The organism is Streptomyces sp. NPDC090445, from assembly GCF_044769385.1.
Lineage (GTDB): Bacteria > Actinomycetota > Actinomycetes > Streptomycetales > Streptomycetaceae > Streptomyces.
The window spans coordinates 334427-376905 of record NZ_JBIVXV010000006.1; the positions used below are offsets into that span (position 1 = coordinate 334427).

Sequence of the window (42479 nt, forward strand, 5' to 3'; positions counted from 1 at the left end):
GCCCTCGCTGGCCAGGGCGGGCCCGAGCGCCGCGAGTTGGCGTACGACCAGCGCGCTGGCGACCTCGCCGGCCGGCTGCCCGCCGATCCCGTCGGCGACCGCGACGACGAGGGGCTCGCCGAGGGGGAAGACGAACGTCTGCGGGTTGCGGGTGACGGTGGCGCACAGTGTCCACGGTCCGACGACGAGACTGTCCTCGTTGTGGTCCCGTATCAGCCCGGAATGGCTCAGCGCGCTCACGGCTATGTACGGCATCGCACCACCATTGTCACGCCGCGGACCCGCGGCCGCCCCGGCACGCGCACCGGCGGGGCAGGGGGGGGCCGGCTAGGGACGGCGACGGGGCTTGCCGCCCTTGGCGCCCTTGACTCCCTTGGCCGCCCCCTTGCCGGTGCCGGTGGCCTTCCCCGTTCCCTTGCCGCCCTTGGCGCCGCCCGCGCCGGCGGACCCGCCGCGCGGGTTCTTCCCGGCCGCCGGCCGGCCCGCCGCGGAACCGCGGCCGCCGCCCTTCGCCTCGGAGCGGCCCCGCTGCTTCGGCTGCGCCGCGGCCGGCTGGGGGCCGCGGGTGCTGTTGACCGTGCGGCCGCGGACGATCCCGATGAAGTGCTCGACCAGGTCGGTGGTCTCGTCCTCCGGCCACGAGAGCGCGACCCGCGACGCGGGGGCGTCGGTGACCGGCCGGTAGGTCAGGTCCTTGCGGTGGTGCAGGCGGGCCAGGGACTGGGGGACGACGAGGACGCCGATGCCGGCCGCGACCAGTTCGACGGCGTCGGCGGTCGTCGCCGGGCGTTCGAACGCGGGACGCCCGGGAAGGGCCTCCCAGCCGAGGGTGTCGTCGAGGGGGTGGAGGACGATCTCGTCGGCCAGGTCGGCGAGGGTGACCTCGTCGACGGCGGCCACGAGGTGGTCCTTGGGGACGATGACGACGGTGGTCTCGGTGTACAGGGGGATCGCGGACAGGGCCGTGCGGTCCATGGGCAGCCGCACCAGGCCCGCATCGGCACCACGGTCACGCAGGGTGCCCGGAGCCTCGCCGGCGGAGACCTGGAGGAGGGTCAGCGGAACGTCGGGCAGGCGCTCGTTCCAGATCCGTACCCACTTGCCGGGGGTCACTCCGGGGACGTACGCGAGCCGGAACGAGGGAGAGAGCGGGGGTCGTGCTTCCGAGCCTGTCACCCGGCCAGGTTACCGGGCGTGGTCAGGAGGAGCGCACACGGTCGATATTCTTGTCTTCATGACGTCGCACAAGACCACCCAGACCATGAAGCCCGCCACCGCGGCAAAGAAGCTGGGTGTGTACCTCGAAGCCACCCCCGCGGAGTTCCGGGAGGGTGTCGTTTCCCGCAGCGAGCTGAACGCGCTGCAGGCCGACCCGCCCCAGTGGCTGCAGGAGCTGCGACGCACCGGCCCGCACCCGCGTCCGGTGGTCGCGGCCCGGCTCGGCGTCTCCATCGCCGGCCTCGCCCGCGGCGGGGTCACCGAGGCCCTCACCACCGAGCAGATCGACGCGATCAAGCAGGAGAACCCGGAGTGGCTCCAGAAGGAGCGCGCCACGCAGGCCGACGTCCGCAAGGAGACGGCCCGCATCAGGGAACGGAACGCGGAGCGCGCGGCACGCCAGGAGCAGGAGCAGTCCGGGTCCTGACCCGTACGCCCACCCGCACCACGCACACCGCACACGCACCGCACCGCACCGGGTGCGCCGGAGCAGGCCCGGCGCACCGGTGCACATCCCCCGCTCAAAAGCCGTTCCGCTACCGGTCCCCGGCGTGGCGTCGCCACGCCCCGGGCAGGCCTTCCGTGTGATCTCGCAACTCCTCGCACGGTTCCGCCGCCCCGCTGCGGCCGCACCCGTGTTCACGGCAGATTTCAGCTCGACAACCCAGTGGGTCGCCGGAAGGTCCTGGGCCTATCCCAACGGCGGCCCCATCAACCCCGGCGACAACAAACTCGACTACCTCACCCCCGACCCCGCCTACAGCCGCAGCGGCACCTTCCGCGCCACCCGCCGCCCGGACGGCAAGTGGGACGCCGGCCTGCTCACCACCGAGGGCAGCAAGGAGGGCTTCCTGCTGCGCGCGGAGGACGTCCTGGAGGCGCGCGTCCGGCTCCCGGAGGAGATAGGCGCCTGGCCGGCGATCTGGACCTGGCGCGACGGCGGCCAGGAGGTCGACGTCTTCGAGTACCACCCCGACAACCCCGACCTGCTGGAACTGTCCAACCACGTGCTGCGCGGCGGCTCGCACTACTACCGCAACCCGGCCGTGGAGCCGGGAGGCTGGGTGGACCTCAAGGTGAGGTTCGGCGCCCGGTCGGTCGTCTGGTGGGTCAACGGCACCCGCGTGTACGCCGACCGCAGCGGCGTCGGCCGGCGCTGGCGGGCGTACATCATCGTGAACCTGTCGGTGTGCGCCGGCCGCTACCACCCCGCCCCCGAACCGGGGGTGACCGAGATGTCGTACGAGGTCTCGGACCTCCGCGTCTACCGCTCCTAGCCGACCCTGGCCGGCAGGCCCTGACCGAATCCGGACGGACCCGACGGGCCGCGTGCGCGCCCCTGCTGGGCATAGTCCCCGGGTACGGGGAGGGGGAGGGCGGGGCTCGGCGGGGCGCAGCCGAACGGAACGGGCGGGACGGGCGGGACGGGCGGGAGCCGGGGGCAGGGCTTCGCCCGACTGGGGTCGGAGGAGCGTCCGGGGGCGTCCCGGCCCCCGATCAGCCGCTCGTCCCCGCCCGCGCGCTCCCCGCTCCTCGCAGCCCCCGCCCCGCAGCACGCACACCACCGCCGCACCACCGCCGCAGCGCTGGCGCTCGCGTCCGCGGGGAGTCCGCGAAGGCGGTGGCGGCCCTCGTCGGCGGGTGGGCGTACACGCCGGGCTGCAGCACGTGGCCCCGATCCCCGCGCCCCGGTGGAGCGCGCCGACCCGGTCCGCCATCAGGCGACTGATCAAGCCAGCGGAGGTGGCGGCGGCGGCCGTCCGGCCGTGCGGGCCGCACACCGCACACATCACGGGCACCTCCCACCCCTCGGACGGCGGCGGAACGGCGACCAGACGGGTGACCTCCGGTTTCGGAACAGACGAGCGTTCACCTGTTGGGCGGAAGAAATTTCCTACCGACCAGTAGACATGGGGCGTGATCTTGCCGATTCTGGCCGCGTACATGCCAAATCCGCCAGCACGAGGAGCGCCCCCACATGCGCAGCACCCGTATCCCCACCCCCACCCGTATCCGTACGCTCGGCACCGCGACTGCCACCGCAGCGGCCACCGCCGTCCTGCTGCTGGCCCCCGCCGGCACCTCCCAGGCGGCCCCGGCCGCCGCCCCGGCCGCCGCCCCGGCGGCGGTCACGCCGGCCGCGGCGACGGCGTCCGCGCCCGGCGGCAACGCGGCCATCCTGGGCATCGACTACGGCACCTGGAAGCGTGACGTGGCCGCCGTCATGGCCACCGCCCGCCCCTACGTCGAGCAGCGCATCGCGCAGACGCCGGCCGGCGAGAAGACGGCGATCGTCCTCGACATCGACAACTCCTCGCTGGAGACGGACTTCCACTGGTTCTGGGAGTGCCCGACCCCGGCGATCTCCGAGGTCCGCGACCTGACCCGGTACGCCAACGAGCGCGGCGTCGCCATCTTCTTCGTCACCGCCCGCCCCGGGATCATCGGCTCCCTCACGGAGAACAACCTCCGGTCGGTCGGCTACCCGGTGTCCGGGCTGTACGTGCGGGACCTGCCCGACCTGTTCAACGAGGTCAGCACGTACAAGACGGCCAAGCGCGCCGAGATCGAGGCCCGCGGCTACAAGATCATCGCCAATATCGGCAACAAGCAGAGCGACCTCGTCGGCGGTCACGCCGAGCGCACCTTCAAGCTGCCGGACTACAACGGCAAGCTGTCCTGACACGCCGGAGGCCGACCCGGGCGTGCACGCGCCGGACGCACGCCCGGGCCGGCCGCACCCCGTCTCAGGGGTGCTTCGCGACGCGGACCGACGCGATGCGGCCGACGGAGTCGGAGTCGATCTCGGCGGCGTCGCCGCCGGCAGGTCCGCGGTGATGCGGTGGCCACCGGTCGCGATCACGGCATGACCCCGCGCCACCGCGATCCGGGGCGCGGGGGCGGAGTCAGCGCAGCAGCGGGGCGAGGTGCTCGGCGAAATCGTGGGGCTGTTCGACCGCCGCCAGGTGCCCGCCCGGGAACTCGGCCGGCGCGCCGACGCCCAGCAGCTCCGCCAGCCGGACGGCCGGCCCGTAGAGCGGCTCCAGACCGCGCGAGTCCCGGCCGACCGCCAGGACGAGCTTGCCGGTGGCGCGGCGCAGGGCGGACACGTCCGGGGCGGACGAGGAGAACGGGCACAGCACGTGCTCCAGGAACGCCGGCGTGTTGGCGTACATGCGCTCGGCCATCTCCTTCAGGTCCGGGGGCAGTTCGCCGCCGTGGTGGCCGTCGCGACCACGATCACGGCCGTGGTCGTGGTCGCCGGGCCTGCCCTCTGCGAGGCCCTCGCCGAAGCGGGCCATGGCCGGGCCGGGGCCCTGGGTCCGGGCCGTCTCGCGGACCTCGGCGAACAGTGCCCGGTGCGGGGCCGGGTCCGCCAGCAGCTCCAGCAGCGGCAGCTCGTGCGCGACGGTCCGGCGTACCCGGTCGGGGTGGCGGGCCAGCAGGTCGAGCGCGGTGATCGCGCCGGAGCTGCATCCCATGACGAACGCCTCGTCGTGCGGCGCAAGGTGGTCGAGCAGGCGGCGGGCGTCGTCGCTCCAGACCCGCACCTCCTGGTCGGCGAGCGGCCCGTCGAGCCGGCTGCGGGACATGCAGCGCTGGTCGTACGAGACCACGGTGTACCGGTCGGCGAGTGCCGCGGCCAGGGTCCCGTACATGCCGGCGTCTCCCGCGCCTCCGGGGATCAGCAGCAGGAGAGGGCCGCTGCCGCGCGTCTCGTAGTAGAGGGTGGCGCCGGGTACGGCGAGCGTCGCGGCGGTGGGCGTGGGCGTCGTCATGGCCGTCATGGGTTTCCCTGCTCTTCTGCTTCTGCTTCTGCTTCTTCTGCTTCGTCTGCCTCTTCTGCTTCCCTCCGCGTCTCCTGCCGCCCGTCCCCCGCCGGCCAGGCCTCCAGCAGGACGTGGAGCGCATCGAGCGAGCGCGCCCAGGACTCCCCTACGGGGCGGGCGTGGCCGAAGCCGCCGGCGAGCTCCAGGTGGATGTAGCCGTGGAAGGTGCTGCGCAGCAGGCGGCCTGCGTCGGTGAGGTCCGGCTCCTGCAGCCCGTAGGCGCGCAGCATGCCGTACGTCAGCTCGACGCTGCGCCGGAAGCCGGCGGAACCGCCGACTTCCTCCGGCGTGAGCTGCATCTGCGTGGCCGCGTACCGGCCCGGGTGGGCGAGCGCGTAGTCGCGGTAGGCGTCGGCGAAGGCGACGAGGGCGTCCCGGCCGGCCCGGCCCGCCACGGCCGCGGCGATGCGCTCGGTCAACTCTTCGGAGGCGAGGAGGGCGATCCGTACGCGCAGCTCCCGCAGGTTGCGCACGTGCGAGTACAGGCTGGCGTCCTTGACTCCGAAGTGCCGCGCGAGCGCCGACACCGTGGCGTTCTCCAGGCCGACCTCGTCGGCCATGGCCGCGGCTGCTTCCGTCAGCCGGACGACGGTGATCCCGGCACGTGCCATGCCCCGTTCACCCAACCCTTTCCCGCTCCCCGGCCCCGCAACGTCCGCTTCCTAGGGGCTCTAGGTTTCACCCTAGCAGGACTAGGCAGATGTTGATCAAGACCTGCGGGGCGCCGCCCCGGGGCGGCTAGAATTGCCGGGTTCTGACAACGACCACATGGGATTCAGGCAGCGGGAGCCGTGATGGAGCAGCAGGAACGTGCACGCGGCGGCGGCCTCGGAGCCGCGGGCGGCCGGGCCGCGGGCGGCCGGGCCGCGGGCGGCCGGGCCGCGGGCGGCCGGGCCGACGCCGAGGCCGGCTACGAGCAGTGGAAGGGGAAGGGCGTCGCGCTGCGCGCCTTCTTCTACATCGCCGGCACCCACCTCTTCGCCGGCTTCATCTGGCTGCTGTTCACCCTCGGCGAGCACGCCCAGAAGTGACCCCCGGGACCCGAGGGTCCCGGGGGCTCCCGAGGACCCGAGGGCCGGGGAGGGTGGAGGGCGGAAGGGGCAGTTCGACGGGGACGAAGGGCGGAGCAGGGCCGGTCAAGAGGTGTACAGCCACCACTTGTGGTTCATCTGCTTGCACGCGTAGTGCTTCCACTTGCCCTGCGCCTGCCCGCTCTTGCCCGCCTTCTGGCACGCCTGCTTGCTGGCGTAGGGGCCGAACTTGGCGGCGGGCCGGTGCTGCTCCGCCGTCACAGTGGTGGTCTGCTGCTGCGGGGCCGCGGTTGCCGCGCCGACGGGTCCGGCGACGAGCAGTCCGGCGGTGGCCAGTGCAGCGAGCGGAGCGATACGGAAAGTCTTGGCGGTCATGGTGATGGGTCCATTTCGTGTCGGTCCGGGCCCCCTGGCGGAACCCGGACCAACAACGTAGGAATCCCCCGGTCCCGGGCGCATGGGGTGAACGCCCCATCCCGGTCCCGCGCCACCGCGCCACCCGCCCCACCGCGCTACCGCGTCCCGGCGTCCGGGGCGGGCCGCAGCGGCGGCGCGGGCAGCGGGCGGCCCTCCAGGGCCAGTTCCGTCATCAGCAGCAGCGCGCCGGTCCAGCCGAGCGGGGCGACGGACGAGGGGCGGCCGGATCCGTTGACGGTCTCCGGGAGTTCGCCCAGGCCGTTGCACTTGGACAGCAGCCAGTCCAGTACGCCCTGCGCCTTCCCGGTCTCGCCCAGGTGGGCCCAGGCCAGCGCGAAGAAGCTCGTGCTGGCGGTCCAGGCGTACGAACCCCAGCTGAACCCCGGGTCGTTGCCGGGCGAGAGCCCGCCGTTCGGCAGCAGCAGCGCCGCGTGGGTGGAGTCCAGGGCGGCCCGCACGTCGGCGGGGGCCGTGTTGACCGGCGGCGCCATGAAGGCGGCGGCGCTGTCGCGGCCGTGCCTGCCGTCGGCGGTGCGCGGGTAGCCGAGCGGGGCGAAGGAGGCGGCGATGCCGTCCGACAGCCGCCGGGCGGCGAGGGCCCAGCGGTCCGCGTCCTGGCCCTGCCCGAGCCGGTCGGCGAGGTCCGCGGCGGCGTTGAGGCCGGCCAGCAGCGGGGCGGCGGTGCCGATGTTGGGGGTGTCCGTGCCCAGTTCCCAGTAGTCGGGCGAGGCGGGCGGCAGGCCGTCGGCGCCGAGGGAGGCGGCGGCGTGGTCGGCGGCCCTGCGCACCATCGGGTACAGGGCACGGAGCCGCTCGTCCCGGTCCGCGGCCGGCGCCGCCCGGTACCACTGCCAAGTGGCCCAGGGGACCCAGCCGTTGCCGTCGAGCTGCCAGGCCCGGCTGTCCGGCGGGCCGCTGCCGTCCAGCTTGGTGCGGGCCTCCCACGTCCCGTCGGCGCGCTGGGTGTCGGCGTCGTACCGCAGGATCCGGTAGGCCTCCTCGTCGTGGCCGGTGGCGGCGAACGCGACCGCCGCGAAGGCCCCGTCCCGCGGCCAGGAGTACTCCCACGGGGGCGACCAGGCCGCGGCGAAGGCCCCGTTGGGCTGGAGCAGGGCCCGCATGGACAGCAGTGCGCGCTGTGCCGCGGCCCGCCGGTCGGCGGTGGTGCCCGGGATCCGGCCGGCGGCGAGCCAGGCGCGGCTCTCGGTGATCTGCGCCTGGGCTCCGGGATCGTCCGCCGGCACCACGGCGGACTTTCGGGCCCCGGCGGGCAGGTAGCGGCGGCGGCCCGACGGGAGGGTCAGGACGTTGCTGCCGCCGACGTACGCGGCGCCGACCGCGAAGGAGGGCAGGACGGCCTCGGTGGCGGTGCCGTTGGACAGCAGTCCGGCGGTGCGGGCGGCGAGCGCCGAGGTGGGCACGTAGCAGGGCTCTGTCTCGCCGCAGCGCTCGGTGTCGGGCGGGTTCACCCGGAAGGCCAGCCGGGAGGAGGTGGAGGCGTGCCAGCCGCCCCAGTACGCCTTGTCGTAGTTCCAGCTGGTCAGCGAGTCGGGGACGGTGGTGGTCGTGCCGTACCAGGCGATGGTCTTGTTCTCGGTGGTGGTGGCCTGGAGGTGCAGGTGGTAGGTGGTGCCGGGGGTGACGTCGGCGCCGATCGGGAACTCCAGCCAGCCGGCGCCGGCCCCGCCCAGGGAGTCCAGGCTGACGGTCCGGGAGGCGATGACGGATGCGGCGTCGGCCTTGTCGCGGCGGATCTGGGCGGTCACCCTGCCGGTGGCGGCCGTGCTGCCGAGGTAGACGGCCACGCGGGAGACGCGGGTGCCGGAGACGGTGAACTCCTGTGCCGCCGCGTTGTCGGCGGCCTTCACGCTGAACAGGGCGGTCCCGTGCAGGGGCTGGCTGTCGTACGGCCCGGCGAGCGCACGTACGGGCGCGAACGCGGGTACGGGCACGAACGCCGGCGCGGACGGGGGGCCGGCAGCCGGGGGCACTCCCGCCGGCGCCAGGATCAGGACGGCGGACAGCACTGCGGGGAGCACGGTGGGGAGCACGCCCGTCGCGAACGGCATCTGGTGCGGCCCTTCCTGGGTCGGTGCGGTGCGGGGCGAGGCGAGGCGCCGGCCCGGCGCGCAGCGGCGCCCGGCGCACCCCGCACCGGAGGTGGGCCCTCACTGTGCACGCCCCGGACCTGCGGCAGCGGCAGCCCGGGGCCTGTTCCACCCGGGGCGGACCGTATTTCCATCCGATGGCGTGAAACGGTTCGCCATGAGGAAGGCGGCCCGGGCCGGCTCAGTCCGCGGCGCGCAGGAGCCGCTGGGCCGCGGCGCGCAGGTGTGCGAGCACGTCGGGGTCGGCGTCGAGGTCGTACTCGGCGTCGAGGCCGGCCAGGGTCTGCGCGATCCGGGTCAGGGAGTCGTCGGAGGCGTCGACGCGGCAGGTCGTGGTGTCCACGGGACGGAGGCGCGGGCCCAGGCCGCGGATCCGGGCGCGGACGTGGTCGGCCGGGGCGCGGACGGTGGCGACGGCCCGGTGACGGGTGGGCACGGCCGAGAGGCGGTCGGCGACGAACGCGGCCGGGTTTCCGCCGGGGACGGGGCGGGGTGCGACGCGCCGGCCGGTGGGGGCGGCGTCGGTGATGCGGTCGAGGCGGAAGAGGCGCCAGTCGTCCCGGTCGGTGTCGTGGGCCAGGAGGTACCACAGGTCGCCGGAGGCCACGAGGTGGCAGGGCTCGGCACGGCGCCGTACGGCACCGCCTTCCGCGGCGGCAGGTGGCCCGTACCTCCCGTGCCGGGCGGTGTAGTCGAAGGCCACGATCTCGTGGTCGCGGCATGCAGTGGCGAGGAGCGCCAGCAGGGCCGGGTCGGCGCGCGGCCCGCGGTCCTCCCAGACGATGCCGGCCAGGGCGGTCTGCAGGGCGGCGGCCTGTCCGCGCAGCCGGCGCGGAAGGACCCGTTCGAGTTTGGCCAGGGCCTGCAGGGCGGTCTCCTCGATGCCGGTGAGACCGCCGGCGGCGGTGCGCAGGGCGACGGCGATGGCGACGGCCTCGTCGTCGTCCAGGAGGAGGGGCGGCAGCTCGCTGCCGGCGGCCAGCCGGTAGCCGCCGGCGTGCCCGCGCGCGCTCTCCACGGGATAGCCCAGCTCGCGCAGCCGGTCCATGTCACGGCGCACGGTGCGGACGGTCACCTCCAGCCGCTCGGCCAGGTCGGCGCCCGACCATTCCCGGCGGGTCTGCAGCAGGGACAGCAGCCGCAGCATGCGGGCGGTCATCTCGCTCGTCATGGCTTCCATCGTGCCCGAGTCAGAGGACACCCCCTGTCCTGAAACCTCTCTACGCTGAATCCGTCCACACGAACGAATCGGGAGGATTCCCATGAAAATCGCAGTTCTCGGTACGGGTGGGGGCGCGCGGGCGCACATCGCGCGACTCGCCGGGCTCGGCCACGAGGTCTTCGTCGGCACCAGGGACCCGCAGGCCACCCTGGCCCGCACCGAGCCCGACATGACGGTGAACCCGCCCTTCGGGGCCTGGCTCGCCGATCACCCCGGCATCACACTGCTGGCCTTCGGGGACGCCGCGGCCGCCGCCGACGAGGTGGTCGTCAACGGCATCGACGGGCACAGCGCCGTCGCCGCCCTGTCGGCGATCTCCGACGCCCTCGCCGGCAAGACCCTCATCGACTACGCCGTCCCGTACGTGTACAACCCGCAGGTCGAGCACCCGTGGCCCACGCCGTGGGGCGTGATGCCGAGGATGGAGCCCTGCGACACCGACAGCCTCGGCGAGCAGATCCAGCGGGCCCTGCCGCGGACCAAGGTCGTGAAGTCCTTCGTCACGCAGGAGCAGGCGACCGTCGTCGACCCGAAGGCCGTCGGCGGCGGCGCGCACACCGTGTTCGTCGCCGGCGAGCACGCCGACGCCAAGCAGCACGCCGTCGAACTGCTGACGGCGTACGGCTGGGAGGACGTCCTCGACCTGGGGCCGCTGGTGTCCGCCCGGGGCATGGAGATGTACGCCCACCTGCACAGCGCCATCGGCTTCGCCCTGGGCTTCGGCACCCGCTTCGGCATCAAGATCGTCCGCTGAGCCCCGCATGAGCATCCCCATGCCCCTGCCGATGACCGGGCTGCCGCGGATCACCGCCGCCGCGCGCCGTGCCCGCCTGGTGCTCCGCCACCGCCTCGCGCCGTCCGTCCGGGAGGAGACCGCCGAGGCGGTGGCCGAGGCCCTGGTCGGCCTGCACGCCACCGACCCGGCGACCGTGTTCCTCGCCGCGGCCGCCCGGATGCGCGCCCCCACCGCCGCCGCCATCGAACAGTCCCTGTACGAGACCGGGTGTGCGAGCGGGGGCCCGGCGCTGGAGCGCATACGCTGCATGCGCCGCACCATGTTCGTCGTACCGGCCGCGCTGGCCCCGGCCGTACGGTCCGCGACCGCGGGCGGCGCCGCCGGGCGCCACCGCACCGAGGCCGCCGCCCGGCTCCGTGAGGAACTCGGCTGGGACGAGCGTCGCCACGCGGCGGTGGAGCAGGAGGTCCTGGCGGCCTTCGCGGCGCGCGGCCGGGCGACCGCCGCCCAGCTGGCCGCCGACGTGCCCGCGCTGCGCGAGCAGCTCGTGGTCTCCCCCGGCAAGCCGTACGAGTCCCGGCAGCGGGCGAGTACGCCCGTCCTCGGTGTGCTCGCCGCCGAGGGCCGCATCCGGCGGACCCGGCCGGCCGGGTCGTGGACCTCGGCGCAGTTCCACTGGGCGCCGGCCCGGCCGCTGCCGCAGCTGCCCCCTGCGGAGGCCCGCACCGTAGTGGCCCGCCGGTACCTCGAGGCGTTCGGCCCGGCGACCCTGGACGACCTGAAGTGGTGGACCGGCTGGACCGTCACCGACAGCCGCAAGGCCCTCGCCGCCACCGGTGCCCGGGCCGTCGCCCTCGACGAGGGCACCGGCTACCTCCTCCCCGAAGACCTGGGGCCGACGCCGGCGCCGGACCCGCCGGCCGCCGAGCCGGCGGCCGCCCTCCTGCCGGGCCTCGACCCGACGGCCATGGGCTGGCGGCACCGCGCCTGGTACCTCGATCCGGCCCACACCCCGCACCTCTTCGACCGCAACGGCAACATCGGCCCCACCGTGTGGTGGAACGGCCGCATCATCGGGGCCTGGGCCCAGCGCGCGGACGGCCGCATCGTCCACCACCTGCTCGCCGACCCCGGCCCGGCAGCACGCGCCGCCGTCCGCACGGAAACCGACCGGCTGGCCGCGTTCCTCGACGGCACCCGCGTCACCCCCTGCTACCGCACCCCCCTCGAACGGCGCCTCACGGCCGCACACTGAGCCGCCCGCGCTCCGCCCGGGCTCGATCGTCCTTCCGGCGGGACGGCACGGGTTCGCCGTCCCGGGGTCCGGGGGTCCCGGGGTCCCGGCGGAAGCCCCGGAGCGTACGGCTCCGGGGTCCCGGGGTCCCGGCGGAAGCCCCGGAGCGTACGGCCGGCTCGTCCTGCCCCGGCCTCAATCCAGGAGGCGGCGCCGGGCCAGCCGCATGACCTCCGCGCGGCTGCGGCCGGCGTGGTCGGCGGCGATGAAGTGGCTGCCGATGCGCAGCGAGAAGACGATCATGCAGCGCAGCTCGACCTCGTCCTCGTCGGGGCAGAAGGAGCGGAAAAGGGAGCGCAGGTACTCCATGCGCCGGTTGTCCGCCCGCTTCAGCCGGCGGGCGACTTCCTCGTCGCGCCGCGCCCAGTCGCGGATCGCCAGATCGGCGGCCACGCTCGTCGCGGGCTCGTCGGCGGCCACGGCGATGGTGAACAGCTGGTCCAGTTTGGCCCGGGCGTCCCCGCCGGTGCTCTCGACGCGTTCGATCACCTTCTCGGTGACCTCTTCCTCCCACGCGTCGAGGATCTCGGCCAGCAGCGCTTCCCGGTTGCGGAAGTAGCCGTAGAAGCCGCCCTTGGTGACCCCGAGGGCCTGGGCGAGCACCTCGATCCGGACGGCCTCCGGTCCGCCGGCGGCGAGGGCGCGCAGGCCCTCCTCGATCCACCTGCCGCGCGGCGTCCGCGTCGCGCCCATCCGTCTCTCCTCACCCGCGTCCGTGATGCGTACGCCATCGTATAGACGACGCCCGGCGGCGACATTCCGGCCGCCGGGCGCGGTCCGGGGAACGGACGCGGCGGGGGCCTCAGCCCACGTGGCGGGGGCCTCAGCCCACGTGGCGGCCGCCGGTGTTGCGGAGCATCTGCCGGAGGACCTTCAGGGCGGTGACGTAGTCGGCGTCGTCGACGCCCTCGTGGATGCGGGCGCGGATCGACGGGGCGTGCTCCTTGATGCGGGTGCGGGCCTCCTCCCCCGCCTCGGTGATCCACAGGCGGCCTTCGCCGTCCCGGGTCAGCCGCCCCTGCCCCAGCAGGACCTCCGCCTCGGCCTCCAGATCGTCCTCGGACCGGAGGTAGGCGGCCATGGCCCGGCGGAGCTCCGGGACGGTCATGCCGTGCCCGTCGGGCGAGAGGTCGCGCTCCGAGAGGTTGCGCAGCAGCCAGAACTGGGGCTGGGTGAAGCCGAGTTCGGCCTGCCGGGCGCGGGTGAAGGCGATCAGCGCCTCGTAGGCCACCCCGGTCCAGTACGCGGCCGGCTGCCCGGCGAGTTCGGCGTCGGACAGGTTCTGCGGTGCCCCCGGTGCCGTCTGCGTCGACTGTGCCGTCATGGCTGGTGCCCCCTTGTGAGCGGTCGTCCGGCGGACCCCGTGTGATCGCCGGTTCGACAACCGTAGAACCTCAAGCAAGGTCGAGATCAAGCGTTCCCCGGCGGTCCTCCCGATGCGTGCCGCCGTTCGAAGCGGGCACGGGCAGCGTCGTGGGCGCTGCGCAGGAGCCGCAGGACCGTGCCCGTCGTCCTCTCACCGGGATTGACGACGGAGATCCAGCCGACCGCGCCGTACACCGGATGCGGCATCACGCTGTCGGCGGCTGTGTGATCGCGGGGGCGGTCGAGGCTGCGCGGGTCCTCCCCGGTGAGCTCCCGGAACGCCGCACGGTCGACGTGGACGTTCACACGCCAGCGGCCGGGAGGGTCGAGGTCGGAAGCGGTGTCGCCGGGCTGGTCCTTGGTGACGATCGTCCCGTACGGCTGCACGTGGTGCGGCACCCGGCCGTCGGGGGCGTAGTAGAAGAACGCGTCCCCCCAGGCGAGTTCGGGGAAGCCGCCCCCCGGTCCGGGGACCAGCACGAGCGCGCCGTCGAAGCCTCGCACCGTCGCGGTGATCTGTTCCATACTCATGGTTCAAGCATCACCTTCAAGCGCTTGTGTGGGGTTGGCGGTGTACGGGCCGGTGGGCGGTTCACGACGGGCAGTGCTCAGAACGATCGACATCGCCAGGGAGTCGGGGTACTCACTGCAACAGGTTCGCGACCTGGAGCGGCTGGGAGTGATCCCCCCGGCCGGCCGGTCGGACAACGGCTACCGCTCCTACAGCCCGATTCACGTACAGGCCCTTCGCGCCTATCGAGGACTCGCGGCTGCCGCCGGGCCTGTCGCAGCCCGGCGGATGCTCGCGGAGCTGCGGACGGGGACGATCGCGGAGGCCGCCTCGTCGGTCAGCGAGGTGCACGTGCGGCTCGCGCGGGAGCGGGACGAGGCTCTGCGCGCGCAGCAGGCGTTGGAGGCGATCGAGGCCGAGGCGAACGCATCCGGGTTCGAGGAGGAGGGTGACGCGATGACGATCACGGAGCTCGCCCGGGCGCTCGGCGTACGTGCCTCGACCCTGCGGTTCTGGGAGCAGGAAGGGCTTGTCACCCCCGAGCGGGTGACGTCGCTGCGAGCACGCCGGTACGGCCTTCCGGCGATCAGGGCGGCCAGGATCGTTGCGGCCCTCCGCAGCACCGGCCACGGCATCCCCGCGGTGCGCGAGGTCATGGACTCCCTGCACCGGCCCGACGGCCTGGAAGTGACCCGGCGCATCCTGCGACGACGCCTCGACCAGATCGCCACACGGACCGTGGCGCTGCTCCGCGCGGGCGCGGACCTGGCAGCCGTCGTCGCGTTCGCTCAGGAACCGACGGCCGCTTCGGGCCCGGGGTGCCCGGCGGCGGATCCGGCGCCGCCGCATGTGGCGGTCACGGGCGGGGCGTGAGGCGGCGGGTGTAGGTGACGGCGGGGCGGGCGTCGGCCGTGGTGCGGCCGGTCTCGGTGAAGCCGTTGCGGGTGAGGACGGCCCGGGACGCGGGGTTGTCGACGTCGGCGACGGCGGTGAGCGAGGACAGTCCGTACGGGCCGGCGGCCAGGCGGCAGACCTCCGCGACCGCGGCCGTCGCGAGGCCCCGTCCCGCGGCGCGTTCGCCGATCCGGTAGCCGAGCTCGGCGCTCCCCGCGACGGCGTCCACGAGATTGACCCGCCCGACCAGTTCGCCGCCCCCGGACCCGGCGGCCCCGGCCCCGCCCCCGGCCCCGGCCCCGGCCAGCACCACGTGGAAATGGCACGCCCCCGCGTCCTGTTCCGCCAGCAGGGCCCGGTGCCGGGCGGCGAAGTCCGTGAAGTACGCGGCCCCGCGGTCCGGCACGAACCGCGCGAAGTACGCCCGGTTCTCCCTCTCGAAGGCCAGCAGGGCGTCGGCGTGATCGGCCCGGAGACGCTCCAGTCGCATCATGCGGATCAGCATACGAACGTCCGCCGCCCCGAGAGTTGTCGTACCCGCTGTCTACGATCGTGCCGAAGCAGCCGCCGTCGCCACGAACAGCGAGGACTCCATGACGATGCACCGGCCGGGACGGCCCGCGGACCTGCCCCCGGCGGAAGTGCTGTGGGCGCGGTGGGCACTGGCCGCCGTCCTCACGGCCAGGTCCGAGGACGAGGGCCGCGGTGTCCACCGCATCGGCACCTGGGTCGACGGGGCCGGGCTGCACCTCGATGCCGCCGCGCCGTAACACCCGCGCGCGCAGTCGGGGCCGGGGCCGGGGCCGGGCAGGCCTCCGGCCGCCGCCCGCCACGCGGGGCCGGCGGCCCGGTCCGCGTACGCCCGGAGGAAGCCGGACTGCCGACGGAGCCCCGGCACAACGGGGGCCCGCGGCCGCGGGCCCCCGTTCGTCACGGCCGTCAGCAGGGCACGTGCATCATGTACCACTTCTTCGGGCCGGACCCGTTGTTCAGGGAGAAGCTCTTCTGGGCGCCCTTGGGGCCGACCCAGGGGCTGTCCTCCACTCCGCCGTTGTTGAACTCGAAGCGGACGAAGGGACATTTGCCGTCGGCCTTGGTGTCCTTGACGTATCCGCTGACGTGGCCGTCGCAGACGGTTCCGTTGGCCTGTCCGATGGAGCTGGGGGCCGTCCAGTTCCAGCATCCGGCGGCGCCGGTGCCCTGCGCGCTCGCCGCGGTCGCGGTCAGGGCCGTTCCGGAGAGGGCCATTCCGGTGACGGCCAGAGCAGCAAGCACTCGCTTCATGCGATCTCCTCGGAAGAAATCGGCGACCGGGCCCGGCCGCCGGCACGACGGGCACGCTACGGCCTGCTTTTCCGGCTGCGCGCCGGGAGTTCAGGCCATAAACGGAGCCTTCGTACGCTCCCCGGTGGCCGGTTCCGCCGCGCGCGCCGGCGCGCGCGTTCGCTCCGTGGCCGGAAACCCGCCCCGGGCGCCCGCGCCGTCACGCCTGGTGGGGGCGTGGAAAGAGGTCGGGCGTGCCGCCGCTCCGGGCGGGGGTCCACAGGCCGATAGTGGGGTGCTGTGAGCAAGGAAGCGGAACCAGACGGACGGAGCCGCCGCCGCGCTCCGGACAGCGCGGGCGGCACCTGGTCCGGGGCCGCCGGGGCCGAGGCCTTCGCGGCGGTGGAGGCGGCCACGGACTGGATGCTCGGCTACCCCTTCGCGTTCCGGGCGCTGTCCCGCCGGGTCGGGCCGGGCTCGGTGCTCGTGGACTACGGCTGCGGGCCCGGCCGGGTCGCGGACCGGGCGGCGCGGCTGCTGGGGGCGCGGGTGGTGGGCGTGGACACCTCCCCCGAGATGCTGGCGCTGGCCCGGAGCGGGGCGGGAGCGGTGGCGGAGTTCCACCTGGTCGAGGACGGCCGGGTGACCGGCCTCCCGGACGAGTGCGCGGACGCGGTGATGTGCCATCACGTCCTCGCCTCGCTGCCCACCGAGGAGGCGGTGCTGGCGGTGTTCACCGAGATCCGCCGGCTGCTGCGGCCGGGGGCTCCGCTGGTGCTGCTGAGCACCGACCCCGACTGCACCGGCCTGGAGTACGCGTCGCTGCGGATCGGCGGCGGCAGCGGGAGGGCGCCCGTGGCTCCGTACCGTCCGGGTGAGGAGCTGGCGGTACGGCTGCGGCGCACCGACGGGTCCTGGCAGGAGGTACGCAACCACGCCTGGCCCGTGACCGTGCTGCCGGCCCTGCTGGAGCGCTGCGACTTCGGGGACCTGGTGCAGGAGCGGCCGACGGTGGACGAGGCGTCGCTCGGGCTCGCCGACCCGGCCCTGGTGCGGGCGCACGACTGGGCGGCCGAGCGGGCCAGGCCACCGCTGGTGGTGACCCGCGCCGACGCAAAAAGCTGAGGATTGTTCACTTTCCATTGACACGGCGGCCTCCGGGGCCCAACAGTGCGGTGGACGCAGCGCACAGCACAGCACAGCACGCGCACAGCACCTGCACCTGCACCTGCACCTGCACCTGCACCCCGGCGAACGAAGTGAGCCCGCATGACCGCGCCCGTGCCCGTCCCCGCACCCCTTCCCGGCCACCCCGGCCACCCCGGTCTCCCCGCCTTCCCCGCTGACTTCCTGTGGGGGGTCTCCGCCTCCGCCTTCCAGATCGAGGGATCCGTCTCGGCCGACGGCCGGGGGCCGTCCTCCTGGGACGCCTTCACCCGGGAACCGGGAAGGATCAAGGACGGTTCGCACGCCGACACCGCCACCGACCACTACCGCCGCTACCGCGAGGACGTGGCCCTGATGGCCGGACTCGGCGTCGGCGCCTACCGGTTCTCGGTCTCCTGGTCACGGGTCCTGCCGGACGGCCACGGCCCGGTCAACCCGCGCGGGCTCGACTTCTACGACCGGCTCGTCGACGAGCTGTGCGCCCGCGGCATCGCGCCCGTGCCCACCCTCTTCCACTGGGACACCCCGCTCGCCCTGGAGGACCGCGGCGGCTGGCTCGAACGGGACACCGCCGAGCGGTTCGCCGCGTACGCCTCGGTGGTCGCGGAGCGCCTCGCGGACCGCGTACCCATGTGGATCACCATCAACGAGCCCGCCGAGGTCACCCTCCTCGGCTACGGCCTCGGGGAGCACGCCCCGGGCCGGCACCTCGTCTTCGACGCCCTGCCCGCGGCCCACCACCAGCTGCTGGCGCACGGCCTCGGCGTCCAGGCCCTGCGCGCCGCCGGGGCCCGCCGGATCGGGGTGGCCGCCTCGCACAGCCCCGTGTGGGCCGCGGGCGACACCGACGCCGACCGTGCGGCCGCCGGACTGTACGACCTGCTCACCAACCGCCTCTTCGCCGACCCCATCCTGACCGGCGCCTATCCGGACGAAGGGCTGGCCGCACTGCTGCCGGGGCCGGTGGCGGAGGACCTCCGGACGATCTCGGCCCCGCTGGACTGGTACGGCGTCAACTACTACAACCCGATGCTCGTCGGTGCTCCGGAGCCGGGCGGCGCCGCCACCGCCTTCGGCGGGATCGGCATCCCCGCGGACCTCCCCTTCGGGATCCGGCAGCTCGACGGGTACGAGGAAACCGACTTCGGCTGGCCGGTGGTCCCGGACGGGCTGCGCGAACTGCTCGTGGGCCTGCGCGAGCGCTACGGCGACCGGCTGCCCCCGCTCTACATCACCGAGAACGGCTGCTCGTACGGCGACGGGCCCGACCCCGCCACGGGGCGGGTCGCGGACGCGCGGCGGATCGCGTACCACGAGGGGCACCTGCGGGCCCTGCACCGGGCGCTGGAGCAGGGCGTCGACGTCCGCGGCTACTTCATCTGGTCGATCCTCGACAACTTCGAGTGGGCGGAGGGGTACCGGCAGCGGTTCGGCCTCGTCCACGTGGACTACGAGACGCTGGAGCGCACCCCCAAGGACTCGTACGCCTGGTACCGCGACGTGATCAGGACCGGCAGCTGACCGCCCCGGCACCGCCATGCCGTCGCGGATGGCGGATGGCGGTCAGCACCCGCCACCCGCCACCCGCCACCCGGACACGTCGAGGGGCCCTTCCTTCCGCCCGCCCGCCCGGCCGGTGATCGTCAGGCCTGGACGGCGCTGCGGACCCGAGTGGCGGTGAAGACCGCGGCGGCCACGGCGACCGCGGTGAGTGCCACGAGACCGGCCGCGTACGAGTGGTAGCTGCCGTACAGGGCGCCCATCGCCAGCGGCGGGACGAAACCACCGAGGCCGCCCGCCGCCCCCACCACACCGGTGACGGAGCCGACCCGGTTCGCCGGCGCGACCAGGGCGACCAGGGCGAACGTCGCTCCGCTGCCCGTGCCCAGGGCCGCGGCCATGGTCAGGAACGCCACCGTGCCGAACGGGGCCAGCGGCGGGGTGAAGCCCTGGAGCAGAGCGGCGACCGCGACCACGCCCAGCGCCCAGCTCAGCACCCGCACGGGGCTCATCCGGTCCGACAGCCAGCCGCCGACCGGCCGCATCAGCACGGCCAGCAGGACGAACCCGGCCATCCGGTTCGCGGCGTCGGCCGGCTGGAGTCCGTAGGCGGTCTTGAGGTAGGTCGGAAGGTAGACGGAGAAGGCGACGTAGCCGCCGAAGGCGACGGCGTACAGCGCCGAGGCCTGCCAGGTGACGCGCAGTCGGAGCGCACCGCCGAGGCGGCGGGCCAGCGGATCGGTGGGCACCGTCCGTCCCGGGGCGTCGCGCAGCAGGGCCAGCGCCACCACCGCGTACACGGCGAGCACGATCGCGGTGAGCACGAAGGGGGCGGCGACCCCGTGGCTCTTGACCAGGTTCACCGTGGTCAGTGCGCTGATCGCGGTGCCGCCCATGCCGGCCCCGAAGATGCCGATGGCCGTGCCGCGCCGCTCCGGGGGGAACCAGCCGTTGACGAAGGGGACGCCGATGGCGAAGGACGTGCCGCCGATGCCGAGGAAGAACCCGCCGATGAGCAGCTCCGCCAGCGACGAGTGCCCGACGAGGCCGAGGTACAGCACCGGCACGATCGTGGCGGCGGACACCAGCGGGAACATCACCCGGCCGCCGTACCGGTCGGTGAGCGCGCCCACCGGTATGCGGCCCAGGGAGCCGACGATCACCGGGACGGCGACCAGCAGTGACTGCTGGAACGTGCTGAGGTCGAGGGAGTCCTTGAACCGCGCGCCGAGCGGGCTGATCAGCGCCCAGGCCCAGAAGTTGAGGGCGAAGCCGAGGGTGGCCAGGGTCAGCATCAGCGTTCGCTGCCCGGAGGTCGGCGCGGCGGGTCTGTTCCCGGTCGGGCGGGTTTCCATGGTGGGGTCTCCGTTTCTCCGATGAGCGCGACGGTGTGTGGGAGGGGAGTGAGAGGGGAGGGGAGGGGACTGGGAGGGAGCGGGAGGATCACGGCCGACCGGGCGGACCGGCCGCGCGCCCGGCTTCGGCCGGGTGCCGGGTCGGGGCGTACATGCAGGTCACCTCCGGTTCGATCAGGCATCAGCCTGCTGTGTCGGGAGGGGTGCGAGGCCGTTCCGATGGTCCTGGTCCAGGGGACCGGGAGCCCCGATTCCGGCCGGACAACCAGGCCTGCCGGCGGGGGGATCAGGGACCTTCGGCCCCCGCCTGCTGCGGAGCGAGGGCGGACGCACGTGAGCGGTGCCACCGGACGCGTCCGGTGGCACCGCTCACGGCATGCGTGGGGCTGTTGCCCGGGATCAGGCGTTGACGCAGACGTTGCCGGCCGTCGGGTTCAGCAGGCCGATGATGTTGATGCTGTTGCCGCAGATGTTGATCGGGATGTGGATCGGTACCTGGACCACGTTGCCCGACAGGATGCCCGGCGACCCGATGGCGACGGCGTCGGCCGTGCTGTCGGCGACGGCGGATCCGGCGGCGCCGAGCGCCGCGCAGACGGCCAGGGACGCTGCGGCGACCATGGTACGGATCTTCATGAGGATCTCCCATCGACTGAGGGGTGTGCGCCGCCCATCCCATACCAGTCCGCCACAAAGCGGGGTGATTCACTCTCCCGTGGGCGGTGCCTGGAGGGGGCCGAGGGGTGGCTGCAGAGGGCCGAGGGGTGACTGTCGGGAGCCGTGAGGGCTTTGTAATGTCACATCGCATGATGTCCTTACGGCGCGCCGCGTCCGCCGCGGCCCTCCTCGCCACCGTCCTGTCCACCGCCGTCGCCGCCCCCGCCCACGCCCACGCGGACGACGGCTCCGCCGCCTGCCGCCCGCCGTCCGCTGCGGCGCCCGACCCGGAGCAGGCCCGCCTCGCGGACCCCCGTACCGCCGCACTCGTCGACCGCGGCGGACTCGGCGACTTCACACGCCGCTTCCCCGCCGCCCTGTGCAGCACCCGCAACCCCGCCGAAGCCGCCCGGCTCCTCGACGCCTGGGGCACCGCGCTCTGGCACGCCGCCGTGCAGCGCGCCCAGGGCCGGCGCCCCGGCGGCGACCTCCCCGCCGGCGACGATCGGCCGCTGTACTGGGCCCGCCTCGCCATGACCACCGAACTCGCGCGCTGGCAGCCCTCGTTCACCGTCGACCGCGCCGCCCTGCGGACCCGCTTCGAGGACGCCTCGCGCGGCCTGAAGGACAATGCCTTCCGCCCCTCCCCCGGCGTACGCCGCGTCTTCGTCAGCGGCTTCGACCCCTTCGGCCTCGACACGGAGATCCGCCGCGCCAACCCCTCCGGCTCCGCCGTCCTGCGGCTCAACGGGCGCCGCATCACCCTCGCCGACGGCACCACCGCCGAGGTCCGCGCCGTCGTACTCCCCGTGCGGTACGCGGACTTCGACGCCGGCATCGTCGAGCGCGCCTTCACCCCGCGGCTGGCCGGCGGGCCCGCACCGGCCGACATCATCACCACGGTCAGCCAGGGCTATCCCGGGATCTTCACCCTGGAGGCCTGGGCCGGTCGCTCCCGCTCCGCGGACCCGTACCCCGACAACACGCGCGCCCTCTCCGGCGGCACCCGCGAGCACCCGGTGACCGCCCCCGGTCTCGGCGCGGGCCCGGAGTTCATCCGCACCACCCTGCCGGCCGACGCGGTCACCGCCGCCGTGCAGACACCGTTCCCGGTGCGCCTGAACACGGCGGTCACCGAGATACCGGCGGGCGGCACCGCCCCCGTCGACCGGACCGACGGCCCGACGGCCGGCTCGCGGGCCGTCGCGGGCGGCGGGGGCGGCTACCTCTCCAACGAGGTGGCGTACCGCTCCAACCGGCTGCGGGGCGAGCTCGCCCCGCACCTGCCCGGCGGCCACCTGCACACGCCGGTGCTCACCGGCCTCCCGGCCGACCCGCAGGCGCTGACCGGGCCCGAGTTCGAGCAGAACGAGGACGCGATCGCCGCGGAGGTCCGGGCCGTCCTCGAACACGCCGCCACCGTACGGCCGTAGCAGGCCCCGCCCGGCCGGGCGGCCGGGCGGGGCCCTCGATCAGCCCGTCATCGGGCTGCACTACGGCACGTTGGCCGTGGTCTCGCAGGCGAGGGAGATGTCGGAGCCGCCCTTGCCGTCGCAGGTGTCCGTCGCGGCGTCGCCGCCGTCCATGAGGTCGTTGCCGCCCGTGGCCGCGTCCGCCGCGCTGTCGGCGGGCGCCGCCGCGGGCGCGGGGGTGGCCGCGGGCTTCGGGCGCGAGGCGGAGGGGGTGCCGGTCTCCTGGCGGCCGCGGGAGGCGTGGCCCGAGTTGCCGTCGCCGATGATGGCGTCCGTGCCGGCGCCGCCCGTGAGGACGTCGTTGCCCTCGCCGGTCGCCGTGGCCTCGGCGGAGGAGTCGCCGGTGATGTTGTCGTCTCCGGCGCCGCCGTCGACGATGTCGTTGCCGCCGCCGGAGGCGTTGATGCCGCCCCGGCTGTCGCCGACCAGGTGGTCGTTGCCGAGGCCGCCGAAGACGATGTCGTTGCCGCCGCCCGTGGCGCTGCCGCCGAAGGAGATGCTGTCGCCGCCGACGCGGTCGTCGCCCGCGCCGCCGAAGACGATGTCGTTGCCGCCGCCGTCCACGCTCGCCCTGGTGCCGATCAGGTCGCCGCGTACGAGGTCGTTGCCATCGCCGCCGTCCACCTGGTCGTTGCCGAGGCCGCCGGCGATCGAGTCGTTCCCGGCGAGGCCGCAGATCACGTCGTCGCCGCCCTTGCCGTCGATGGTGTCGACCTCCGCCGACCCGACGATGACGTCGTTGCCCTCCGTTCCGTTGATCGTCCCGGAGCCGGCGATCGTCGCGACCCGCCCGAAGCAGGTCGCCTCCTCGACCGCGTCGGCGGCCGCCGTCGGGAATCCGAGGGAGAGCAGCGCTGCCGCCGCCAGGATCAGTTGGGACTTGCGGCCGGGCATGTGGACCTCCGGTGGTCGCGTGGGGCAGGGGGAACAGCCAACGTCGAACGCCGAGGACGATATGGATCAAAACGGTCAAAATCAATCACATAGTGGGACGTTGGGGTGCTTTACCTTCGATCGGCTCCACGGCGGGTGCCCGCTGTCCCCTGCGGGCACCCGCCGTGTCCGGCGGCGGGCCCGTCAGACCCCCGAGGGGCACCGGCCGGCTCTGTCGGTGCCGTCCGCTCCGTGACGGCACACCCCCGGGCCCCGTCCCCGGCCCGGGGCCGTCTCCGGTGCGGTCCGCGGCTGCGGCGGCGCACTTCCGGAGACGATGAGGGCGAGGAGGACCGCGGCCGCCTCGCTCTGCAGGATCCCGGCCGCCTGCCGCAGGCGCCGCGGGTCGGGGGCCGGCATCGACAGGGCCAGGCACTCCGCGTTCGGGCCGGCCGTGATCGGCACCGCCGCGCACACCGTGCCCATGGCGTACTCCTGCAGGTCCAGCAGCGGCTCGTGCGGCAGCCGGGCGTCGAGCTCGCGGAACAGGGCCCGCTCGCTGGTCAGGGTGTACGGGGTGAACCGGTCGAGCCGGTGCCGGGCCAGGTGGTCCCTGCGGTCCGCGTACGGGAGCTGGGCCAGCAGCGCCTTGCCGACGGCCGAGGCATGCGCCGCCGCACGGAAGTCGACCCACTCCACCACGGGCGGCGCGCTCGGCGAGTCCGCGTACTGGGTGATGGCGACCTCGCCGTCCGCGTACCGGGCGACGTAGACGGCCGCGCCCACCGCGTCGCGGACCCAGGCCAGGGTCTCGCGGAGCCGGCCCGGCCCGTCCGCGCCCCCGGTCAGGGCCAAGGCCGACCCCGCCCCGTACGCGCCCGGGCCGACCGGGGTGGCCAGGTCCGCCCGCACCAGCCGCTCCATGACCCGGGCCAGGACCAGCCGCGGCAGCCGCGTCAGCCGGGCGATCTGGGCCAGGCTCACCCCGCCGGAGAACCTCCCGACCACCTCCAGGACGCGCAGCGCCTGGTGTACGGCCTCCAGCGCGGCCGGAGTGTGCCGCGCGTCCGGGGACCGGCGGGCGCCGGGCGGCGCCTGCGCGGGCCGCCCGGGTGCCGGCGCCCGGGCGCCGGCCGCCTGTGTCAGCCGGGCGGTGTCGAGCCGGGCGTGCCGGGCCACGGCGGCCGCGAGCTGCGGGCCGGGGGTGAACACCTCGCCCAGGTCCGGGTCCTGCTCGGGCACGAGTCCGGCGACGGCCCGCCGCAGCCGGGCGGCCGGCCGGTGGCGGGACCCGCCCGGACTGCCCGGCGCGGGCAGGGCGGTGAGGTCCTGGGTGGTGATGGGCGGGGAGGTCCAGATGACCGAGGCGGCGAGCGCCCCTTCGAGGTTGTCGGGGAGCGGCAGCGGCCCCGGCAGGCCGGGGTCCGGGGCCAGGACGCCGGCGTACTGCTTCCAGTGGCGGGCGGTGGCCACCTCGGCCCGTGCCAGGTGGTGCAGGTAGAGGCAGTGGGCGGCGGCCTGGGAGTCGGCGCCGGCCGCGTACTGGAACCAGAACCGGGCGCCCTCCGCGCGTCCCGCCAGGTGCAGCAGGGAGCCGAACAGCAGCGCGGACGCGGGGCCGTGGGGCCAGGACTCGGGGGCGAGGGCGCGCCCGGCGAGGGCTCTGCTGTCCGCGAGGTGCCCGGCCAGGGCGTCGAGGGCTCTCGCGGCCCGGACGTGGCAGGCCGCGTCCAGGACGAGGGCATCGGACCCGGCGGCCGCGGCACCGTGCCGACCTGCCGGAGCGCCGCCCCCGGCGCGGGCCGCTGCGCGGGCCTCGGCGCGGGCGCGGTCGGCTGCGACACGGCGCGCGATGCGGCGCAGGGCCGCGTACTCGTCGTATCCGGCGTACTCCTCCGCCAGCACCTCCGCGTCCGCCAGGGCGGCGGCCAGCTCGCGGCTCGTGGCGCCGCGGTCGCGGGTCATGTCGCCCACTGGCTCTTCTCCTCTCCGGGGGCCCGGTCCAGGCCGAGCTTCCGGGACAGGGTCCGGCGGGCGCCGCGGATGTGGGAGCGGACCGTGGCGGGGGTGATCCCCATCATCCGGGCGACGGTGTCGTAGTCGTTGCCCATCAGGAAGGCCAGGAGGACGACGTCGTAGTGCCGTTCCGTCAGCTCGGCGATGGCCGCGTACAGCCCCAGCTTGGACTCCAGCAGTTCCAGCCGCTCCCGTGACGCACGGCGCAGGGCGGCGAACCAGGCCGTCTCCACCATGGCCACCGGCCGGCCCAGGACGGCCAGCCGGCGCTCGACGTGCTCCCGCAGGACGGCCCACGCGAAACCGTGCAGGCTTTCCTGGCGCAGGGCGTGCTGCCACACCTTCAGCAGGAAGGTGAACACGTCGTCGACGGTGTCCTCGGCGTCCCTGCGGCTGCCCAGCTGGAGGTGGGCGTAGCGCAGGTAGGCGCGGTGGTGCTGGGAGTGGAAGGCCGTGAAGTCCACCGGCAGGACGCCGGCCAGTTCGCTGGAGACCGCCTGGTCCCCGGATGGGTCGATCTCACCCTCGTTCATGCGCTACTCCCCCACAGCTGCTCGTCGCCGCGTAGGGGCGCGGCGGGTACCTCACGGTGACGGGGCTGGCCATCGGTACGGCGGCGGCCCTTATCCGCACGTGGGCAACTGTCTGGACGGCGTTCACGTCGGTACGCGACCTTCCGGTGGGAGGGAGGGGCGGGAGGGGGCCGGTCCCCGCTCCGGCACCCGGGAGTTCCGGAAAAGGGCTCCCCATCCTCAGCCCATCGCACAGAGCGCCCGTTTGTGCACGCGTGGTCCACGAATTTCTTCGGAAATGGCGCATCCAGCGCAGTACGCGCCCCCTTGTATCCGGCATGCGCCGGTCCGGGCGGGCCGGGCGCACGCCGCGCGGGCCGGGCGGGTCGGGCGGGTCAGGCGGGTCGGGCGGGTCAGGCCGGGGTGCCGCTCTCCTGCGCCCCGGCCTCCGTGCCGGCCTCCGCGGCCTCCGCCGCCTCCCGGGCCTCGCGGCGGCGGCGGGCATCCCGGTCGGTGTCCGCGTCGTACGCCACCAGGGCGGGCAGGAGGGCGCAGAGCGCGGCCACCGCGCCCATGCACAGCAGCCCGCCGCCCCAGAACGCCGGGCGGGTGCCGGTCCAGCCGGCCATGGCTCCGGCGCGGACCTGGCCGAGTTGCGGTCCCACGCTGTACGAGAGCACCTCGATGCCGGCCAGCCGGCCGCGCAGCTCCTCGGGGATGGTCTGGTTCCAGATCGTCGCCCGGCCGAGCCCGCTCAGCATGTCGCCGGCGCCCGCGACCGCCAGGCACAGCAGCACGACCCGGATGTCGGTGAACCAGCCGGCGCCCGCGACGGCCGCGCCCCAGACCGCGGCCCCGCACACCACGAACAGGCCGTGCCGGCGCACCCGGGAGGTCCAGCCGCTGGTGACGCCGAGCACGAGCGAGCCCACCGCGCCCGCGGAGTACATCAGGCCCAGCGCCCACACGGCGTCGAGCTCGTCGGCGAGGAACGGGTAGAGCGTGTTGGGGAAGGCGAAGAACATCGCCGCGAGGTCCACGGCGTAGGTCCCCAGCAGCACCGGCCGGCTCCACGCGTACCGGGCGCCCTCGGCGATCCCGCGCAGCGAGGGCTTCTCCGCGCCGGGCGCGGGCGGTGCCGGGGACAGCCGGGTGCACAGGACGACGGAGACGGCGAACCCGGCCACGGTGACGGCGTACGCCCAGGCGTACCCGGCGTAGGCGACCACCAGGCCGGCGACGGCCGGTGCGGCGATCGCGCCGATCTGGTAGCGCAGTGCGTTGAGCGCGGCGGCCGCGGTCATCTGCTCGTGCGGCACGATCCGGGCCAGCAGCGAGTCCAGGGCCGGCCGCTGCAGCCCGGACAGCGCCGAGACGCCGGCCGCGACCACGTACAGCGGCCACAGCAGCGGGTCCGGCAGCAGGGCGTTGACCAGCAGGAACAGGGCCAGAAGGCCGAGACCCGCCTCGCTCAGCAGGATCAGCCGCCGCCGGTCCAGGGCGTCGGCGAGCGCCCCTCCGTACAGTCCGAAGACGACCAGCGGTACGAGTTCCACCGCGCCCATCGCGCCGACCGCGAGCGGGGAGTCCGTGAGCTCCTTGATCTGCAGGGGCAGGGCGACCATCGCCATGAAGGAGCCGAAGAAGGTTACCGCGCCCTGGAAGAAGAGGGTGCGGAAGTCGCGGCTGGAGCGCCACGGCGAGAGGTCGGGCAGCAGGTCGGCGAGGCGGCGGGGGGTGCTCACAACGGCTCATGGTCGGCGAGGGCCGCGGCGGGCGGCAAAGCATTTTCCGCCCGCCGGGCGCCGTCCCGGCGCCCGGCGGGGCCCCGGACGGCGGGTCAGGAGCCGGTGCCGCCGCCGAGGTGCTGCCACAGGAAGGTGTAGGCGAGGGCCTGGTTGTGGGCGGCCTGTTCGTTGTCGGAGGCGCCGCCGTGGCCGCCGCCGGTGTTCTCGTGGAACAGCACGCGGTGGCCGAGCTCCCGCAGCCGGGCGGCGGTCTTCCGCGCGTGCCCGGGGTGCACCCGGTCGTCGCGGGTGGAGGTCATCAGCAGCACCGGCGGGTACGGCCGCCCGGCGGCGAGGTTGTGGTACGGGGACATGTCCTGGAGGTGGGGCCGGTCGGCCTCGGTGTCGGGGTCGCCGTACTCGGCGATCCAGGAGGCGCCGGCGAGCAGCCGGTGGTAGCGCAGCATGTCGAGGAGGGGGACCTTGGCGACGACCGCGCCGAACAGCTCGGGGTGGCGGACGAGCATGGCGCCCATGAGCAGGCCGCCGTTGCTGGAGCCGGTGATGCCGAGCCGGTCGGGGGTGGTGATACCGCGGGCGGTGAGGTCGGCCGCGACGGCGGCGAAGTCCTCGAAGGCGCGGACCCGGTGGGCGCCGAGGGCGGCCTGGTGCCAGGCGGGACCGTATTCGGCGCCGCCGCGGATGTTGGCGACGACGAAGGTGCCGCCGCGGGCGAGCCAGGCGCGGCCGGTGAGGGCGTTGTAGCCGGGGGTCTGCTGGTCGCGGAAGCCGCCGTAGCCGTAGAGGAGTGCGGGGCCGGGCCGGTCGCGGTCGGCGGGGCCGACGACGAAGTAGGGCACGGCGGTGCCGTCCCGGGAGGTGGCGAAGTGCTGCCGGACGGTCAGGCCCGCGGTGTCGAAGCGGGCGGGGGCCTGCTTGAGGACCTCGGTGTCGCCGCCGATGTGGCCGCGGGTGAGGGTGGACGGCTGGAGGAAGCCGTCCACGTCGAGGAAGTACTCGTCTGAGGCGTCCGGGTCGGTGTCGGTGATGCAGGCGGAGGACAGCGGGGGCACGTCGGCGAGCGGGCGGCGGCTCCAGCCGTCGGGGCCGGGGGTGAGGACCTCCAGCCGGGTGGCGACGTCGGCCAGGGTGTCCAGGATCAGGTGGTGGCGGGTCCAGCAGTGGCCGGACAGGGCGGTGCGCTCGTCGGGGGTGAACAGGGCGTGCGCGGTGCGGTCGCCGGCGAGGAAGGCGTCGAAGTCGAACGCGAGGAGCGAGCCGGCCGGGTGGCCGAGCCAGGGGCTCTTCGGGGTGACGACCAGCCACTGCCGGTACGCGTACGCGCCGGCGTCGGCCGGGACCTCGATCCTGACCAGCCGGTCGCCGTCGGCGAGCAGGTGGAGCTCGCGGTGGAAGAAGTCGGTGGCGCGGGAGACGAAGGCCCGCTCGAAGCCGGGCGTGGCGTCGTACCAGCCGGAGGCGGAGACGTCGGTGTGCTCGGCCTCGTAGACGACCTCGGCGTCCTCCAGGGCGGTGCCGCGGCGCCAGCGGCGGACGGTGCGCGGGTAGCCGGAGGCCGTCAGGGAGCCGGGGCCGAGGTCGGCGCCGATGAAGAGGGTGTCCTCGTCGATCCAGGCGACCCGGGTCTTCGCCTCGGCGACCTCGAAGCCGCCCGCGACGAACGCGCGGTCGTCCAGGTCGAATTCGCGGACCACGACGGCGTCGGAGCCGTCCCGCGAGAGCATGACCAGCGCGCGCCGGTAGTCCGGGTGGCGGACGGCGGCCCCGGCCCACACCCACTCCTCGCCGTCGGCCGCGGCGAGGGCGTCGACGTCGAGGAGGACCTCCCAGGCGGGCTCGTCCTTGCGGTACTGCTCCAGCGTGGTGCGCCGCCACACGCCCTTCGGCCGGCCGGCGTCCCGCCAGTAGTCGTACAGGTACGCCCCGCGGCGGACGGTGTAGGGGATGCGCTCGGCGTCGTCGAGGACCTCGCGCAGTTCGCCGCGCAGGGTCTCGAAGCGGGGGTCCGGGGTGAGGGCGGCGGCGGTCTCCGCGTTCCGCTCGGCGACCCAGCCCAGCGCGGCCTCGCCCTCGACGTCTTCCAACCACAGGAACGGATCTTCACCAGTCACCCCACGATTGTGCCGTCCGTGCCGGCCGCCCGGTGACGCCTCCCCGTTGTCGGGGCGGTGCCCGGGCCGTCAGGCCGTCAGGGGACGGTCGTGTGCGCGTACGGGGTCGGGGAGGGCGGTCGAGCCGGTGAGGTAGCGGTCGACGGCGGCGGCCGCCGAGCGGCCCTCCGCGATGGCCCACACCACCAGGGACTGCCCGCGCCCGGCGTCCCCGGCGACGAACACCCCGTCCGCGGGGGCCCGACCGGAGCCGGGACCGGGGACGCCGCCGTCGGGGGCCGGCGGGGGGAGGGCCGCGAAGCCGGGGGTGCGGGCGTAGCCGCCGCGGGCGTCCCGGGTGAGGCCGAGCTGGTCCTCCAGGGCGGCGGACCGCTCGGGCCCGGAGAAGCCGAGCGCCAGCAGGACCAGTCCGGCCTCGACGACCCGCTCCGTCCCGGGGAGGGGCCGGCGGGTGACCGGTTCCACCGCGGTCAGGCGCAGGGCCCGTACCCGGCCGGCCGCGTCGCCGTCGAAGTGCAGCGTGGCGTGGGCGAAGACCCTGGGGTCGCCGCCGTCGCGGTCGCGCGCCTCCTCGTGCGCGTGGGAGATCCTGTAGACCTTCGGGTACACGGGCCAGGGCTCGGTGTCGGACCGGTCGGGGCCGGGCTCCGGGTTGATGTCGAGCTGCACCACGGAGCGGGCGCCCTGCCGCAGGGCGGTGCCCAGGCAGTCCGAGCCGGTGTCCCCGCCGCCGACGATCACGACGTGCCGGCCCTCGGCGCTGATCGGGGCCGCCGCGAGGTCGCCTTCCTGGACGCGGTTGGCGCCGGTGAGGTACTCCATGGCCTGGTGGATGCCGTGCAGGCCGCGGCCCGGCACGGGGAGCTCGCGGCGCTCGCCCGCACCGACGGCGACGACGACCGCGTCGTGCCGTCTGCGCAGGTCGGCCGCGTCGATTCGGCCTCCGACATCCGCCTCCGTACGGAATTCGGTGCCCTCGTCGAGCATCTGCGCTATGCGGCGGTCCAGGTGTGCCTTCGCCATCTTGAAGGCGGGGATGCCGTAGCGGAGCAGGCCGCCGATGCGGTCGTCGCGCTCGTGGACGACGACGGTGTGCCCGGCCCGGGTCAGCTGCTGGGCCGCGGCGAGTCCGGCCGGGCCCGAGCCGATGACGGCGACGGTCCTGCCGGTCGGCCGGGCGGGCGGGACGGGGGCGGTGTACCCGTGTTCCCAGGCCTGGTCGGCGATGGTCTGCTCGACGTTCTTGATGGTGACCGGGTCGGAGTTGATGGCCAGGACGCAGGCGTCCTCGCAGGGGGCGGGGCAGAGCCGGCCGGTGAACTCGGGGAAGTTGTTCGTCGCGTGGAGCCGGTCCGAGGCCGCCCGCCAGTCGCCGTGGGCGGCGTACGCGTTCCACTCGGGTATGAGGTTGCCGAGCGGGCAGCCGCCGTGGCAGAAGGGGACACCGCAGTCCATGCAGCGGTTGGCCTGCGCGGACACCAGGGGCAGCAGCGCCTGCCCGGCGTGGACCTCCAGCCAGTCGCCGATCCGCCGGTCGGCGGGCCGGGCCGGGACGGGGCTGCGGGGTGTGCGGAGGAACCCGTGCGGATCGGTCATGCGCCGCCTCCCTGGCTCACGGGCGGTTCCGGCGTTCAGACCAGGCTACGCCGGGTGCGCCGGACCGTCCCGGCGACCGCCTGGACGGTCCGGCCGGGATTGCGGGCGGGACGGTGCGGCCGGGGCGGTGCGGCCGGTCAGTCCAGGTCGGCGTGGTAGACGCCGGCCGTGGCGTCGGCGAAGAGCGTGAACTGCACCCGGGGCTCGCCCCTGCCGGCCGGGCCGTCCTCGTCGCACTCGATGGCGAGCTCCACCGGTTCGGCGTCCACGAGTACGTACTCGCCGTAGCTGTCGAAGTCGCCGGGGCCGTCCGCGACGCCGATGTGGATCGGGGTGTCGTCGGGCAGTGCGGCCAGCACCTCGCGCAGCCGGCCGGCGGTCCATACCTGCGGGTTGTGATCGAACGTCTCAGCCATGCGCAGACAGTAGAGCCATCCGGGGTCGGCGGCGGCCGCGCCGCGCCGAACGGTTTTTCCCGGACATAGGTCAGTTTTTCAGGGCGTGTTGGCGCCCTCCCACAGGGCCGTCAGGTGGGCGTGCAGGACGTCCTGCGCCTGGTCCGCGGTGAGGTGGCCGATGAGGACGTGCGCGGTGAGCCCGTCGGCGAGGGCGAGGAGGGTACGGGCCGCCCGGGCCGGGTCCGGGAGGGCGGCGGCGCCCCCGGCGGCATCCCCGGCGGCATCTCCGACAGCATCTCCGGCGGCTTCCGCGACGAGGCGGGTGAACACGTCCTGCAGGGCCGCGTAGTTGGCCCGCACCGCGCGGGCCAGCGGCTCGCTGACGGCGGCCTGGGCGAGGAAGGCGAGCCAGACCCGGGCCTCGGCGCGGTGTTCCTCGCGCAGCAGGGCGAGTTCGGTGGCCGCGTGGCCCAGGGCGGTGCCGGCGGACCGGGCCGGGCTGCGGACCAGGCGGGCCCGTACCCGCTCGCCGATGCGGTCGCCGACGTGGGCGAGGGCGAAGAGGAGCATCTCCTCCTTGGTGCGGAAGCAGCGCTGGACGGCGCCCATGGACACCCGGGCGCGGTCGGCGACGTCGCGCAGGGTGACGCCCTCCAGACCGCTCTCGTCGGCGAGCGCGCAGACGGCCTCGGCGATGAGGCGGCGCCGGCCTTCGTGGTCCACCTGCCGGGGCATGGCGTGTCTCCTGTCCGTCGGGTGCGTCCGCTGCGCGCGTCCATCGCGTGCCGGGTCCGGGGTGAACTTTATTCGATGCACCCGCATCGGTTCTCGGTATATCGTTCCGATGCAAGCGCATCACAACGAGGAACGGGGAGGTGGGGCGCCGTGCGCGAACCCCTGTGGCGGCTGTCGGCGGCGGAACAGGCGGAGGCGGTGCGCCGGGCGGAGGTCTCGGCGGCGGAGCTGGTCGACAGCCATCTGGAACGCATCGCCGAGGTCAATCCGCGGGTGAACGCGGTCACCCAGCTCATGGCGGAACGGGCCCGGGCGGACGCGGCCGCCCTCGACCGGCGGCGCGCGTCGGGCGAGGCACTCGGCCCGCTCGCCGGGGTGCCGTTCACGGTGAAGGAGACCACCGCCGTGGCGGGGGTGCCGACCACGTTCGGCGTCGAGCGGTTCCGGGACCTGGTGGCGCCGGCGGACGCGCCTCCGGTGGCGCGGCTGCGCGCGGCCGGGGCGATTCCGGTCGGGCACTCCAACATGCCGACGCTGGTCCTGGCCGGCATGCACACGCGCAGCGAGCTGTTCGGGGACACCCTCAACCCGTGGGACCCCGCGCGGACCCCCGGCGGGACCAGCGGGGGCGACGCGGTGGCCGTCGCGACCGGCATGGCGGCGCTCGGGCTCGGCAACGACTCCGGCGGATCGCTGCGCGTCCCGGCCCACTTCTGCGGGGTCGCGGCGCTCAAGCCGACGGCCGGCCGGTTCCCCGCCGACCACCGCGTCCTCGGCCCGGAAGACCCCGGCCCGGCCTCGCAGATGCTGGTCACCGACGGCCCGCTGGCCCGCCGGGTACGCGATCTGCGGCTGGCGTACGAGGTCCTGGCCGGGGCCGATCCCCGCGACCCGCGGGCGGTGCCGGTGCCCGTGCGCGGGGAGCCGCTGCCGGGGCCGGTGAAGGTCGCGGTGGTCGCGGACCCCGGCGGGCGCGGCGTCCACCCGTCGGTGCGGGCGGCCGTGGAGGCGGCGGCGGGGGCGCTGCGCGACGCGGGGTACGACGTGCGCGAGGTGGCGGACGTACCGCGGCTGGACGAGACGCTGGAGGCGTACGACCGGATCACGATGACGGAGTTCGCACCGTCCTGGCCCGCGGTACGGGGGCTGCTCGGCCCGGAGGGGAGCCGCTACATCGGGATGGCCATGGAGCGGACGCCTCCCGTGGACGCGGCCGGGCTGGTCCGGCTGATGGGCACCTGGCTGGGCATCCGCCGCTCCTGGGCGGAGTTCCTCGACGAGTGGCCGCTGCTGCTCGGCCCGTCGTTCACCGAGCCGCCGGTCGAACCGGGGCTGGAGTCCCGGGACCGGGCGGGCCGGGAGCGGGTCGCATCCGGCCTGCGGCTGTGCACGGCGACGAGCTTCGCGGGCGTGCCCGGGGTGGCCGTGCCGACCGGGACGGACGCGGACGGGCTGCCCTGCGGGGTGCAGATCGTCGGGCGGGCGTTCCGCGAGGACCTGTGCCTGGACGCGGCCCAGGCGGTGGAGGACCGGCTCGGCGTCCTGGCGCCGGTGAACCCGCGCGGCTAGGCGGTCCCCCCTTCGGCCCCGTGCCGGCGGTTGGGGTGCCGGGCCGTTCCCGCCTGCCGCCGGATCTGCGGCGATACTTCCTCTTCCCGGGTCGGTGTCGATGCGGACGGCCGTCTGGAGGTCTTCACCCGCGGCACGGACGGCGCCCTCCGGCACATCCGGCACGACCGGGGTCCCGACCCGGCCCCTACCGGCCGCCCGCGTTGAGCAGCCGGTTGGGGGTCTGCGCCGGGACTCCCGTCAGGACGTCCCGCGCGGCCCGTTCGGTGATCCAGGTGCGGACCTGCGCCGGGGTGGCGTCCGGGTGCGCCGAGAGGTACAGGGCGACCGCGCCGGCCACGTGCGGGGCGGCCCACGAGGTGGCGATGGCGTCGCTGGTGACGGTGCCCGCGCCCGCCAGCGCGGAGGTGATCCTCTCGCCGGGGGCGTACAGGTCGACGCACGGGCCGTGCCCGGAGCCGAACGCGTCGCTGTCCCGCCAGTGGCGGTCGTCGGCGGTGGAGGCGGCGACCACGAGTGCGCCGCGCGCCCCGGCCGGGGAGTGCCTGCAGGCGTCGTCGGCGAAGTTGCCCGCCGAGACGACCACGGGGATCCCCGAGGCGATCAGGCGCTCCACGGCGGCGTCGAGGGCGGCGGAGCGGTTCTCCAGGTTGAGGGACATGTTGACCACGGCCGGGCGGCGGGCGTGCTCGGCCACCCAGTCCACCGCCTTGACGACGGAGGCCTCGGCGGCCGGGCCGGCGTCCTTCGCCTGCGCCGAGCTGCCCCCGCCCTCCTCGCAGGCGATGGCCTGCACGCGGACGAGGTCGGCGCGCGGGGCGACGCCGTGGGTGCGGCCGCCGATGATGCCGGCCACGAACGTGCCGTGCCCCAGGCCGCCGCCGTCGAGGCAGTCGCCCGCGTCCGGGTCCCCGACGAAGTCGGCGCCGAGGGAGGCGCGGCCGCCGAACTCCGCGTGCCTGACCTCCATGCCGGTGTCGAGCACGTAGACGCGTACGCCGCTGCCGTCGGCGCCCGCGGCGAAGGTGCCGTCGAGCGGCGGGGTGCGCTGGTCGATCCGGTCCAGGTTCCAGGGGACCCCCGTGCGGGGGGCGGGCGCGGCGCCGGGGTTCCCGGACGGCGGCCGGCTGCCGGCGGGAGCACCGGAGGGGCGGGGCGCGCCGGAGGGCGCGGCGCCGTCCGGCGAGCCGATCGGCGCGGGCCGGGACGCACCGGCGGAGGCCGTGGGCGGCCCGGGGGTGCCGGGTGCGTCCGGGTCCTCGGTCGGGGAGCAGGCCGAGAGTCCGAGTGCCACCGCCACCGCGGTGGCCGCCATCGCATGGGTGCGCGCGCGTGCCATGTCCGTCCCCTGTCGCCGCTGCGGCCCGTCTGCCGTCGGGGGCGGAGACGTCCGGGGCGGCGGCACGGTTGCACGGGACGAAGCGGACTCCACCCAGCCGTCCGCGAAGCCGTCCGCGAAGCCGTCCGCCGGGCGGCGACCGCGGGCAGCCGCCGAAGCGGCTGGCACCCGCAACGGACGCCGCACCCCGGGCCGGGCCCGGCCCCGCGGTGTCAGACGCTCGTCGTGCGGGCGCGGGCGAGTACGGCCTCGGTGTCCACGCCCGTCGGGAGGGTGCCGTACGCCCCGCCGTGCTCGCCGCCGAGCCGGGAGGCGCAGAACGCGTCGGCGACCGCGGCCGGGGCGTGCCGCTGCAGCAGCGACGCCTGGAACACCAGGGCCATGGTCTCGGTCAGCTGCCGGGCCCGGTACTCGGCCTCGGCCGGGTCGGCGAGCTGCTTGTGCAGCGCGGCCACCGCCGCATCGAGGCGCCGGTCGGCGCCCGCCGCCCGGCCCACCTCCGCGAAGAACGCCTCCACGGTCTCCGGCTGCCGGGCCATGGCCCGCAGCCCGTCCAGCGCGGCCACGTTGCCCGAGCCCTCCCAGATCGACGACAGCGGGGCCTCACGGTAGAGGCGGGGCATGCCCGAGTCCTCGATGTAGCCGTTGCCGCCCAGGCATTCCAGGGCCTCGGCCGCGTGACCGGGGGCCCGCTTGCACACCCAGTACTTGGTCACGGCCAGCCCCAGCCGGCGCAGCAGCGCCTCGTCCGTGTCACCGCGGGCGACCCGGTCCGTGGCCCCGGCCAGCCGCATCGCGACGGCGGTGGCGGCCTCGGACTCCAGCGCCAGGTCGGCGAGGACGTTGCGCATCAGGGGCTGGTCGATCAGGGCCTTGCCGAACGCCCGCCGGTGGGTGGCGTGGTGGACCGCCCGGATCAGGCCGAGGCGCATGCCGGACGCGCCGCCGAGGACGCAGTCGAGACGGGTCGTGTTGACCATCTCGATGATGGTGGCGACCCCGCGCCCCTCCTCCCCCACCAGCCGGCCGAAGGCCTCGTCGTACTCGATCTCGGCGGAGGCGTTGGAGCGGTTGCCCAGCTTGTCCTTGAGCCGCTGGAGCAGCAGGCGGTTGCGGCTGCCGTCGGGCAGCACCCGCGGGAGCAGGAAGCAGGACAGTCCGCCGGGGGCCTGTGCCAGGGTGAGGAAGACGTCCGACATGGGCGCCGAGGTGAACCACTTGTGCCCGGTGAGCCGGTACGTGCCGTCCCCGGCCGGGACGGCGGTCGTGGTGTTGGCGCGGACGTCCGATCCGCCCTGCTTCTCGGTCATCGACATGCCGGCGATCAGCCCGCGCTTGGTGTCGGGGCGGCGCAGGCCGAAGTCGTAGGTGCGGGAGGCGAGCAGCGGCTCCAGCCACTCGGCGAGTTCGGGCGTCGCACGCAGGGCGGGGACGGCCGCGTACGTCATGGAGACCGGGCAGGTGTGGCCCGCCTCGACCTGGCTCCAGACGAGGAACTTCGCCGCGCGGGCGACGTGCGCGCCCGGCCGGTCGTCGGCCCAGGGCGCGGCGTGCAGGCCGTGCTCGACGGCGGTGCGCATCAGCTCGTGCCAGTACGGGTGGAACTCGACCTCGTCGACGCGGTGGCCGTAGCGGTCGTGGGTGTGCAGGACGGGGGAGTTCTCGTTGGCCAGGCGCCCCCAGTCCGCGGCCCGTTCGGAGCCGGCGAGGACGCCGACCGCGTGCACCTCGCCCGCGGCCCAGCCCGCTCCCTCGCGGTCGAGGGCCGCCAGCAGGGCCGGGTCGTCGGCGGCGTCGTAGCCGTGGTGCGGCGGTACCTGGTTGGTGACCTCATGCGTCTGCGGCATCGTGTCCTCCAAGGGCGCGCAGGGTGAAGGTGATCAGGCCGGGGATGACGTCGCCGGGGGCCGCGTCGCCGTCGGCGAGGGGTCCGACGAGGGCCTCGGCAATGGCGCCGACCAGTGCGGCGGCAGTCAGCTCGGGGTTTTGCGGGGGCAGTTCGCCGGCGGCCACGCCCGCGGCGATCCGTTCGGCGTACACGTCGCGGAACGCGCGCCGGAAGACGAGGCGTTCGGTGTCGACGGCCGGGTCGGCGGGTTCCGCGAGAAGGGCGAAGGCCCGCCGGGGCGCCTGGAGCGCACGGGAGGCGAAGGTCTCCACCGCGGCGGCCACCCGCCGGGCGGCGGTCCCGGGACGCTCCGCGGCGGCGGCGACCGCCTCCAGCTCCCGCGCGACCAGGGTGCGGAACAGCGCGGCGGCGAGCTCGGACTTGCCGGAGAAGGACTGGTAGACGCTGCCGGTGGAGATGCCCGCCTCGGCTGCGATCGCGGCGACGGAGCAGCCGCCGTACCCCTCCCGGGAGAGCAGGCGGACGGCGGCTTCCAGGACCCGGTCGCGGCGGGCGTCGAGGCGGGCCTGCACGGCAGGGGGGCGGCGGTAGGGCATGGGAAGGATTGAAGCACCGATTCACTGCTTCACGGAAGACCCCGGTCCGGCCCCGACACCGCTATGCGGTAGGGCGGCTGCGGGGTGCGGGCACGGCCGGCGGGTGCGGGGTGCGGGCGTCGCCTCAGGGCGGCGGGGCCACGGTCAGGGTCGCCGGGGTGGGGCCGTCGGGGCGGACGGTGATCCCGTACGCGGCGCCGGCGGGGGTGGAGCGGAAGGCGACGGTGTACGCGGGCAGCAGCCGCTCCAGCAGGACCGTCGACTCGCGCAGGGCGAACTGCAGGCCGAGGCAGGCGCGCGGGCCCATCCCGAAGGGCAGGTAGGCGCCGGGGGCGGCCGGCCTGCCCCCGGGGGCGGTGAAGCGCCGGGGGTCGAAGCGCTCCGGGTCGGGCCACAGCTGCGGGTCGCGGTGCGTGAGGTACGGGCACACCAGGAGGTCGGTGCCGGCGGCGATGGCGTGGCCGGCCAGGACGTCGTCCTCGGCCGCGTGGCGGGGCATGATCCAGGCCGACGGGTAGAGCCGCAGCGTCTCGTGGACCAGCGCCTGGACGGCCTGCCGGCGCTCCGCGGAGCCCGCGGCGCCGGCGGCGAGGGCCTGCGCGCGGGCTCCGGGATACCGGTCGAGCAGCAGGTACAGCCAGGTCAGGGTGGTCGCGGTGGTCTCGTGCCCGGCGAAGAGCAGGGTGACCAGCTCGTCGCGGATCAGGCGGTCGGTGTACTCGGGCCGTGCGGCGGAGGCGTCGATCAGGACGTGCAGCAGGCCGGGGCCGTCGGGTCCGGCGGGAGCGGTGCGGGCGGCGTCGATGGCGTACCGGGCGACCGCGTCGATACGGGCGACGTCCGCGGCGACGGCGTCGCGGGCGTCGGCCTCGTCGGCGGGCAGGGTGGGCAGGGCGGCCGCCAGGGTCTCGACGGTGTTCAGCTCGTGCTCGGTCCGGGCGTCGAGGGGATGCCCGGTCAGGGAGCGCCAGATGGTGTCCAGGGCGAAGCGGCGCATCTCCCGTCCGACGTCGAGGGTCCGCCCGGTGGCGGCGTACCGCGCCCAGCGCTCGGCGGCGGTGTCGGCGGCCCGCTCGATCCGCTGCTCGTAGCGGCGCATCCCGGTGCCGGTGAACTGGGACTGCAGCAGCCGGCGTTGGCGCTTCCAGGCCTCGCCGGTGGCGGCGAGGACCCCGTCGCCGATCAGCAGGCGGGCACGGTGGGAGCGTTTGACGTACCGGTCGGGGTGCAGGGCGAGTACGTGCCGGACGGCCGCGGGGTCGGTGACCAGGACGGCGGGCGGGGCGGGCGGGGCGCCTGCGTCCGCCGGCCCGAGGTGCAGCGCGGCGATGCCGCCGAGCCGTTCGCGTGCCAGGGCGAGCAGGTCGACGAGCTCACCCCGTTCCGCACGCCACCGCTGCACGTGGACGGCGTCCAGTTCGGGGACCGGGCGGCCCGGTCGGGGGCCCTGCGGGAGCGGGTCCCGGTCGAGTCCGGCTTCGGTGGCCACGCTTCTCCTCCTGCCTCCGGTACGCCTGCCCGGCCACTCCCCCTGACGGAGCGTCGGCACGGCATCACGGACTGTACGGGAGGAGGGGCGCCCGGTGACAGCCCGCCGCCGGACCGGTGGCGCGTTCGCCGCGGCCGTCCGCCGACCGCACGGATAACATTCCGTGATCATGGATGCGATGGCGGGACACGAGCTGGTCTCCGTGCCGGGCGGACGGGTGACCCTGTCCGACCGGCGGACGCAGCGCAGTTGGGCGGTCGACGTGGCGCCGTACCGGCTCGGGGCGGTGCCGGTCACCCAGGCGCTGTACGCCCGGGTGACCGGGGAGCGGCCGAGCACGGCCCGCGGGGACCGGCTGCCCGTGGAGGGGGTGTCGTGGTGGGACGCCGCCCGGTTCTGCAACGCCCTGTCGGCGCAGGAGGGCCTCACGCCCGTCTACCGGTTCCACGACGGCGCCACGGACGGGGACGGCGACGGGGACGGCGGGGGCTTGGACCGGGACCGGTCCGCGGACGGGTACCGGCTGCCCACGGAGGCCGAGTGGGAGCACGCCTGCCGCGCCGGGACCACCGGACCGCATTACGGGCCACTCGACGAGATCGCCTGGTACCGCGGCAATTCGGACGGGCGGATCCGCGAGGTGGGCGGCAGGCTCCCCAACCCGTGGGGGCTGTACGACATGCTCGGCAACGTCTGGAACTGGTGCTGGGACGTGTACGACGCCGAGGTGTACGGCGGCTACCGGGTGCTGCGCGGCGGCGGCTGGTTCGACGAGCACTGGAGCTGCCGGGCCTCGGCCCGCCGTCGCAGCCACCCCACGTTCCGGGTCGACGACGTGGGGTTCCGCGTCGCACGTCCGGCTGCCGCGGGCTGACCGGGCAGTCCCGGCCCCGGCCCGCCTGCCGCTCACCGCACGGTGCGCGGCAGGCGCAGGCTCAGCCCGGCCGTGAGGGCGATCAGGGCGAGCTGGACCAGCAGGGCCGCGGTGAGCGCCGTCCGGATGCCGTGGGCGGCGGTCAGGGCGAGGAACAGGCTGCCGAGGGTCGCGACGCCGAGGGCGAGCGCGGACTGCTGGGCAGTGGTCACGACGCCGCTGCCCACGCCGGCCTTGTCGGCCGGCACGTCCGCGAGCATCAGCCGCATCAGCACGGGCAGTTGGAAGCCCTGACCGAGGCCGGCGACGGCGATGCCCGGAGCCAGTGCGGCGACGCCGGGGTTCGGCCCGCCGTACCGGAGCGTGAGCAGCAGCACGGTGATGCCGACGGCCTGGAGCACCGCGCCCGCGGTGACGACGCGGCTGCCGAACCGGCCGGTCAGCCGCGGCCCGGCCAGCGAGGCCCCGAAGAAGGCGACGGCCATGGGGGCGAGGGCGAGCCCGGCGGCCACCGGCCCCTTGTGCAGGCCCTCTTGCAGGACCACGGCCATCACGAACATGAAGCCGCTGAACCCGATCGAGAACGGCACCAGCAAGAGCAGTCCCCGCCGCAGCGACGGCAGCCGCAGCAGGCTCGGCGGCACCAGCGGGGTCCGCCCCAGCCGGTCGGCGCGGCGCTCGACGGCGACGAAGCCGGCGGCCGCGACGGGGAAGGTGCCCAGCAGCAGCCAGGTCCACAGCGGCCAGCCGGTGGCCCGCCCCTCGGTCAGCGGCAGCAGCAGCGAGACCAGCGACAGGGCCAGCAGCAGCGTCCCCGGAACGTCGACCGAGGCCGGCCGGTCCGAGCAGGTCTGCGGCACGGTCCGCGCGGCGAGCAGCAGCCCGACGAGGGCGACGGGCACGTTCACCAGGAACACGGAGCGCCAGCCGAGGCCGGCCACGTCGGCGGCCACGAGGACGCCGCCCAGGACCTGCCCGGCCACCATGGACAGCCCGCCGGTGGCCCCGTACAGGCTCATCGCCCGGGCCCGGCGGGGGCCTTGCGTGGTGGCCTGGATGGTGGCGAGCACCTGCGGCAGCATCAGGGCGGCCGCGGCGCCCTGCGCCACCCGGGCGGCGACGAGGGTCCACGCGGTGGGGGCGAGGCCGCAGGCGAGCGAGGTGAGGCCGAAGGCGGCCATGCCGGCGAGGAAGAGCCGGCGCCGCCCGGCGGTGTCGCCGAGGCGGCCGCCGAGGACGAGGAGCACGGCGTAGGCAACGCCGTAGCCGCCGACGATCAGTTCGAGGACGGCGGGGCCGGCGGCGAGGTCGCGGTCGATGGCGGGCAGTGCCACGTTGACGATGAAGAAGTCGACCATCGGCAGGGCGGCGCCGAGCAGCACGGTGAAGAGCCCCAGCGGGCCCAGCGCGGCCGCGGCCGGGGCTGAGGCCGGGGCGGGGGCTGCGGGGGCGGGCAGGGGGACGGGAAGGGATGCGGGGGCCGCGGGAGGGGCCGGGGCGGGTGCCACGCGTGCGGCGGAGGCCGCGCCCGGGGCGGCGGCAGCGGAGGTTCGTACGGTCGTCTCACTCACCCCCCGACGATCGCGCCCCGCCCAGCCTGGTACCAGAGTCTCCTTGTCCTGGTACTCGCACTACCTGGCAACCGGATCGGCCGTACGGCACCCTGGTGCCATGACCACTGTGGCCCCCCGGAGCGACGTGCGCCGACACGAGCTGGCCGAGTTCCTGCGCAGCCGCCGCGAGCGCATCACCCCCGAGCAGGTGGGGCTGCCGCGCGGCCGCCGCCGGCGCACCCCGGGGCTGCGCCGCGAGGAGGTCGCCCAGCTCTCCGCCGTCGGCGTCACCTGGTACACCTGGCTGGAGCAGGCCCGTGAGATCCAGGTGTCCGCTCAGGTGCTCGACGCCGTGGCGCGGGCCCTGCTGCTGGATCCGAGCGAGCGCGCGCACCTGTTCGCGCTGGCCGGGACGGCCGACCCGGCGCCGAACACGCCGTGCCCGAGCGTGACCCCGGCCCTGCGGGAGATGCTGGACCAGCTGGCCCCGCTGCCGGCCTGCGTGCAGAACAGCCGGTACGACATCCTCGCGTACAACAGCACCTACGGGCGGCTGCTGTGCGACCTGGACGAGATGCCGCCGGAGGACCGCAACGGCCTGTGGCTGGCCTTCACCGACCCCGGCTGGCGGGAGTCCGTGGTCAACCACGCGGAGACGCTGAGGATCTTGGCGGCCAAGTTCCGTGCGTCCATGGCCGAGCATCTGGCCGAGCCCGCCTGGAAGGCGCTGGTGGCCCGGCTGGAGGCGCGCTCCCCGGAGTTCCGCGAGGTGTGGGCCCGGCACGAGGTGGTCGGCCAGGGCGCCAGGACGAAGTACATCCGCAACCGGTACGTCGGGCTGCTGCACCTGGAGCACACCAGCCTGTGGCTCGGCCCGGCGCCGGGCCCGCGCCTGGTCACGTACGCGCCGCTGGACGGGGAGACCCGCGAGCGCCTGGAGCGGCTCCAGGCCCTCGCCCAGGACCGGGCCCAGGACCGGGCCCAGGACCGGGCCCAGGACCGGGCCCAGGACCGGGCCCAGGACCGGGCCCAGGACCGGGCCCGAGCCCAAGCCCCCGACCCGGTCGCGGTGTGACGGCCGGGCGGGGGGTCTCCACCTGTTGGCCCTTGAAGTCGGGTAAGTGAGCGTAACCATGTATGAGTGAGTGTCGTTGTCAGAGCGTGAATCTGACGGAATGGGC

The 42479-nt window shown here is 75.1% G+C and carries 40 protein-coding genes and 1 pseudogene (1 of these 41 cut by a window edge); 14 read left to right on the plus strand and 27 right to left on the minus strand.

Translation table 11 applies throughout. The annotated features are described in order from the left end of the window. Positions 1-255, minus strand: the 5' portion of a protein-coding gene (locus ACIQUT_RS16625; RefSeq protein ID WP_403563628.1) for a PP2C family protein-serine/threonine phosphatase. It extends 486 nt beyond the left edge of the window; only the first 255 of its 741 coding nucleotides appear in the window; it begins with the start codon at positions 253-255; the stop codon falls past the left edge of the window. Positions 256-327: 72 nt separating this feature from the next. Continuing rightward, the gene (locus ACIQUT_RS16630) at positions 328-1176 is read right to left on the minus strand and encodes a LysR family substrate-binding domain-containing protein (RefSeq protein ID WP_403563629.1); all 849 of its coding nucleotides are present in this window, start codon (positions 1174-1176) and stop codon (positions 328-330) included. 58 nt (positions 1177-1234) lie between these two features. Between ACIQUT_RS16630 and ACIQUT_RS16635 the strand changes: the two genes are divergently transcribed. From ACIQUT_RS16635 to ACIQUT_RS16645, 3 genes are all read left to right on the plus strand, one after another. Further along, entirely contained in the window at positions 1235-1645 is a 411-nt protein-coding gene (locus tag ACIQUT_RS16635; RefSeq protein ID WP_403563630.1) for a DUF5997 family protein, read from the plus strand. 157 nt (positions 1646-1802) lie between these two features. Beyond that, complete coding sequence (locus ACIQUT_RS16640; protein ID WP_403563631.1) at positions 1803-2495, plus strand: beta-glucanase; 693 nt, start codon at positions 1803-1805, stop codon at positions 2493-2495. Between the two features lie 701 nt (positions 2496-3196). Next, positions 3197-3901, plus strand: coding sequence for an HAD family acid phosphatase (locus ACIQUT_RS16645; RefSeq protein ID WP_403563632.1), 705 nt, complete (start codon positions 3197-3199; stop codon positions 3899-3901). A gap of 223 nt (positions 3902-4124) precedes the next feature. Here the strand turns inward: ACIQUT_RS16645 and ACIQUT_RS16650 are convergent, their stop codons facing one another. Together ACIQUT_RS16650 and ACIQUT_RS16655 are read right to left on the minus strand one after the other, a co-directional pair. Then, entirely contained in the window at positions 4125-5006 is an 882-nt protein-coding gene (locus ACIQUT_RS16650) for an alpha/beta fold hydrolase (RefSeq protein WP_403563633.1), read from the minus strand. Beyond that, on the minus strand, positions 5003-5659 hold the full coding sequence (locus ACIQUT_RS16655; protein ID WP_403563634.1) for a TetR/AcrR family transcriptional regulator: 657 nt from the start codon (positions 5657-5659) through the stop codon (positions 5003-5005). The genes ACIQUT_RS16650 and ACIQUT_RS16655 overlap by 4 nt, the downstream gene beginning before the upstream one ends. Before the next feature lie 183 nt (positions 5660-5842). On the opposite strand from ACIQUT_RS16655, the gene ACIQUT_RS16660 reads away from it, so the two are divergent. Further along, positions 5843-6079, plus strand: coding sequence for a DUF6126 family protein (locus ACIQUT_RS16660; RefSeq protein ID WP_403563635.1), 237 nt, complete (start codon positions 5843-5845; stop codon positions 6077-6079). A gap of 105 nt (positions 6080-6184) precedes the next feature. Here ACIQUT_RS16660 and ACIQUT_RS16665 read toward each other — a convergent pair whose 3' ends face one another. The 3 genes from ACIQUT_RS16665 to ACIQUT_RS16675 all read right to left on the minus strand — a co-directional run bounded on the left by ACIQUT_RS16665 (position 6185) and on the right by ACIQUT_RS16675 (position 9775). Then, positions 6185-6454 carry a hypothetical protein gene (locus ACIQUT_RS16665; RefSeq protein WP_403563636.1) on the minus strand — a complete coding sequence of 90 codons (270 nt, stop codon included), beginning with the start codon at positions 6452-6454 and terminating at the stop codon, positions 6185-6187. 137 nt (positions 6455-6591) lie between these two features. Next, a complete protein-coding gene (locus ACIQUT_RS16670) occupies positions 6592-8565 on the minus strand; it encodes a hypothetical protein (RefSeq protein WP_403563637.1) in 1974 nt (657 codons plus the stop codon). Between the two features lie 220 nt (positions 8566-8785). Next, positions 8786-9775: a helix-turn-helix transcriptional regulator gene (locus ACIQUT_RS16675; protein WP_403563638.1), complete on the minus strand. Its 990-nt coding sequence runs from the start codon at positions 9773-9775 to the stop codon at positions 8786-8788. A gap of 91 nt (positions 9776-9866) precedes the next feature. Between ACIQUT_RS16675 and ACIQUT_RS16680 the strand changes: the two genes are divergently transcribed. Together ACIQUT_RS16680 and ACIQUT_RS16685 are read left to right on the plus strand one after the other, a co-directional pair. After that, a complete protein-coding gene (locus tag ACIQUT_RS16680; RefSeq protein ID WP_403563639.1) occupies positions 9867-10580 on the plus strand; it encodes an NADPH-dependent F420 reductase in 714 nt (237 codons plus the stop codon). Between the two features lie 7 nt (positions 10581-10587). Continuing rightward, positions 10588-11817 carry a winged helix DNA-binding domain-containing protein gene (locus ACIQUT_RS16685; RefSeq protein WP_403563640.1) on the plus strand — a complete coding sequence of 410 codons (1230 nt, stop codon included), beginning with the start codon at positions 10588-10590 and terminating at the stop codon, positions 11815-11817. A gap of 174 nt (positions 11818-11991) precedes the next feature. On the opposite strand, the gene ACIQUT_RS16690 is transcribed toward ACIQUT_RS16685, so the two are convergent. The 3 genes from ACIQUT_RS16690 to ACIQUT_RS16700 all read right to left on the minus strand — a co-directional run bounded on the left by ACIQUT_RS16690 (position 11992) and on the right by ACIQUT_RS16700 (position 13746). Continuing rightward, on the minus strand, positions 11992-12549 hold the full coding sequence (locus ACIQUT_RS16690) for a TetR/AcrR family transcriptional regulator (protein WP_403563641.1): 558 nt from the start codon (positions 12547-12549) through the stop codon (positions 11992-11994). 130 nt (positions 12550-12679) lie between these two features. Then, the gene (locus tag ACIQUT_RS16695; RefSeq protein WP_403563642.1) at positions 12680-13180 is read right to left on the minus strand and encodes a MarR family transcriptional regulator; all 501 of its coding nucleotides are present in this window, start codon (positions 13178-13180) and stop codon (positions 12680-12682) included. Positions 13181-13266: 86 nt separating this feature from the next. Beyond that, a complete protein-coding gene (locus tag ACIQUT_RS16700; protein ID WP_403563679.1) occupies positions 13267-13746 on the minus strand; it encodes a DUF6194 family protein in 480 nt (159 codons plus the stop codon). A 79-nt stretch (positions 13747-13825) separates the two neighbouring features. Here ACIQUT_RS16700 and ACIQUT_RS16705 point away from each other — a divergent pair, with 79 nt between their 5' ends. Then, the gene (locus ACIQUT_RS16705) at positions 13826-14605 is read left to right on the plus strand and encodes a MerR family transcriptional regulator (RefSeq protein ID WP_403563643.1); all 780 of its coding nucleotides are present in this window, start codon (positions 13826-13828) and stop codon (positions 14603-14605) included. On the opposite strand, the gene ACIQUT_RS16710 is transcribed toward ACIQUT_RS16705, so the two are convergent. Next, a complete protein-coding gene (locus ACIQUT_RS16710) occupies positions 14589-15119 on the minus strand; it encodes a GNAT family N-acetyltransferase (RefSeq protein WP_403563644.1) in 531 nt (176 codons plus the stop codon). The genes ACIQUT_RS16705 and ACIQUT_RS16710 overlap by 17 nt on opposite strands. Here ACIQUT_RS16710 and ACIQUT_RS16715 point away from each other — a divergent pair. Continuing rightward, the gene (locus tag ACIQUT_RS16715) at positions 15118-15396 is read left to right on the plus strand and encodes a hypothetical protein (RefSeq protein WP_403563645.1); all 279 of its coding nucleotides are present in this window, start codon (positions 15118-15120) and stop codon (positions 15394-15396) included. The two genes, ACIQUT_RS16710 and ACIQUT_RS16715, sit on opposite strands and share 2 nt — an antisense overlap. Before the next feature lie 169 nt (positions 15397-15565). Here ACIQUT_RS16715 and ACIQUT_RS16720 read toward each other — a convergent pair whose 3' ends face one another. Next, positions 15566-15910: a hypothetical protein gene (locus tag ACIQUT_RS16720; protein WP_403563646.1), complete on the minus strand. Its 345-nt coding sequence runs from the start codon at positions 15908-15910 to the stop codon at positions 15566-15568. A 279-nt stretch (positions 15911-16189) separates the two neighbouring features. Between ACIQUT_RS16720 and ACIQUT_RS16725 the strand changes: the two genes are divergently transcribed. Then, a complete protein-coding gene (locus tag ACIQUT_RS16725; RefSeq protein WP_403563647.1) occupies positions 16190-17014 on the plus strand; it encodes a class I SAM-dependent methyltransferase in 825 nt (274 codons plus the stop codon). A gap of 144 nt (positions 17015-17158) precedes the next feature. Then, positions 17159-18577, plus strand: coding sequence for a GH1 family beta-glucosidase (locus ACIQUT_RS16730; RefSeq protein WP_403563648.1), 1419 nt, complete (start codon positions 17159-17161; stop codon positions 18575-18577). Between the two features lie 122 nt (positions 18578-18699). Here ACIQUT_RS16730 and ACIQUT_RS16735 read toward each other — a convergent pair whose 3' ends face one another. Continuing rightward, entirely contained in the window at positions 18700-19911 is a 1212-nt protein-coding gene (locus ACIQUT_RS16735) for an MFS transporter (RefSeq protein ID WP_403563649.1), read from the minus strand. Positions 19912-20310: 399 nt separating this feature from the next. After that, positions 20311-20547 (minus strand): chaplin, encoded by a 237-nt coding sequence (locus tag ACIQUT_RS16740; RefSeq protein WP_403563650.1) that lies wholly within the window; start codon positions 20545-20547, stop codon positions 20311-20313. Between the two features lie 170 nt (positions 20548-20717). Between ACIQUT_RS16740 and ACIQUT_RS16745 the strand changes: the two genes are divergently transcribed. Then, positions 20718-22001 (plus strand): pyroglutamyl peptidase, encoded by a 1284-nt coding sequence (locus ACIQUT_RS16745; RefSeq protein WP_403563651.1) that lies wholly within the window; start codon positions 20718-20720, stop codon positions 21999-22001. 60 nt (positions 22002-22061) lie between these two features. Here the strand turns inward: ACIQUT_RS16745 and ACIQUT_RS16750 are convergent, their stop codons facing one another. From ACIQUT_RS16750 to ACIQUT_RS16785, 8 genes and pseudogenes are all read right to left on the minus strand, one after another. Then, positions 22062-22934, minus strand: coding sequence for a calcium-binding protein (locus ACIQUT_RS16750; RefSeq protein WP_403563652.1), 873 nt, complete (start codon positions 22932-22934; stop codon positions 22062-22064). A 312-nt stretch (positions 22935-23246) separates the two neighbouring features. Next, positions 23247-23957, minus strand: a pseudogene (locus ACIQUT_RS16755) (IclR family transcriptional regulator); the annotation flags it as partial. A gap of 917 nt (positions 23958-24874) precedes the next feature. Further along, positions 24875-25462 carry an RNA polymerase sigma factor gene (locus ACIQUT_RS16760; RefSeq protein ID WP_403563653.1) on the minus strand — a complete coding sequence of 196 codons (588 nt, stop codon included), beginning with the start codon at positions 25460-25462 and terminating at the stop codon, positions 24875-24877. Positions 25463-25854: 392 nt separating this feature from the next. Then, positions 25855-27186 carry an MFS transporter gene (locus ACIQUT_RS16765; protein ID WP_403563654.1) on the minus strand — a complete coding sequence of 444 codons (1332 nt, stop codon included), beginning with the start codon at positions 27184-27186 and terminating at the stop codon, positions 25855-25857. Between the two features lie 95 nt (positions 27187-27281). Continuing rightward, a complete protein-coding gene (locus tag ACIQUT_RS16770) occupies positions 27282-29300 on the minus strand; it encodes a prolyl oligopeptidase family protein (protein ID WP_403563655.1) in 2019 nt (672 codons plus the stop codon). Between the two features lie 69 nt (positions 29301-29369). After that, positions 29370-30896 (minus strand): glutamate synthase subunit beta, encoded by a 1527-nt coding sequence (locus ACIQUT_RS16775; protein ID WP_403563656.1) that lies wholly within the window; start codon positions 30894-30896, stop codon positions 29370-29372. Between the two features lie 137 nt (positions 30897-31033). Then, positions 31034-31312 (minus strand): DUF6225 family protein, encoded by a 279-nt coding sequence (locus ACIQUT_RS16780; protein WP_403563657.1) that lies wholly within the window; start codon positions 31310-31312, stop codon positions 31034-31036. Positions 31313-31390: 78 nt separating this feature from the next. After that, on the minus strand, positions 31391-32029 hold the full coding sequence (locus ACIQUT_RS16785; protein WP_403563658.1) for a TetR/AcrR family transcriptional regulator: 639 nt from the start codon (positions 32027-32029) through the stop codon (positions 31391-31393). A gap of 150 nt (positions 32030-32179) precedes the next feature. On the opposite strand from ACIQUT_RS16785, the gene ACIQUT_RS16790 reads away from it, so the two are divergent. After that, positions 32180-33598 (plus strand): amidase, encoded by a 1419-nt coding sequence (locus tag ACIQUT_RS16790; protein ID WP_403563659.1) that lies wholly within the window; start codon positions 32180-32182, stop codon positions 33596-33598. A 187-nt stretch (positions 33599-33785) separates the two neighbouring features. On the opposite strand, the gene ACIQUT_RS16795 is transcribed toward ACIQUT_RS16790, so the two are convergent. The 4 genes from ACIQUT_RS16795 to ACIQUT_RS16810 form a co-directional block, all read right to left on the minus strand. Then, a complete protein-coding gene (locus tag ACIQUT_RS16795) occupies positions 33786-34937 on the minus strand; it encodes a S8 family serine peptidase (RefSeq protein ID WP_403563660.1) in 1152 nt (383 codons plus the stop codon). A gap of 212 nt (positions 34938-35149) precedes the next feature. Then, positions 35150-36784, minus strand: a complete 1635-nt coding sequence (locus ACIQUT_RS16800) for an isovaleryl-CoA dehydrogenase (protein WP_403563661.1) — start codon at positions 36782-36784, stop codon at positions 35150-35152. Next, on the minus strand, positions 36768-37382 hold the full coding sequence (locus ACIQUT_RS16805) for a TetR/AcrR family transcriptional regulator (RefSeq protein ID WP_403563662.1): 615 nt from the start codon (positions 37380-37382) through the stop codon (positions 36768-36770). Before ACIQUT_RS16805 ends, ACIQUT_RS16800 begins: the two co-directional genes overlap by 17 nt. Positions 37383-37506: 124 nt before the next feature. Continuing rightward, complete coding sequence (locus ACIQUT_RS16810; protein WP_403563663.1) at positions 37507-38871, minus strand: cytochrome P450; 1365 nt, start codon at positions 38869-38871, stop codon at positions 37507-37509. 169 nt (positions 38872-39040) lie between these two features. On the opposite strand from ACIQUT_RS16810, the gene ACIQUT_RS16815 reads away from it, so the two are divergent. Beyond that, on the plus strand, positions 39041-39745 hold the full coding sequence (locus ACIQUT_RS16815) for a formylglycine-generating enzyme family protein (RefSeq protein WP_403563664.1): 705 nt from the start codon (positions 39041-39043) through the stop codon (positions 39743-39745). A 32-nt stretch (positions 39746-39777) separates the two neighbouring features. Here the strand turns inward: ACIQUT_RS16815 and ACIQUT_RS16820 are convergent, their stop codons facing one another. Continuing rightward, positions 39778-41103, minus strand: a complete 1326-nt coding sequence (locus ACIQUT_RS16820; protein ID WP_403563680.1) for an MFS transporter — start codon at positions 41101-41103, stop codon at positions 39778-39780. A gap of 313 nt (positions 41104-41416) precedes the next feature. Here ACIQUT_RS16820 and ACIQUT_RS16825 point away from each other — a divergent pair, with 313 nt between their 5' ends. Next, the gene (locus ACIQUT_RS16825) at positions 41417-42373 is read left to right on the plus strand and encodes a helix-turn-helix transcriptional regulator (RefSeq protein ID WP_403563665.1); all 957 of its coding nucleotides are present in this window, start codon (positions 41417-41419) and stop codon (positions 42371-42373) included. Positions 42374-42479: the final 106 nt, after the last annotated feature.

Excerpts from the sequence above, each read along its gene's own strand:
- ACIQUT_RS16635 (WP_403563630.1), top strand. The coding sequence starts at position 1,235 with ATGACGTCGCACAAGACCACCCAGACCATGAAGCCCGCCACCGCGGCA.
- ACIQUT_RS16645 (WP_403563632.1), top strand. The coding sequence starts at position 3,197 with ATGCGCAGCACCCGTATCCCCACCCCCACCCGTATCCGTACGCTCGGC.
- ACIQUT_RS16650 (WP_403563633.1), bottom strand. The coding sequence starts at position 5,006 with ATGACGGCCATGACGACGCCCACGCCCACCGCCGCGACGCTCGCCGTA.
- ACIQUT_RS16655 (WP_403563634.1), bottom strand. The coding sequence starts at position 5,659 with ATGGCACGTGCCGGGATCACCGTCGTCCGGCTGACGGAAGCAGCCGCG.
- ACIQUT_RS16660 (WP_403563635.1), top strand. The coding sequence starts at position 5,843 with ATGGAGCAGCAGGAACGTGCACGCGGCGGCGGCCTCGGAGCCGCGGGC.
- ACIQUT_RS16665 (WP_403563636.1), bottom strand. The coding sequence starts at position 6,454 with ATGACCGCCAAGACTTTCCGTATCGCTCCGCTCGCTGCACTGGCCACC.
- ACIQUT_RS16670 (WP_403563637.1), bottom strand. The coding sequence starts at position 8,565 with ATGCCGTTCGCGACGGGCGTGCTCCCCACCGTGCTCCCCGCAGTGCTG.
- ACIQUT_RS16675 (WP_403563638.1), bottom strand. The coding sequence starts at position 9,775 with ATGACGAGCGAGATGACCGCCCGCATGCTGCGGCTGCTGTCCCTGCTG.
- ACIQUT_RS16680 (WP_403563639.1), top strand. The coding sequence starts at position 9,867 with ATGAAAATCGCAGTTCTCGGTACGGGTGGGGGCGCGCGGGCGCACATC.
- ACIQUT_RS16685 (WP_403563640.1), top strand. The coding sequence starts at position 10,588 with ATGAGCATCCCCATGCCCCTGCCGATGACCGGGCTGCCGCGGATCACC.
- ACIQUT_RS16690 (WP_403563641.1), bottom strand. The coding sequence starts at position 12,549 with ATGGGCGCGACGCGGACGCCGCGCGGCAGGTGGATCGAGGAGGGCCTG.
- ACIQUT_RS16695 (WP_403563642.1), bottom strand. The coding sequence starts at position 13,180 with ATGACGGCACAGTCGACGCAGACGGCACCGGGGGCACCGCAGAACCTG.
- ACIQUT_RS16700 (WP_403563679.1), bottom strand. The coding sequence starts at position 13,746 with ATGGAACAGATCACCGCGACGGTGCGAGGCTTCGACGGCGCGCTCGTG.
- ACIQUT_RS16715 (WP_403563645.1), top strand. The coding sequence starts at position 15,118 with ATGCGGATCAGCATACGAACGTCCGCCGCCCCGAGAGTTGTCGTACCC.
- ACIQUT_RS16710 (WP_403563644.1), bottom strand. The coding sequence starts at position 15,119 with ATGATGCGACTGGAGCGTCTCCGGGCCGATCACGCCGACGCCCTGCTG.
- ACIQUT_RS16720 (WP_403563646.1), bottom strand. The coding sequence starts at position 15,910 with ATGAAGCGAGTGCTTGCTGCTCTGGCCGTCACCGGAATGGCCCTCTCC.
- ACIQUT_RS16730 (WP_403563648.1), top strand. The coding sequence starts at position 17,159 with ATGACCGCGCCCGTGCCCGTCCCCGCACCCCTTCCCGGCCACCCCGGC.
- ACIQUT_RS16735 (WP_403563649.1), bottom strand. The coding sequence starts at position 19,911 with ATGGAAACCCGCCCGACCGGGAACAGACCCGCCGCGCCGACCTCCGGG.
- ACIQUT_RS16740 (WP_403563650.1), bottom strand. The coding sequence starts at position 20,547 with ATGAAGATCCGTACCATGGTCGCCGCAGCGTCCCTGGCCGTCTGCGCG.
- ACIQUT_RS16745 (WP_403563651.1), top strand. The coding sequence starts at position 20,718 with ATGATGTCCTTACGGCGCGCCGCGTCCGCCGCGGCCCTCCTCGCCACC.
- ACIQUT_RS16750 (WP_403563652.1), bottom strand. The coding sequence starts at position 22,934 with ATGCCCGGCCGCAAGTCCCAACTGATCCTGGCGGCGGCAGCGCTGCTC.
- ACIQUT_RS16760 (WP_403563653.1), bottom strand. The coding sequence starts at position 25,462 with ATGAACGAGGGTGAGATCGACCCATCCGGGGACCAGGCGGTCTCCAGC.
- ACIQUT_RS16775 (WP_403563656.1), bottom strand. The coding sequence starts at position 30,896 with ATGACCGATCCGCACGGGTTCCTCCGCACACCCCGCAGCCCCGTCCCG.
- ACIQUT_RS16780 (WP_403563657.1), bottom strand. The coding sequence starts at position 31,312 with ATGGCTGAGACGTTCGATCACAACCCGCAGGTATGGACCGCCGGCCGG.
- ACIQUT_RS16785 (WP_403563658.1), bottom strand. The coding sequence starts at position 32,029 with ATGCCCCGGCAGGTGGACCACGAAGGCCGGCGCCGCCTCATCGCCGAG.
- ACIQUT_RS16795 (WP_403563660.1), bottom strand. The coding sequence starts at position 34,937 with ATGGCACGCGCGCGCACCCATGCGATGGCGGCCACCGCGGTGGCGGTG.
- ACIQUT_RS16800 (WP_403563661.1), bottom strand. The coding sequence starts at position 36,784 with ATGCCGCAGACGCATGAGGTCACCAACCAGGTACCGCCGCACCACGGC.
- ACIQUT_RS16805 (WP_403563662.1), bottom strand. The coding sequence starts at position 37,382 with ATGCCCTACCGCCGCCCCCCTGCCGTGCAGGCCCGCCTCGACGCCCGC.
- ACIQUT_RS16815 (WP_403563664.1), top strand. The coding sequence starts at position 39,041 with ATGGATGCGATGGCGGGACACGAGCTGGTCTCCGTGCCGGGCGGACGG.
- ACIQUT_RS16820 (WP_403563680.1), bottom strand. The coding sequence starts at position 41,103 with ATGGTCGACTTCTTCATCGTCAACGTGGCACTGCCCGCCATCGACCGC.
- ACIQUT_RS16825 (WP_403563665.1), top strand. The coding sequence starts at position 41,417 with ATGACCACTGTGGCCCCCCGGAGCGACGTGCGCCGACACGAGCTGGCC.